At 45.8% G+C, this 57671-nt stretch carries 54 protein-coding genes (2 of these 54 only partly in view); 29 read left to right on the top strand and 25 right to left on the bottom strand.

From position 1 onward, the window contains the following. Window positions 1-176 carry the end of a zinc dependent phospholipase C family protein gene (locus G395_RS29315; protein ID WP_035361170.1) on the top strand. It extends 856 nt beyond the left edge of the window, so 176 of the gene's 1032 nt are visible here — the last part of the coding sequence; the start codon falls outside the window, past its left edge; the stop codon is at window positions 174-176. Here G395_RS29315 and G395_RS0112345 read toward each other — a convergent pair. From G395_RS0112345 to ald, 4 genes are all read right to left on the bottom strand, one after another. Further along, complete coding sequence (locus G395_RS0112345) at window positions 173-691, bottom strand: DinB family protein (protein WP_026630321.1); 519 nt, start codon at window positions 689-691, stop codon at window positions 173-175. The genes G395_RS29315 and G395_RS0112345 overlap by 4 nt on opposite strands. Window positions 692-756: 65 nt before the next feature. Beyond that, window positions 757-2532 carry a DEAD/DEAH box helicase gene (locus G395_RS0112340; protein ID WP_026630320.1) on the bottom strand — a complete coding sequence of 592 codons (1776 nt, stop codon included), beginning with the start codon at window positions 2530-2532 and terminating at the stop codon, window positions 757-759. A gap of 41 nt (window positions 2533-2573) precedes the next feature. Then, window positions 2574-2783 carry a hypothetical protein gene (locus tag G395_RS0112335; RefSeq protein WP_026630319.1) on the bottom strand — a complete coding sequence of 70 codons (210 nt, stop codon included), beginning with the start codon at window positions 2781-2783 and terminating at the stop codon, window positions 2574-2576. Between the two features lie 212 nt (window positions 2784-2995). Then, window positions 2996-4108, bottom strand: a complete 1113-nt coding sequence (ald, locus tag G395_RS0112330; protein WP_026630318.1) for an alanine dehydrogenase — start codon at window positions 4106-4108, stop codon at window positions 2996-2998. A gap of 173 nt (window positions 4109-4281) precedes the next feature. Here ald and G395_RS0112325 point away from each other — a divergent pair, with 173 nt between their 5' ends. The 8 genes from G395_RS0112325 to lepB (G395_RS0112285) all read left to right on the top strand — a co-directional run bounded on the left by G395_RS0112325 (window position 4282) and on the right by lepB (G395_RS0112285) (window position 11669). After that, window positions 4282-4743, top strand: coding sequence for an Lrp/AsnC family transcriptional regulator (locus G395_RS0112325; RefSeq protein WP_026630317.1), 462 nt, complete (start codon window positions 4282-4284; stop codon window positions 4741-4743). A gap of 77 nt (window positions 4744-4820) precedes the next feature. Then, window positions 4821-5843, top strand: coding sequence for a radical SAM protein (locus tag G395_RS0112320; protein WP_026630316.1), 1023 nt, complete (start codon window positions 4821-4823; stop codon window positions 5841-5843). A 165-nt stretch (window positions 5844-6008) separates the two neighbouring features. Next, window positions 6009-6806, top strand: a complete 798-nt coding sequence (locus tag G395_RS0112310; RefSeq protein WP_026630315.1) for a ParA family protein — start codon at window positions 6009-6011, stop codon at window positions 6804-6806. Window positions 6807-6831: 25 nt separating this feature from the next. After that, window positions 6832-7746 carry a ParB/RepB/Spo0J family partition protein gene (locus tag G395_RS0112305; protein ID WP_026630314.1) on the top strand — a complete coding sequence of 305 codons (915 nt, stop codon included), beginning with the start codon at window positions 6832-6834 and terminating at the stop codon, window positions 7744-7746. Window positions 7747-7748: 2 nt separating this feature from the next. After that, the gene (locus tag G395_RS0112300) at window positions 7749-8444 is read left to right on the top strand and encodes a DUF5683 domain-containing protein (RefSeq protein ID WP_026630313.1); all 696 of its coding nucleotides are present in this window, start codon (window positions 7749-7751) and stop codon (window positions 8442-8444) included. Window positions 8445-8469: 25 nt separating this feature from the next. Further along, a complete protein-coding gene (gene dapB / locus G395_RS0112295; protein ID WP_026630312.1) occupies window positions 8470-9183 on the top strand; it encodes a 4-hydroxy-tetrahydrodipicolinate reductase in 714 nt (237 codons plus the stop codon). A 32-nt stretch (window positions 9184-9215) separates the two neighbouring features. Continuing rightward, a complete protein-coding gene (gene lepB, locus G395_RS0112290; protein ID WP_026630311.1) occupies window positions 9216-10352 on the top strand; it encodes a signal peptidase I in 1137 nt (378 codons plus the stop codon). 138 nt (window positions 10353-10490) lie between these two features. Beyond that, on the top strand, window positions 10491-11669 hold the full coding sequence (lepB, locus tag G395_RS0112285; protein WP_026630310.1) for a signal peptidase I: 1179 nt from the start codon (window positions 10491-10493) through the stop codon (window positions 11667-11669). A 51-nt stretch (window positions 11670-11720) separates the two neighbouring features. On the opposite strand, the gene G395_RS0112280 is transcribed toward lepB (G395_RS0112285), so the two are convergent. Continuing rightward, window positions 11721-13544, bottom strand: coding sequence for an alpha-amylase family glycosyl hydrolase (locus G395_RS0112280; protein WP_026630309.1), 1824 nt, complete (start codon window positions 13542-13544; stop codon window positions 11721-11723). 83 nt (window positions 13545-13627) lie between these two features. On the opposite strand from G395_RS0112280, the gene dprA reads away from it, so the two are divergent. Together dprA and G395_RS0112270 are read left to right on the top strand one after the other, a co-directional pair. Further along, window positions 13628-14752: a DNA-processing protein DprA gene (gene dprA, locus G395_RS0112275; protein ID WP_026630308.1), complete on the top strand. Its 1125-nt coding sequence runs from the start codon at window positions 13628-13630 to the stop codon at window positions 14750-14752. Further along, window positions 14753-15385: an AlbA family DNA-binding domain-containing protein gene (locus G395_RS0112270; protein ID WP_026630307.1), complete on the top strand. Its 633-nt coding sequence runs from the start codon at window positions 14753-14755 to the stop codon at window positions 15383-15385. It abuts the gene before it with no gap. A gap of 62 nt (window positions 15386-15447) precedes the next feature. Here the strand turns inward: G395_RS0112270 and G395_RS0112265 are convergent, their stop codons facing one another. After that, a complete protein-coding gene (locus G395_RS0112265; RefSeq protein ID WP_026630306.1) occupies window positions 15448-15876 on the bottom strand; it encodes an FKBP-type peptidyl-prolyl cis-trans isomerase in 429 nt (142 codons plus the stop codon). Between the two features lie 70 nt (window positions 15877-15946). Further along, window positions 15947-17422, bottom strand: coding sequence for a proline--tRNA ligase (gene proS, locus G395_RS0112260; protein ID WP_026630305.1), 1476 nt, complete (start codon window positions 17420-17422; stop codon window positions 15947-15949). A gap of 187 nt (window positions 17423-17609) precedes the next feature. Here proS and G395_RS0112255 point away from each other — a divergent pair, with 187 nt between their 5' ends. After that, window positions 17610-18890: a hypothetical protein gene (locus G395_RS0112255; protein ID WP_026630304.1), complete on the top strand. Its 1281-nt coding sequence runs from the start codon at window positions 17610-17612 to the stop codon at window positions 18888-18890. Between the two features lie 114 nt (window positions 18891-19004). Then, complete coding sequence (locus G395_RS0112250; protein WP_026630303.1) at window positions 19005-20558, top strand: hypothetical protein; 1554 nt, start codon at window positions 19005-19007, stop codon at window positions 20556-20558. An 80-nt stretch (window positions 20559-20638) separates the two neighbouring features. Here the strand turns inward: G395_RS0112250 and G395_RS0112245 are convergent, their stop codons facing one another. Genes G395_RS0112245 through G395_RS0112235 form a run of 3 tightly spaced genes read right to left on the bottom strand, consistent with a single transcriptional unit; the run spans window position 20639 to window position 22824 of the window. After that, window positions 20639-21142 (bottom strand): shikimate kinase, encoded by a 504-nt coding sequence (locus G395_RS0112245; RefSeq protein WP_026630302.1) that lies wholly within the window; start codon window positions 21140-21142, stop codon window positions 20639-20641. A 5-nt stretch (window positions 21143-21147) separates the two neighbouring features. Next, entirely contained in the window at window positions 21148-22239 is a 1092-nt protein-coding gene (locus tag G395_RS0112240; RefSeq protein WP_026630301.1) for a BT_3928 family protein, read from the bottom strand. A gap of 39 nt (window positions 22240-22278) precedes the next feature. Further along, a complete protein-coding gene (locus G395_RS0112235) occupies window positions 22279-22824 on the bottom strand; it encodes a DUF1599 domain-containing protein (RefSeq protein ID WP_026630300.1) in 546 nt (181 codons plus the stop codon). Between the two features lie 84 nt (window positions 22825-22908). On the opposite strand from G395_RS0112235, the gene folP reads away from it, so the two are divergent. The 5 genes from folP (at window position 22909) to G395_RS0112210 (ending at window position 28164) form a co-directional block, all read left to right on the top strand. Beyond that, window positions 22909-23757, top strand: a complete 849-nt coding sequence (folP, locus tag G395_RS0112230; protein ID WP_026630299.1) for a dihydropteroate synthase — start codon at window positions 22909-22911, stop codon at window positions 23755-23757. A 38-nt stretch (window positions 23758-23795) separates the two neighbouring features. Continuing rightward, complete coding sequence (gene cdaA / locus G395_RS0112225; protein ID WP_026630298.1) at window positions 23796-24599, top strand: diadenylate cyclase CdaA; 804 nt, start codon at window positions 23796-23798, stop codon at window positions 24597-24599. 105 nt (window positions 24600-24704) lie between these two features. Continuing rightward, entirely contained in the window at window positions 24705-24968 is a 264-nt protein-coding gene (rpsT, locus tag G395_RS0112220) for a 30S ribosomal protein S20 (protein ID WP_026630297.1), read from the top strand. Between the two features lie 171 nt (window positions 24969-25139). Further along, window positions 25140-26420 carry a beta-propeller fold lactonase family protein gene (locus tag G395_RS0112215; RefSeq protein WP_026630296.1) on the top strand — a complete coding sequence of 427 codons (1281 nt, stop codon included), beginning with the start codon at window positions 25140-25142 and terminating at the stop codon, window positions 26418-26420. 130 nt (window positions 26421-26550) lie between these two features. Next, window positions 26551-28164 (top strand): ABC-F family ATP-binding cassette domain-containing protein, encoded by a 1614-nt coding sequence (locus G395_RS0112210; RefSeq protein ID WP_026630295.1) that lies wholly within the window; start codon window positions 26551-26553, stop codon window positions 28162-28164. A 72-nt stretch (window positions 28165-28236) separates the two neighbouring features. Here G395_RS0112210 and G395_RS0112205 read toward each other — a convergent pair whose 3' ends face one another. Then, window positions 28237-28872, bottom strand: coding sequence for a gluconate 2-dehydrogenase subunit 3 family protein (locus tag G395_RS0112205; RefSeq protein WP_026630294.1), 636 nt, complete (start codon window positions 28870-28872; stop codon window positions 28237-28239). A 28-nt stretch (window positions 28873-28900) separates the two neighbouring features. Beyond that, the gene (locus G395_RS0112200) at window positions 28901-30640 is read right to left on the bottom strand and encodes a GMC family oxidoreductase (RefSeq protein ID WP_026630293.1); all 1740 of its coding nucleotides are present in this window, start codon (window positions 30638-30640) and stop codon (window positions 28901-28903) included. 177 nt (window positions 30641-30817) lie between these two features. Between G395_RS0112200 and G395_RS0112195 the strand changes: the two genes are divergently transcribed. Next, window positions 30818-31771, top strand: a complete 954-nt coding sequence (locus G395_RS0112195) for an L-threonylcarbamoyladenylate synthase (RefSeq protein ID WP_026630292.1) — start codon at window positions 30818-30820, stop codon at window positions 31769-31771. A gap of 259 nt (window positions 31772-32030) precedes the next feature. Here the strand turns inward: G395_RS0112195 and G395_RS0112190 are convergent, their stop codons facing one another. Continuing rightward, complete coding sequence (locus G395_RS0112190) at window positions 32031-33458, bottom strand: ATP-dependent DNA helicase (RefSeq protein ID WP_026630291.1); 1428 nt, start codon at window positions 33456-33458, stop codon at window positions 32031-32033. A 146-nt stretch (window positions 33459-33604) separates the two neighbouring features. Here G395_RS0112190 and G395_RS0112185 point away from each other — a divergent pair, with 146 nt between their 5' ends. The 4 genes from G395_RS0112185 (at window position 33605) to coaD (ending at window position 36038) form a co-directional block, all read left to right on the top strand. Then, a complete protein-coding gene (locus G395_RS0112185; RefSeq protein WP_026630290.1) occupies window positions 33605-34045 on the top strand; it encodes a CBS domain-containing protein in 441 nt (146 codons plus the stop codon). 68 nt (window positions 34046-34113) lie between these two features. Then, window positions 34114-34611, top strand: a complete 498-nt coding sequence (locus G395_RS0112180; RefSeq protein ID WP_026630289.1) for an NUDIX domain-containing protein — start codon at window positions 34114-34116, stop codon at window positions 34609-34611. A gap of 27 nt (window positions 34612-34638) precedes the next feature. Further along, window positions 34639-35544 carry a DUF3822 family protein gene (locus tag G395_RS0112175; RefSeq protein WP_035361155.1) on the top strand — a complete coding sequence of 302 codons (906 nt, stop codon included), beginning with the start codon at window positions 34639-34641 and terminating at the stop codon, window positions 35542-35544. A gap of 17 nt (window positions 35545-35561) precedes the next feature. After that, window positions 35562-36038, top strand: a complete 477-nt coding sequence (gene coaD / locus G395_RS0112170; RefSeq protein WP_026630287.1) for a pantetheine-phosphate adenylyltransferase — start codon at window positions 35562-35564, stop codon at window positions 36036-36038. Between the two features lie 33 nt (window positions 36039-36071). Here the strand turns inward: coaD and G395_RS0112165 are convergent, their stop codons facing one another. Further along, on the bottom strand, window positions 36072-36761 hold the full coding sequence (locus G395_RS0112165; protein WP_026630286.1) for an NUDIX hydrolase: 690 nt from the start codon (window positions 36759-36761) through the stop codon (window positions 36072-36074). A 101-nt stretch (window positions 36762-36862) separates the two neighbouring features. On the opposite strand from G395_RS0112165, the gene G395_RS0112160 reads away from it, so the two are divergent. Both G395_RS0112160 and pyrE read left to right on the top strand, forming a co-directional pair. Beyond that, window positions 36863-38167, top strand: coding sequence for a hemolysin family protein (locus G395_RS0112160; protein ID WP_084439610.1), 1305 nt, complete (start codon window positions 36863-36865; stop codon window positions 38165-38167). Window positions 38168-38169: 2 nt separating this feature from the next. After that, a complete protein-coding gene (gene pyrE / locus G395_RS0112155) occupies window positions 38170-38811 on the top strand; it encodes an orotate phosphoribosyltransferase (protein WP_026630284.1) in 642 nt (213 codons plus the stop codon). 70 nt (window positions 38812-38881) lie between these two features. Here pyrE and G395_RS0112150 read toward each other — a convergent pair whose 3' ends face one another. Next, a complete protein-coding gene (locus G395_RS0112150) occupies window positions 38882-39904 on the bottom strand; it encodes an aldo/keto reductase (RefSeq protein WP_026630283.1) in 1023 nt (340 codons plus the stop codon). A gap of 143 nt (window positions 39905-40047) precedes the next feature. Between G395_RS0112150 and ppk1 the strand changes: the two genes are divergently transcribed. Together ppk1 and G395_RS0112140 are read left to right on the top strand one after the other, a co-directional pair. After that, a complete protein-coding gene (gene ppk1, locus G395_RS0112145; protein WP_026630282.1) occupies window positions 40048-42144 on the top strand; it encodes a polyphosphate kinase 1 in 2097 nt (698 codons plus the stop codon). A gap of 207 nt (window positions 42145-42351) precedes the next feature. After that, complete coding sequence (locus tag G395_RS0112140) at window positions 42352-42945, top strand: TetR/AcrR family transcriptional regulator (RefSeq protein ID WP_026630281.1); 594 nt, start codon at window positions 42352-42354, stop codon at window positions 42943-42945. Here G395_RS0112140 and epsC read toward each other — a convergent pair. Beyond that, entirely contained in the window at window positions 42938-43768 is an 831-nt protein-coding gene (epsC, locus tag G395_RS0112135) for a serine O-acetyltransferase EpsC (protein WP_051350139.1), read from the bottom strand. The two genes, G395_RS0112140 and epsC, sit on opposite strands and share 8 nt — an antisense overlap. Before the next feature lie 292 nt (window positions 43769-44060). Between epsC and G395_RS0112130 the strand changes: the two genes are divergently transcribed. Beyond that, window positions 44061-44885 carry an alpha/beta fold hydrolase gene (locus G395_RS0112130; protein ID WP_229204148.1) on the top strand — a complete coding sequence of 275 codons (825 nt, stop codon included), beginning with the start codon at window positions 44061-44063 and terminating at the stop codon, window positions 44883-44885. 157 nt (window positions 44886-45042) lie between these two features. Here G395_RS0112130 and G395_RS0112125 read toward each other — a convergent pair whose 3' ends face one another. Continuing rightward, window positions 45043-46146 (bottom strand): T9SS type A sorting domain-containing protein, encoded by a 1104-nt coding sequence (locus G395_RS0112125; RefSeq protein ID WP_026630278.1) that lies wholly within the window; start codon window positions 46144-46146, stop codon window positions 45043-45045. 138 nt (window positions 46147-46284) lie between these two features. Beyond that, entirely contained in the window at window positions 46285-47349 is a 1065-nt protein-coding gene (locus G395_RS0112120) for an isoaspartyl peptidase/L-asparaginase family protein (protein WP_026630277.1), read from the bottom strand. 114 nt (window positions 47350-47463) lie between these two features. Here G395_RS0112120 and G395_RS0112115 point away from each other — a divergent pair, with 114 nt between their 5' ends. Beyond that, window positions 47464-49326, top strand: a complete 1863-nt coding sequence (locus G395_RS0112115) for a glycoside hydrolase family 2 protein (protein WP_026630276.1) — start codon at window positions 47464-47466, stop codon at window positions 49324-49326. 201 nt (window positions 49327-49527) lie between these two features. Here the strand turns inward: G395_RS0112115 and G395_RS0112110 are convergent, their stop codons facing one another. The 7 genes from G395_RS0112110 to G395_RS0112080 all read right to left on the bottom strand — a co-directional run. Beyond that, on the bottom strand, window positions 49528-51798 hold the full coding sequence (locus G395_RS0112110; RefSeq protein ID WP_026630275.1) for an NADP-dependent malic enzyme: 2271 nt from the start codon (window positions 51796-51798) through the stop codon (window positions 49528-49530). A gap of 94 nt (window positions 51799-51892) precedes the next feature. Continuing rightward, on the bottom strand, window positions 51893-53101 hold the full coding sequence (locus tag G395_RS0112105; protein WP_026630274.1) for an MraY family glycosyltransferase: 1209 nt from the start codon (window positions 53099-53101) through the stop codon (window positions 51893-51895). A 151-nt stretch (window positions 53102-53252) separates the two neighbouring features. Continuing rightward, window positions 53253-53996 (bottom strand): glycosyltransferase family 2 protein, encoded by a 744-nt coding sequence (locus G395_RS0112100; protein ID WP_026630273.1) that lies wholly within the window; start codon window positions 53994-53996, stop codon window positions 53253-53255. Continuing rightward, window positions 53993-54559 (bottom strand): WcaF family extracellular polysaccharide biosynthesis acetyltransferase, encoded by a 567-nt coding sequence (locus tag G395_RS0112095; RefSeq protein WP_026630272.1) that lies wholly within the window; start codon window positions 54557-54559, stop codon window positions 53993-53995. Before G395_RS0112095 ends, G395_RS0112100 begins: the two co-directional genes overlap by 4 nt. Beyond that, the gene (locus tag G395_RS0112090) at window positions 54516-55442 is read right to left on the bottom strand and encodes a glycosyltransferase family 2 protein (RefSeq protein WP_026630271.1); all 927 of its coding nucleotides are present in this window, start codon (window positions 55440-55442) and stop codon (window positions 54516-54518) included. The genes G395_RS0112095 and G395_RS0112090 overlap by 44 nt, the downstream gene beginning before the upstream one ends. A 59-nt stretch (window positions 55443-55501) precedes the next feature. Continuing rightward, a complete protein-coding gene (locus G395_RS0112085; protein ID WP_026630270.1) occupies window positions 55502-56650 on the bottom strand; it encodes a glycosyltransferase in 1149 nt (382 codons plus the stop codon). A 36-nt stretch (window positions 56651-56686) separates the two neighbouring features. Continuing rightward, on the bottom strand, window positions 56687-57671 hold the 3' portion of the coding sequence (locus G395_RS0112080) for a glycosyltransferase family 4 protein (protein ID WP_026630269.1). Its footprint extends 161 nt past the window's final position; only the last 985 of its 1146 coding nucleotides appear in the window; its start codon lies off the right edge, out of view — the gene reads right to left on this strand; it ends in the stop codon at window positions 56687-56689.

Genomic DNA, 57671 nt, shown 5'->3' with positions numbered 1-57671 from the left:
AAGCTTCCGTAAAAACGGTGGCCGACATCTGGTTCACTTGCTGGATAAACGCCGGGCAGCCGGATCTGCGCCAGTTGAAGGATTCTTTAACGGAAACAGACAAGCCGGATCAACAAACCGAAAGCCAGTCATGGATCAGACGTCTCCTGCATATAAGACCCGAAAGTGAGGATTAAGCGCCTTGTTTCAAGATTCGGGCGGTTACCAGCAGCTGGCCCGTGTGCCTTTGCGTATGCTCCGCCGCGTGAACCAGCAAGCCCAGATGTGTGGATGGTAACATAGCCCGGCCCACGTAACGGATCTGCGTAAGCGTCTCTTCGTCAGTGTGTTTGAGCTGTGTTAGCGCGATGAGAATCTGTCTGTTGAATGCGTCGAGTAATTCATTCAAAGCCGACGTGGACGATGATGGCTGACCCTCTGCTTTCAGATAGGCAAGCTGATTTTCGCTTAAAGATTCAGCCCTGGCATAGGTTAAAAGACGGTCGAGCACGCCGGTAAGGTGTTGTAAATGAAAGCCAACGGACGCCACATCTGCCGGGCGTTCCCATAACAAGGCAACGGGGAAATTGCTGAGCTCTGCATTGATTTCTTCCTGCGCCTGCAAAAGTGCGTGCGCTGCGGGTTGCAGATAATCGGATATATCAGGGAGTGGCCCTCTGAGCCACACCTCGGGTTTCGGTTGATTTTGCATACCGAAAAATAACAAAAAAAGGGACTTTGTTACAAGTCCCTTTTCTCAAATGTGCTAAGCTTAAATTATTTAGCGATATCGATTTGTACAGGCTTACCTTTGATGGTGTTTCCGTCCATTGCACGCAAAACCGCACGGGCATCACGCTCAGGAACATCTACAAATGTGAATTTGTCATAAATATCAATCGCACCGATCGTCTTGCCTGGAATGTTCGCTTCGCCGGCAATGGCTCCTACGATATCTTTTGGCAAAATGTGGTCTTTACGGCCAAGGCTCAGAAACAAACGTGTCATACCGGCTTCCGGTGTTGCCGAACGTTTAGACTCGTCGCGGCTGCCTTCGAATCTTGGACGTGATTCACCACGTGCAGCAGGAGCATAACGATCATTTCCGCGTGGTGCGCTTTCTCTGCGGTCACCGAAACGGCTTCCGCCTGATGAGCGACGTTCGAAACGATCGCTTCCGCCTTCCCTGCGTCCGTCGCGTTCGCCGCGTCTTTCTTCCCAGGCAAGGTTTGCATCTGCATATTCGTTTTTCTGAACGCCCATGATCTGCTTAGCCATAGCGCCTACAACCTGCTCCGTAGAGTAACCTGCGTGGTGCAACATTTCAAGCACATCGCCGAAAAGCTCCTGGTCGTCGCCTTCCTGGATAGATGCAGAAATGCTTTCAACGAAACGCGCCTTGCGAACGCCAACGATATCCTCATAAGAAGGAATAACGCCTTTTTCAATTTTAACCTTTGTAAAACTTTCAATGGTTTTCAAACGATATTTTTCATCGCGGGCAACCAGTGAGAATGCTTTTCCGGACAATCCGGCACGGCCTGTACGGCCGATACGGTGTACGTAATATTCTTCGTCCAAAGGAATGTCAAAGTTGATCACGCCATCCAGTCCGCTTACGTCAATTCCGCGTGCTGCAACGTCCGTAGCCACAAGAATGGTAGTTACACCCGCCTTGAATTTGCTCATTACATTGCTGCGCTGCTGCTGGCGCAAGTCGCCGTGGATTCCTTCCGAAGCATAACCTCTCAATTGAAGGTCTTCAACGATCTCGTCCACTTTTCTTTTTGTATTACAAAAAACCAAAAGCGATTTCAAATGGTGCATGTCGATCAGGCGCGTCATTACTTCAACCTTAGCCTGTGGCTTCACTTCGAAGTAAACCTGCTCAATGTTCACGTTAGTCAACTCATTGCGAACCACTTTGATCAAAATAGGATCAGTCTGGAAACGTTTTGTGATCGACATAATTGGCTTAGACATTGTTGCTGAGAACAGGATCGTCTGACGGTCAGCCGGCATATCAGCCAGAATGCTTTCGATATCCTCGCGGAAACCCATATCCAGCATTTCATCTGCTTCATCAAGCACCATCATGCGCACTTCGTCAAATTTCAACGTTTTGCGTTCCATATGGTCCATCACACGCCCAGGAGTTCCTACAACAATGTGAACGCCTTTTTTAAGGGAGCGGATCTGACGGTCGATGGAATCACCACCGTAGATTGCTTCAATTCTAAGTCCTTTTACATATTTAGCCAAACGGCCAATTTCTTCGGAAACCTGCACCGCCAATTCGCGGGTAGGGCAAAGCACAAGTGCCTGAACGGCATTATTGGATACATCAATTCTTTCCAGCACGGGAATACCAAACGCTGCCGTTTTTCCGGTTCCTGTTTGTGCTTGTCCGATCACGTCAGATCCCTGCATTACTGCGGGAATTCCTTGTGCCTGTATAGGTGAGGGTTTAGTAAAACCCATTTCAGTAAGGGCTTTAAGGATGTTTTCTGAGAGGCCAAGCTCTTCGAAAGTTTCGAAATTTTCAGTAGTCATTATATTTATTTTTGTATTAATTCTTGGGTAATAAAAGATAGTCAAATTGTTACGGTCATTTGAATGCTGCTGCGGATCGCCGTAACAGAAAACGTATCGTAGGTCAGCAGGCTCGATGGGTCGAAGTCGGAAACGGTAAAATTGTCCCACAACCAAAAACTCAAAGCCAAATCGTAAACTAATTCAAAAGGGGATTGCGCAAAGCCCACCACAAACCATCCGTGGGGTCCTGCATGAGAACGGTGTGCCAACCAGGCGAATTTTAAAGGTTGGTAGCGGATCTATAAAGTGCTAAACCGTGTAAGAAGCAGAGAGACGAACGGATGTTCGTTCAAATTTTATGCAAAAGTAAGGATAACTTTCGAAATTGCAATACTGACATGAAATTAATTGTAATATTTCGGGAAATGAAAAAACCTGACCGGCTTCACAGCCAGCCAGGTTGCCTTAGCTAGGTTTGGTATTAAAAAACTTCCTGCACGTCTGTATACGGAAGGTTCCAGGCATCCGAAACCCCTTTAAAAACCACCTTTCCGTTTACGACATTCAGCCCCTTACGCAGCTCTTCGCTCGTGGCGCAGGCACTTTGCCAGCCTTTGTTGGCGAGTTGCAATGCATAAGGCAATGTTGCATTTGTCAGAGCGAGGGTAGAAGTGTAGGGCACGGCGCCTGGCATGTTGGCCACGCAATAATGCACCACACCGTCCACTTCATATATAGGATCTTCGTGGGTTGTTGCTTTGGAAGTTTCAAAACATCCGCCCTGGTCGATCGCCACGTCCACCATGACAGTGCCCGGTTTCATCAGTTTAAGCATATCGCGTGTGATCAATGAAGGCGCTTTCGCTCCGGGGATGAGCACGCCGCCGATGATCAGGTTTGTGCTTTTAATGAGCTCGCGAATGTTGTATTCGTTGGACATCACGGTGTCCACATTGGCAGGCATAATGTCTTCCAGGTAACGTAATCTTGGCAAGCTAATGTCCACGATCGTTACGTTGGCGCCCAGTCCCGCAGCCATTTTCGCAGCCTGTGTTCCTACGATCCCTCCGCCCAGAACGAGCACATTAGCAGGTTTCACACCCGCAACGCCACCTAACAGGATTCCGAAACCGCCCATTGGTTTCTCTAAATATTTGGCCCCTTCCTGGATCGCCATTCTGCCCGCAACTTCGCTCATAGGAACGAGCAATGGCAGGCTTCTGTCCGTTTTTTCAACCGTTTCGTAAGCCAGGCAAACGGCCTTACGCTCGATCATAGCGTGGGTTAATGGTTCGGAAGAGGCAAAGTGGAAGTAAGTGAAGAGTAGTTGGTTTTCTTTGATGAAACTGTATTCGCTGGCGATCGGTTCTTTCACTTTAATGATCATTTCAGCGATGGCGTAGACTTCTTCGATGCTGTTGAGGATCGTCGCGCCGGCTTCTGCATATTGTTCGTCGCTGAAACCGCTGCCTTTGCCTGCCTCCGCCTGTACATATACGGTGTGTCCGTGTTTGCGGAATTCGGTTACTCCGGCAGGGGTGACGGCTACGCGGTTTTCATTGTTTTTGATTTCTTTGGGGACACCAATGATCATTGGGAAGTATGTTTTTAGTGTAGAATTTCGAAGTTTGCAAAAGTAGTTTTTGTAGAAAAAAGATGCTATCAAGAAGCATAAGGACAGTAAAAAAAACTATTTTTGATCACATTTGTAAGAAAATATTCGGCACGGAACTTCACAAATGTAGACCGGGTAATAAAAAAAACTGTATGCAACCTGACCTCACGGATCGTAAAATAATGGATTTGCTGCAAACCGATTCTCAATTGACAATCAAGGAGATAGCGAGCAGGATTAATTTGTCGGTGACGCCCGTTCACGAGCGGATCCGCAAGCTGGAAAAAGAAGGCATCATTGATAAGTATGTTTGCCTACTTAACCGGCGCAAGCTGGGTAAAGCGCTGGTGGTTTACTGCAATGTAACATTAGATAAACAGCGGAAGGAAAGCTTCGAGGATTTCAACCAGGCGATTGTAAAAATGAGCGAAGTGCTCGAATGTTCGGTCGTTTCGGGAAACTTTGATTATATGCTGAAAGTGATCGTGGAAGATGCCGAGGCATACAATCAATTTTACCAGCACAAACTTTCTGCCTTGAAAAGTGTGTTACACATCAGCAGTTATTTCGTAATTTCCGAAATCAAGTACACGACGGGAATCTCGGTGGTGTAGCAAGGCTGCAACATTTCTTTTTGATTTCCCTGATTAATAGGCTGCTAGCATTTGCCAGTCGCCCAAAGCCACAAATAATGAATAAAAATTTTAAAGATGGCCTGAACCTGATGTCCAAGGTCACTCCCAAAAGGGCCTGGAACGCCATCCAGATACTAAGCAGTTATTTTTATTCAAAAGCAACGGGTAACCCGGTCCACTGGGGCATGCCGATCGCAATTTCTTTCGAACCCACCACTTCCTGTAATTTACGCTGTCCGGAGTGCCCAAGCGGCCTGCGGTCCTTCACACGCCCGACGGGAATGATGGAAGAGAAATTATACAAAAAGACCATTGACGAGCTTGCCGATACATTATTATACCTGATTTTTTACTTCCAGGGCGAGCCCTATTTGCACCCAAAATTTTTCGAACTGGTCCAATACGCGCATGACAAAGGCATTTATACGGCTACTTCCACGAATGCACATTATCTGACGGACGAAAAAGCGAAGAAAACCGTGGAGTCCGGTTTGGATCGTTTGATCATTTCCATTGACGGCACCACGCAGGACGTTTACCAGCAATATCGCATTGGCGGGAATCTGGAAAAGGTTCTGGAAGGGACTCGCAACATTATCAAATGGAAAAAAGAGCTGAAATCGGCCACGCCGCATGTGATTTTCCAGTTTTTGGTGGTGAAACCGAATGAGCACCAGATTGAAGATGTAAAGAAACTGGCTGAGGAAATGGGTGTGGATGAAGTGGGTTTGAAAACGGCTCAGATCTATGATTACGAAGAAGGTTCGGACCTTATCCCGACCATTGACAAATATTCCCGCTACGAAAAAGCCGAAAGCGGCCGCTATTCAATCAAAAACAAATTTGTAGACCATTGCTGGAAGATGTGGCATTCGTGCGTGATCACCTGGGATGGTGCCGTGGTGCCTTGCTGCTTCGACAAAGACGCCGAATATCAGCTCGGTGATATGAAGCGCGAAACCTTCCGGCAGCTTTGGAAAGGCAAAAAATACAGCGACTTCCGGGCATCACTGATCCGCTCACGTTCGGAGATCGAAATGTGTAAAAACTGCACCGAAGGAACGCAGGTCTGGGCGTGAAACACTTCCCAAAACTGCCTTGTTTTTATTTTTAATTAAATAATAATCTTTATTAATAGCTTGGTCATCAGGTACTTGACTGATTTATTTAAAAGTCCGTGGAACATTTTTTGGTGAATTGCCCCGAATAATAGAAATTTGACCTTGGGTAACTCAAATGAATACATGGGCAAAGTAATTGCAATTGCAAACCAAAAGGGAGGAGTAGGAAAAACGACAACTGCCATTAATCTGGCGGCTAGTCTGGCGGCGCTTGAATTCCGTACGCTTATCATAGACGCTGACCCACAGGCCAATTCAACTTCCGGACTTGGTTTCAATCCGCAGGAGATGGAAAACAGCATTTACGAATGCATGGTGGAGCAGGCGAAAACGGCGGACATTATCCTGGAAACCGATTTTCCGAATTTAAATTTATTACCCTCACACATTGATCTCGTAGGCGCGGAAATAGAGATGATCAATCTCAAAAACCGCGAGCAGCGCATGAAAGATGCCATTGCCGAGATTCGCGAAGATTACGATTTTATCATTATAGACTGTTCGCCCTCGCTAGGGCTTATCACGATCAACAGCCTTACCGCGGCCGATTCGGTCATTATCCCTGTTCAATGTGAATATTTTGCATTGGAAGGATTGGGTAAGTTGTTGAATACCATCACCATTATCCAGTCCCGGCTTAATACGGGATTGATCATTGAAGGCATCCTGCTCACCATGTATGACCTGCGGCTCCGGCTTTCCAACCAGGTTGTGAACGAGGTGACCAGCCATTTTGAATCCCTGGTTTTCAACACCATTATCCCTCGAAATGTACGCATCAGCGAGGCGCCAAGCTACGGAATCCCCGTGATGGCGCAGGATGCAGACAGCAAGGGAGCGGTGAGCTATTTGAATCTGGCCCGTGAAATTCTCAGTAAAAATGGTTTGCTGTCCTCTGACAGGTCGATGGGTGTAAACTGATAAATGATTGAATAGCGAGAAAGCAATGGAGAACAGTAAAGCCAAGAAAATGACAGGATTGGGAAGAGGCCTCGGAGCGCTTCTTCAGGATTCTGAAAAAGTAAATACGCATCGTACCAAGGAGCGACCGTCTGCCACGGACGTCGTGGGTTCGATGAGCGAAATTGATGTTAGCCTTATCGAGGCCAATCCTTACCAGCCCCGCACGAAATTCGATCAGGAATCCTTGCAGGAATTAGCGGATTCTATTCGCGTTCAGGGCATTATCCAACCCATTACCGTAAGACAATTGTCCGAAGACAGCTATCAGCTAATCTCCGGTGAAAGGCGTTTGCAGGCTTCCCGATCTATTGGAATGACTGCCATTCCTGCCTATATAAGGACTGCCAATGACCAGCAAATGCTGGAAATGGCACTGATCGAGAACATTCAGCGGGAAAACCTGAACTCGATCGAAATTGCGCTCAGCTATCAGAGGCTTATTTTGGAATGTAATCTCAAACAGGAAGAACTGGGCGTTCGCGTGGGCAAGAACCGCACGACGGTGAACAACTATATCCGTTTGCTGAAACTGCCGCCGGTGATCCAGGCTGCGCTTCGTGACAACCAGATCAGCATGGGGCATGCACGTGCGATTATCACCATTAACAGCGATCAGAGTCAATTAAAGATTTTTAACAAAATAATTGAAGAGGGCTGGTCGGTGCGAAAAGTGGAAGAGGAGGTCAGAAAGCTGGGAATGATGAGTAATATCTCGTTTGCGAGCAAAAAACAGGCAACAATTAATCAAGAAATTAAGTCGTTACAGTTTCAATTATCGTCCTTTTTCGGGGCTAAGGTTTCCGTAAAAAGCAATAATGATAACAAAGGTGAAATTAAGATCCCCTTTGCTTCTCAGGACGAGCTCAAAAAGATTCTGGAAACACTGAAATTTAAATAAGATTGAAAAACTGGTTTTGGCTTCTCGCATTGGTGTTGTTTTCAGTGGAAGCAATCGCACAAAAATCAAAAAAGGACACATTGCAACGCGGTGAGGCGCAAATTATCACAACAGATAGCACGCTGATTGGCGAAATAGATTCACTGACAGGGAAGAAAAAAGAAAAGAAGTTTTTCCCGGTCCCAAAAACGGCGACAAGGCTTGCATTGATTCCGGGAGGAGGGCAGATCTATAACCGCGATTACTGGAAACTTCCTATCGTTTACATTGCGTTCGGGGGCGGATTGTATGCTTATTATCTCAACTCCCTGAAATATCACGATTACCTGGACACTTACAGATCCTTTTATGATCTTGATCCAAATAGTCCGACTTACGGAAGCATAAAAAAAGGCTTAACACCGGATTCAACCAAGGCGATACGGGTTCGCAATTTGTTGAATACAAACAGTGAAATGACCGTAGCAACGCGTGACCAGGCTGCGAGAGGCAAAAATTACTGGCGACGCAACCGGGGTTTCGCTTTAATTGTGTCGGGTTTGATCTATACATTATCCATCGTCGAGGCGAACGTGGCGGCACATTTGAAGACATTCGATTTGTCGGAAGACCTTACCTTAAGAGTTGAGCCGAAACTGAACCAACCTGCCATGCTGACGCCGACACCCGGGGTTAGGCTGGTTTTTAACCTAAAATAGTTTAGTACAGAATAAATTTACGTTAATGAGGATTTTATTATTGGGATATGGAAAGATGGGAAAGACGATTGAAAAGATTGCACTCGAAAGAGGACATTCAATCGTAGGGAAAATTGACATTGATAACCGCTCGGAAATGGATGCATTGCAACCTGCCGATGTGGATGTTGCCATTGAATTTAGTGCTCCCGAAGCTGCCTATCACAATATTACATACTGTTTGAAAAAAGGCTGGCCCGTAGTAAGCGGCACAACCGGCTGGCTCGAACACCGGGCAGAGATTGAAAAGCTTTGTGTGCAGCAAAACGGTGCTTTCTTTTATGCTTCCAATTACAGCATTGGTGTAAACCTCTTCTTTCGCCTCAACCGTCAGCTGGCCAGGCTGATGAACGGACATGGTTACGAGCAATACATGACCGAAATCCACCACATTCACAAGCTGGACGCGCCCAGCGGCACAGCAATCACACTAGCGGAAGCGATTACAGACGAAATCGACAACCTGGAAGGCTGGAAACTGGCTCCTGAAACGGAAAGCGGTTACCTGCAAATTACTTCCAAAAGGGAGGGCGAAGTGCCCGGAACGCACATTGTACGCTACGAGTCGGAAGTGGATACCATTGAAATTTCACATACTGCACACAGTCGCGCCGGTTTTGCATTAGGGGCGGTGGTTTCGGCCGAATGGCTTCCCGGCAGAAATGGTGTTTTTGGAATGAATGATCTTCTGAAAATCTAAATATAAACTCTTAACTATCAATTGATTATAGCATGGCTATTAATAAAGAAATGACTTCCCGAACTGCTCATACCGGCAAAAGAAAATCGCCGGTCAGGGAATGGTTCGATTCCATACTTTTTGCTGTTGTTGCCGCGACCCTGATCCGTTGGTTGTTTTTCGAAGCCTTCACAATCCCGACGCCATCCATGGAGAACAGCCTTTTGGTAGGTGATTTCTTGTTTGTCAGCAAGCTGCATTATGGCACCAGGACGCCTAAAACGCCCTTGCAAGTGCCATTAACACATCAAACGATATGGGGAACCAGCATTCCTTCCTATTCAGATGCTATTCAATTGCCACAATATCGCCTGCCTGGTTTCAGCGAAGTGAAAAGGGGAGACGTTGTTGTTTTCAACTATCCGCCCGAATTACAACATCCGGTTGATTTGAAAACAAATTACATCAAGCGTTGCATGGGATTGCCCGGTGATAAGCTGGAAGTGAGAGATTTGCAGGTTTATGCCAATGGCACTGCGGTGGAAAATCCGGTTCGCATGGAGAATGAATATTTTGTTGCAACGACGACTTCTGTGAATGAGGAAAAAGTATTCAAGGAAAACGGCATCTCGGAGTACAATGCTTATACCGAGAGCTTTAATGATACAATTCCTTCCAATGACCAAATGGGTTACCTGGTTTTCACAACTGTGGAAATCGCGGCTAAACTGAAAGCCTATGATTTTGTAAAAGGCATTACATTGGTTAAATCATCCAAGGACATCAGCGAGCCAATGCTGTATCCGAATTCCTCTTTGTTCAAATGGAACCGCGATAATTACGGCCCCATCACCGTCCCCAAAGAAGGGGCGACCGTCCAGCTGACTCCTGAAAATCTTGCAACATATGGTCCTGTTATCAAGAATTACGAAGGACTGGAAGGCGTGGAGTTTGATGAAAAATCTTTGAAAGTGGCTGGTAAGGCTATTACAAGCTACACATTTAAGCAGGATTACTATTTCATGATGGGGGATAACCGTCATAATTCGGCTGATTCGCGCTATTGGGGATTTGTGCCGATGGATCACATTGTAGGCAAGGCGGTTTTCGTCTGGATGTCCATCGATCCAAGTCCAACGAGCTTCTTTAACAAAATCAGATGGAACCGTTTGTTCCGTGTGATCAACTAAGCAGGAGACATTATACATTGAAATGGTAGGGAGCGCATTTGTGCTCCCTATTTTTTTAATATATAAATAAACATTATATAACTCTTAACTTGTTATTAAGATAAGCATTATATTGCCAAAAATTTATAGTTCGGCATTATGTCTGTCACTTCTATTCCTGAAAAACCACAACAAGATAAACTAAAAAAATCTGCATTCCGGGAATGGCTGGATTCTGTGCTATTCGCGGTTATTGCGGCTACATTGATCCGTTGGCTATTTTTCAGCGCTTTTGTTATTCCCACATCTTCCATGGAGAATTCGCTTTTGGTAGGCGATTATCTGTTTGTGAGCAGGCTGCATTATGGCACAACCACACCCGTTACACCATTGCAAATGCCGCTCACGCATCAAACGATCTGGGGTACGAAAATTTCGTCTTACCTGGATTGGATACAGCTGCCACAATACCGGCTTCCGGGATTTGCGGATGTGAAACGGGGCGATGTGGTGGTTTTTAATTTACCGGTGGAGCATCCCAATGCATATGATAAATACAGTTCCGTGCTGCCGGACCTGCATCCGCATCCGCTGGATCTGAGGTCCAATTATATCAAAAGATGTGTTGCTATCGCAGGGGATAAGCTCGAAGTAAAGGGTGGCCAGGTGTATGTGAATGGGGCAGCGCAAAAGAATCCGGTCCGGATGCAGAGTGAATATTTTGTGTCCACATCAACGCCGGTGAACGAACAAAATGTGTTTCGCAAAAATGGCATTACGGACTTCTCCCAATTCACGGAAACGTTTAACGATACCATTGCTTCCAATGATCAGTCGGGCTACATTATCAAGACAACGAGCACGATAGCTGAGAAATTAAATAGTTTTGATTTTGTCAAAAAGATTGAGCCTATTTACAGCAGCAAGGGACTTAAAGAACCTTTTCTTTTTCCTAAGACGGATTTAATGTATTGGAATAAAGATAATTATGGCCCTATCATTGTGCCGAAAGAAGGAATGACCGTTCCATTGTCTCCCCTGAACATCGCGGTTTATGGTGAGGTAATCAGAAATCACGATGGCAATGATAACGTAGAGATTAAGGATGGCAAAATCCTTCAAAATGGAAAAGTGCTAACCAATTACACATTTAAGCAGGATTACTATTTCATGATGGGCGATAACCGGCACAATTCAGCCGATTCAAGATATTGGGGATTTGTGCCCAAAGACCACATTGTTGGAAAAGCAGTTTTTGTATGGATGTCACTGGATCCTGATCCCGTTAGTTTTGTAAATAAAATACGCTGGGACAGAATTTTCAGGATTATTGAATAGCAAAAAAGACCGGTGATGAGCCGGTCTTTTGCATTTATCATAGGTTTATAATCAATCCTCCTGAGAGAATACAAGCACTGAATATGGCGGGATTTGCAATGTGGCGTGCGCCGACATACTGTCAAATTCACCATCCATTGTTTCAATGTCAAACACACCCAGATGCGAAAATTCCGGATCATATTGTTCATTGTCGCTGTTGAATCGCAGGTGCCATTTCCCGGCTCTCGGGAATCCAACTTTATAGTCATGGAATGTTTCAATTGAAAAATTCAGTACGACAACAACGCTGTCTTTTGGCCCGCCTTCACTCCAACGGTGCATCACGATCACTTTCTTGTCCTTATCGGCCCGAATGATCTCGATGTTCTGGCCTTGCAACCCTTTTGTTACACCGAACCAGTTCCGGCGCATATGGATCATATCACGGTGTAAAGTCGCAAATCCACTGAATTTTTCCAGTCTTGACCAATCAATCGGGTCGCTGTCGGAAAACCATTTATCTTCTAACAAGGGTTGTCCCTGGAAAACCATCGGAATGCCTGGTGAAGTAAGCACCAGCGCAACGCCCAAAGCAGCGCGTTTTTTAGAATACCAATTATTTACATCGCCATCTGCAATCTCTTCCGCCACGCGCGCCTGACCGTTAGCCACTTCGTCGTGTGATTCCGTATAAATAATGCGTTGAAAGGAATCTTCATTGTAACGGTGTGTAATCGCTTCAACAACATCCTCCATATTCCGGTCCTGATCGTTAGCGGTGATAATGGCTTCACGAACCGAATGTACGAACCTGGCGTCCCATTGAGAACCGTAGCCCAGGCCTCCATCTTCGACAGAGTCCGTAATGAAGTCCAGCGAATGCATATCTTCTGCAATGGTTATGCAGTTTGGATAACATTCACGAATGTCTTTATTGATCCACTGCATTAACGAAATGCCCTCGGGTATATCATTACCAGGATTTCCGTCTGCTTTCACATTCCGTATGTAAGGGACCATATCCATTCTCAGTCCATCTACACGGAACTCGCGCAGCCACATCATGGCATTGTCATGAATGTATTGTCTTACTTCACCACGGCCGTAATCCGGGCGGGTGCTGCCCCAAGGTGTTTCTGCACGCCAGTCGTTATAAAAGTAAATGCCGCCGCCGTCGTTCTCATGCCATCCGTCAAATTGCCAGATGTCCAGGTCCGAAGGCCCGAAGTGGTTATATACCACGTCCAGGATGACGGCTATGCCGGCCTCATGTGCTGCCTTCACGAATGCTTTCAAGCCATCGGGGCCGCCGTAGTCCGATTCTATCGCGAAAGGACTTGCTGGATTATATCCCCACGAACGCGATCCTGGAAACTCAGAACAGGGCATTAATTCAACAGCGTTGAAACCCATTTCTTTTAGATATGGCAGCTTTTCAATAGCGGTGTATAATGTTCCGATTTGTCCTTCTTCCTTCACATGGAAGGTTCCTACGTGAAGCTCATATATAACCAGCTCGTGCCAGCTTGGGATTTGAAAACCAACATCCTGCCAATCGAAACTTGCGTGGTTGTACACCACGCAGTTTCCGGCCGAGTTGGTCATTTTCAATGCGTAAGGATCGTTTCTGTGTAATTCTCCGGATGGTGTCTGCAAAACAAACTTGTATTCATCACCTTCTTTTGAATTCTCTATAAGTGCACCCCAATGTCCGTTTTCTTCTTGTGAAAGGGGATTAGCATCTGCTTTCCAATCATTAAAAGTCCCCACTACCGAAACACTTTCAGCGTGTGGCGCCCACACCCTGTAATAAACTCCTTCCGGGTAGCACGTCGCACCCATTCCTTCAAAACTCTGAACCGGTTCTGTTTCAGCGGCCTGTAAATTATCCATATTCCCTTTGAGGATTTTTGTTATTTTTGATTTATCTTCATTACGTATATAGGCAAATTGTATGCCACTCAAAACACACTATCATGTTGGAATTAACAGAGTACGAAAAGATCTGTACACTCGCGCTTATACACACGCCCGGGGTCGGCGCAGTTACCATCCGGCAGCTTATCAGCCATTGCGGCGGCGCGGAGAAAGTTTTTAAATCCGACTACCGAAAACTCGTCCATATTCCCGGTGTCGGCGACAAAGTAGCCAGGGCGATATTAAACAAGGAATCGCTTGGAATGGCTGAAAAGGAATTTCTCAGCTGCAACAACACCGCAACCAACCTTCACTTCTTTACTGACCCGGCTTATCCGGCCAGACTGAAATCGCTTTACGATTCACCCATTGTCCTTTACTCACGCGGCAATTTTGACTTCAATATGAGCCGGACGGTGGGCATCGTCGGGACGCGGCAGGTGAGTGAATATGGGAAATCGGTGACGGAAACCATCATTAAGGAGCTGGAACCTTATCACGTAATGGTCGTAAGCGGCCTGGCATTCGGTGTGGATATCACCGCCCACCGCGCTTGTTTGAAACACAATATGCCGACGATTGGCGTTATGGCCAGCGGCTTGGACGTCATCTATCCTTTTGCCCACAAAAAAACAGCATTTGAAATGCAGGAAAACGGTGGCCTTGTTACCGAGAATGCACTCGCTACCAAACCTGATTTTATGAGATTTCCGGCAAGAAACCGAATCATTGCGGGGCTGAGTGATGTTACCATTGTGGTAGAGTCGGCGCGGAAAGGCGGCAGCCTGATTACGGTCGAGTTTGCTCAGAATTACCACAGGGATGTTTACGCAGTGCCAGGCATGCTGGGCAGCGTGCATTCAGAAGGTTGTAACTTTCTGATCCGGGACAACAAAGCGTCCATATTCACGTCTGTTGAGGATATGGCGGCGGCGATGGGCTGGGAGCAGGCAGGAGACGAGCCTGCGGCAGTTCGTCCGGTCCAGATGCAGGCAAGCTTTGAAGGGTTTACACAGGACGAAGGCCAGATATTGGCATTGCTCCGGCAAAAAGGCATTATGCAAGTCGACGAACTTTCCTGGCATGCCGGAATGCACTTGAATAAACTGGCGGCATTGTTGCTTAACCTGGAATTCCAGGGAATGGTGCGGTCGCTGCCAGGGAAAAAATATGGATTGATTTAAATGCAGGAAAAAAGCATCATACAGATTATAAAAGAAGGAGAGGGGCTTACGACCGAATTTAAAAGGACGATTGACAGCCCGTACAAAATTGCTAAAACCATTGTATCGTTTGCCAACACCTCCGGCGGCACCTTATTGATCGGGATTGCCGATTCGGGCGCGATCCTGGGCGTTGGTTCCGAGCTGGCTGAGCTGAAAAAGCTGGAAACGGCCACGGGCAAATTGATTGAGCCGAAGCTGACAATCCGAATAAAATCTGCGTTACTTGACGGAAAGAAGGTGATGCAGGTGGATGTTGACGAAAGCCCCGATAAGCCACATTATGCGGTGAATGAGAAAGATATGCGGATCATTTACATTCGGGTAAAGGACAAAAGCATTCCCATTCCAAAACTGCTCATGCAGGGAGAAACCGATGCCGACCTGGAAAAACTATTGGCATCCAGACACGTAAAGACATTGATCACTTATCTCAGGGAGCAGGATTCGGTAACAGCCAAAGTTTTTTCAAGAATTATCAATATTTCCGAAAAACGGGCGGAACGAATGCTGCATGATCTGGCAGAGAAACAGGTGCTGCTCAAAATTTCGCGAAACAAACCCGAAGCATTCAGTTTGAAATGGGCCAAATAAAAAAGCAGAAAGCCAGACATTCACCTGACTTTCTGCTTTTAACTTCTAATTTTCTACACTTCTTAGTTGATCCCAACCAATTCAAGCTCAAAAATCAGGTCCTGACCTGCTAATGGGTGATTGGCATCCAGAATAACATATTCTTCTGTCACCTCTTTGACCACAACCGGGATAACCTGTCCGCCATCCTGATGCATATTAAGCGTTCCACCTACTTCCAGGGGAATATCGGCAGGAATTTGTGAGCGTTCGAAATTGATAACCATATCCTCATTTACAGGGCCGTAAGCTTCTGCATTCGGGATGTGAATGGTCTTTTTATCACCGATTTCCATGCCTGTAACGCCATCATCAAAACCTTTGATAACCTGGCCGCTACCCAGCTTGAAATTTAACGGATCGCGTCCTTCCGAAGAATCAAAAAGTTGTCCGTCTGTCAAAGTCCCTTTGTAATGGACTTGTACATTGTCACCTGCCTGCGCCTGCTTCATCTTGTAAATCTTAAATGGTTAAAAATGCCTTACTAACAGCGGATTAAAAACTGCTTTCGGATTGATAAAATTAATATGCCCGGGCAAAGACGACTCTTCCTGCCGAAGGCTTTCCTGAGTAAATACAAACACCGGATTCTTTCACCTGATCCAATGGGATGCAGCGGATCGTAGCCTTTGTTTCTTCTTTGATCTTTTCCTCAGTTTCTGATGTGCCGTCCCAATGCGCCAGAATAAACCCGCCTTTGGAATCGAGCACTTTATTAAATTCTTCAAACGAATCGACCTTTGTCGTGTTCTCTTCGCGGAATGCAAGTGCTTTGTTGTAAATGGATTCCTGAATGTTGTCCAGCAACGATTGGATGAATTCGGCAATGCCTTCCAGTGAAACCGTTTCTTTTGTTTTGGTATCTCTGCGTGCAACCTCCACCGTTCCGTTTTCAAGATCGCGTGCACCCATAGCAAGACGCACGGGAACGCCTTTCAGTTCATACTCGGCAAATTTATAACCAGGTTTGTAGGCATCACTGTTGTCAAATTTCACACTGATCCCCAGTTTTTTAAGCTCCTTGGAAATTTCCTTTACTTTTTCGGAAATTAAATTCAACTGCTCCTCATTTTTATAAATTGGAACAATCACCACCTGGATAGGGGCCAGTTTCGGAGGCAAAACCAATCCGGCGTCATCAGAATGCGCCATGATCAGTGCGCCCATTAACCGCGTGCTCACGCCCCATGAAGTTCCCCATACATATTCCAGCTTACCATCCTTATCCTGAAATTTTACATCAAAAGCAGTGGCGAAATTCTGACCCAGGAAGTGGGACGTTCCGGCCTGCAAGGCCTTGCCATCCTGCATTAACGCTTCGATGCAATAGGTGTTCACTGCGCCAGCAAAGCGCTCATTTGCCGTTTTTACGCCTTTTACAACAGGAAGCGCCATCCATTCCTCGGCAAACTGCCCATAAATGTCAAGCATTTGCTCTGTTTCTGCAATGGCTTCCGAAGAAGTTGCATGCGCGGTGTGGCCTTCCTGCCAAAGGAACTCAGCCGTGCGCAGAAAGAGGCGCGTACGCATTTCCCAACGCACCACATTCGCCCATTGGTTGATCAGCAAAGGCAGGTCGCGGTAGGACTGGATCCAGTTCTTATAAGTGCTCCAAATCACCGTTTCCGAAGTTGGGCGAACGATCAGTTCCTCTTCCAGTTTCGCATCCGGATCTACAATGACTCCTTTTCCATTGGGATCATTTTTTAGCCGGTAATGCGTCACAACGGCACATTCCTTAGCAAAACCTTCCACATGCGAAGCCTCTTTGCTCAGGTAGGATTTGGGTATAAAAAGCGGGAAATAAGCGTTGGTATGGCCTGTTTCCTTGAACATATCGTCCAGTGCGCGCTGCATCTTCTCCCAGATAGAATAGCCATATGGCTTAATTACCATACAACCTCTTACAGCGGAATTTTCGGCCAGGTCGGCCCTTTTTACTAACTCATTGTACCATTCGGAGTAATTTTCACTTCGGGTTGGTAAGGCTTTACTCATTATTAGGATTATTTGATAAATGAAAAGGAGTATATCGTTATGTTCATCCTGTTTTTTCAAGAGTTGCAAAGATAGTTTTTTATGTTAACTTTGGAATTAATGTATTGTAACGGACGTTTACTTAGTACTTAGGAACGAATTTATATATATATTAGCAACAAACTTTTAATCCTTAAAAGCCATGACGATGATCAATAAAGCAAAATATCTTTCTTTGCTAGTGTTGCTGGGAGCTTGGGGATGTACCACAAATCAATATGTTTCACGATCAGGCGGTTATGATGACCTCTACGGAAATAACACCGGCCCTGGCGTAGTGAGAGGAGAACAGGGTGCAGATCAAGATATTTCCCGCTCAGACAATCCCGACTACGCCTATACGGGCAATGCGGATGAAGGAACAAGTGATTACTACGATGAGTCCTATTTGTCTTCAAGAAGTGTGAAGCGTGCGCTTTCACCGGATCCAGGCTATAACGCCGGATTTGCAGATGGTTACGACCGCGGCGCATCCCGATTTGCTAATCCTTACGGCTTTGGCGGTTTGGGTTCTTACTGGCCCGGAAGCATGATGAATCTTGGCTTCCAGTTCGGATACGGCAGGATTCGTCCTTACGTAGGTTTTGGAATGGGTTCAATGCTGGGATATGGTTACTCGCCCTGGGGGATGAACAGCATGTATGGATTCGGTTATGATCCATTTGGTTACAACGGTTTCGGATACAATGGCTTCGGTTATTCTCCATGGGGCTACAACAGCATGTATGGATACGGTTATGATAGCTTCTACGGAGGTGGTTATGGCTACAATCCATGGGCTTACAGCCGTCCGGTTGTCGTAGTGAATAATTACGAAAGCAGAGGCTTGACCAGAACAGCCGGACCACGCGTGGTTGCCGGAACAAGTTCAAGAAGCAACAGCCGCTCTAACAGCAACGGAAATTACGTGGGTTCTCCACGGAGTTCATCAGGCAACAGATCAGGCAGAAGTGCAGCAAACAGCACAATTTCAGCCAATGATACTTATTCTTCACCACGGTCGTCAAGATCGGGTAACAGAACGGGCGTTGCAGATGCGGGAGGAAGAAGAGCCGCTGGAAGTTCTTACAACAGCAGCAGAGGTTCAAGCGAAGGAAACAATGTATATTACTCACGTCCACGTGCCAGCAGCGGAAGCAATTATTCTTCTGATGGCGTAACAACAAGAAGCTACCAGGCATCGCCAAGGTCTTCAAGAGGTTCAAGTGGCAGTACTTATACGGCTCCGACGAGAAGCCAGTCTGACTACACTGCTCCGACAAGAAGTTATTCAACACCGAGCAGCAGAAGCGAGTCTTACTCAGCTCCTCAACGCACATACAGCCAGCCTACTTACAGCGCACCATCCAGAAGTTACAGTGCTCCTGCGAGCAGTGGCGGTGGTAATGGCGGCGGGGCAACCCGTTCTTCTTCAAGAGGACCAAGATAATCGGGCTGATAATTGCGCTTAAAAATGAATTTCAAACCCTGCAAGATGTCATAATTTTGCAGGGTTTTCGTTTAATTAGTATTTGAACTAACTGTCGAATTCTTTATCTGAAACATGACTAAACCACTTCTTTGGGGCGCTGTGTTCTGTGCCCTTTTAACTTCCTCAACAACCTACGCGCAATACGCAACAGACGCTTTGCGATATTCCGAAAGTGACCAGACCGGATCAGCCAGATTCCAGTCCTTAGGCGGCAATCACGCTTCGCTGGGTGGTGACCCGAGCTCAATTCATGGCAACCCGGCCGGGTTGGGATTTTATACCAGATCCGAACTTACATTCAGTCCGGGAATCACGCCTAGCAATACCAAAACCAGCTACTTAGGCGATAAAAACTCAGCAAACAAAGGGAACCTGAACATTGCACAGGCATCGTTGGTGATAGCCAGCCAGCCGGGCTTTCAGCGCAAATGGAAACGCTCTTCACTGGGTATATCGTTTTCACGGCAGCAGTCATTCCGGGACCATTATACATTCTCAGGTCCCAATGACAAGAGTGCCTTTGTAGATAAAGTGGTTGAAGATGCCAATGCCGGCGCCGTCTCTATCCAGCAGCTTGAAGCAGACTTTGAGCGCAATCCTTCTAATGGCGGCCCGATGGCTTACTCTCTGCCGGCAGCTTATTATCAAATGTATCTGATAAGCCCATCGTCAGAAACCGGGCCTCCGTACAACGCACTCGATAAAAACAGCGTCGTGGACCAGTTCGGAACTTATACGGCAACCGGCGCAAATACGCAGTGGACGATCGCCTATGCAGGTAATTATAATGATAAACTGTACATCGGTGCCAACTTCGGTTTCAGCAGGCTGCGATACAATTACGACCGCACCTTTCAGGATAGTTATGTGAACAGTCCGGAGTTGATATACACCCAACAAAATGAAGCCTTAACCGTAACCGGCAACGGGGTGAATTTTGCTCTTGGTGTAATTTATAAGGTTAACCCTGTTTTCCAGCTGGGCGGTGTGCTTACCAGTCCTACATTCAGCTCGATCAAAGAGACTTTTACACAAAATGTCAGCGCGGAATTTGTTGATGACCGTGTAACCGGTCCGGATGGAACATTGATCCAGCCTCCCTATTTGAACCTGCCGATCGCACCCAATGATTTCGTCTATTCACTGAGAAGTCCGCTAAAAGCAAATTTTGGAGCAACATTCTTCGTGCAAGACAGAGGATTCATAACCGGTTCGATAGAATATCAAGATTACAGTGCCATGGGCGTTCGGACAAATTACCTCAGCAGCAGTGACAATTCTGCATTTAAGTCCAATACAAAAGCTGAACTTCAAGACACATTCCGCAGCTCCTATAATTTCAGATTAGGCGGTGAGTTCAGGGCGAATTTATTCCGGGCAAGGCTTGGCGCTGCTTATATCGGCGATCCTTACCAAAACAATGACGGAATTAAAAGAGATAAGCTGCTTTTTTCAGCCGGAGTTGGCATTCGTAAAGACAGGTTTTTTGCCGACCTCAGCGGAACAATGAGCACATTCAAATCCCTTTATACACCCTATGTCTTAAATAATCCCGAAAACTATGCGTCTGTTGAAGTGACGCACAGGCCGGTAAATGTTGTAATGACTTTTGGGATGAATTTCTAAAAACGATCTCAGCTTTAAATGAAAAATGCCCTCAACCAGTGATCCACTTGTTGAGGGCATTTTTCTGTTATGCAGGTATCCTACAATAACGGATGAAGCATTTCTAGTAAATGATTTGCTTCAATTTCACCTTTTATAACAATGTCTGCTTGTGAATAAAACGGCAGGCGCTCATTGATTTTGTTCTGTAATGTTTCTTCAAGCGAAGTTGCTCCCGACAAGATAGGACGATCGTCCTTGCCGTGGCTGCGGATCCTTTTGGCCAGGCTGGAAGCAGGAACATCCAGAAATACGCTGATGCCCATTCCCTTAATAAAAGCCATATTATCATGAAAACAAGGTGTTCCTCCGCCCGATGCCAGCACGATGCCTTGCTGTGAAGCCTGTTCCTTCAAGATACGGCTCTCTACTTCACGGAAGTACGGTTCGCCCTTATGTGCAAACAAGGCAGGAATGTCGCTTTGCTGATCCTTTTCGATCAATTTATCCAGATCAACAAACTTGTAACCCAGCAGCCTCGCCAGCTTTTTTCCTAATGTCGATTTGCCGGACGACATCATACCGACTAATATGACATTCTTCATGCTCATTATTTTACCAGATCAATGACTTCCTCTGCGTCCGGCGTATCGTTATAATGCCATTTTCCTTTTACTACGCCATCCTTCAAAAGCCACAAGCCCGGATTGGACCTGGAAATGGTTTTTAAAACCGTGGCATCTACATAATAGTAAGGAGCATTGAGCTGATGCGCCGCCAGGAATTTTACAATTTCTTCACTATTGCCGGATGTAAGGATAATGGGTTCTACGCCCTTAGTTTTTACCCTGTTAATCAGCTTGTTAATGTCTGGTAAGGCAGCAGTATTAATGTCTGTCAGGTTTTTAATGATCAGGAAAAGCTTCTTGCCTTTGAATGTTTCCTCAGTATAATCGCCTGCATCATTCCAGACTTTGTAATCTGTAATTTTAGGCTTTGCATCCTCATTCAGCACAACCATTTCCTTGAAAACCAATGTGGTATCACTTGGATATTTTTCAAACTCAACTTCTTTGCCGCCTTTATCAAAAATATACAGATAGCGCAATGGCTCGGAAGGTTTCAGCTGGGCCGGAATGCTGGCGCCAACACGGTAGGGGAGCAGATCAAGAATGGGCAGATGTCTTAACGCGTAAACAGCAATGCCGAGCGAAGCAATGGTTGAAATGACGACAATAATGCCGGTGGGCAGTGCCTTGAATTTCTTTCTGTAAAAAATGATGATCAGGATCAGCGCAAGCAGGAAAATGTCTTTTCCAAACGAAGTCCAGGGCGTGAGCTTGATCGCCGCGCCAAAGCAGCCGCAATCCGTTACTTTATTGAAATAAGCAGAATAGAATGTCAGGAAGGTAAAAAATACAATGATCAGCAGGAGCGACCAGGCGGTTGTTCTGGGTTTATATCCTACAAGCAATGCAATGCCCAGCACCACTTCGGCCGTACACAGAAAGACTGAAAAGTAAAGCGCCAGCGGAACAAGCGCCATGAAAAAATCATGAAACTGGGGCAGGTCCGTTGCAAAGACTTCGAAATATTCTTCCAGCTTGTACTGTGTCCCAACGGGATCATTCAGCTTGATCAGACCTGAGAAGATGAAGAGTAAGCCAACAATGACGCGTGAGATCTGAGCAAGGATTTTCATTTCAAAAATTTTAGGAATGCCAGTAACGACGATATCGGATCAATTGGTTTGCAAAGCATTGGATTTGATCAAACAAAAGACAGAATAGTTGATAATGTCCTGATAACCAGCTTTAACTCCCTCGGAAACAAGGGTTAACCCCTGATTGTCTTCAATCTGCTTGATCCTTAATAGCTTCATGAGAATGATATCGGTCATAGAACTAACGCGCATATCGCGCCAGGCTTCGCCGTAATCATGATTTTTATTAAACAGCAATTCCTTCACTTCGTTCACTTGCTGATTGTATAATGTCGTCATTTCGGTGTCATTGATATCCTGCTTCTGCTCAATAGAGGCGATCTGGATCAATGCCATTACGCAGTAATTGATGATGCCTATGAACTCGGAGGAAACATCTTCGTCCACTTTCTGCATGCCTTTTTCCTGAATGGTGCGGATGCGTTGCGCTTTGATGAATATCTGGTCGGTAAGGGAAGGGATGCGTAGTATGCGCCAGGATGTCCCGTAATCTTTATTTTTTTTTGCGAAAAGATCTTGGCAATACTGAATGATTTCCTGATATTCCGATTCTGTGGATTTCACTGCGTAAAATTGGTTTACTGCTTAATAGACAAGAAAATCAAACACTTTGATAATCACTTCCTTGTCTGGATTTAACAAGATTTTATGTTGCAAGTTAGCAAAAAAACGCTCAACATCAGGGGCAAACTGCTCGATCTGTCCACGCCAGCCGTGATGGGGATTCTCAATATTACACCCGATTCATTTTACGAAGGAAGCCGGATGCGATCGGAAGATGAATTACTATCAAAAGCAGGTCAGATGCTGGCTGAGGGTGCCACGATGGTCGATATTGGCGGATATTCCACACGTCCCGGTGCAAAGGAAGTGAAAGCGGCCGAAGAGTCGGATCGGGTGGAGTCGGCTGTGGTGCCACTGAATAAAAATTTCCCTGAACTGATTATTTCTGTCGATACATTTCGGTCCGAAGTAGCGAGGCGGGCAATAGAAACAGGTGCCCACATCGTTAATGATGTTTCCGGAGGAACTCTGGACGATCAGATGTTTGATGTTGTCAGCACATTACGCGTTCCTTACATATTAATGCATATGCGCGGAACGCCACAAACGATGAGCACGATGACCACTTATAATCAAGTCGTTCCGGATGTTTTGAAAGATTTGAAAGGGAAAATAGATAAGCTGAGATCCTTGGGCGTTGCGGACATCATTGTGGATCCAGGTTTCGGATTTGCCAAGAATACGGAACAGAATTTCGAGTTGATGCATCATTTGTCAGCATTCAGCCTTCTGGACTGCCCGCTTCTGGTTGGCATTTCGCGGAAAGCAACCATTTATAAAACGTTAGGCATATCCGCTGCGGAAGCATTAAATGGTACGTCTGTGATGAATACAATGGCTTTGGAGCGAGGGGCTTCCATTATTCGGGTGCACGATGTAAGGCCTGCTGCGGAAGCTGTTAAACTGTGGATGGCTACTTCAAGTGTAAATTAAAAAGAGTAATTTAGTCGCGAAATAATATTGATTTTCTTATGCGTGTGGGTTTTTTAAACGTCAATTGGGCTGACGTCCTGGATGTTTTTTTGGTGGCCATCCTTCTTTATCAGGTTTTTACACTGGTCCGTGGAAGCATCGCGAGCCGGGTTTTTCTGGGTTACCTGTTTGTTTACGTGTTTTATCTGGTGGTAAAAGGACTGGGACTGGGCTTACTCACCGCTATCCTTCAATATTTCATGGGCGTGGGAGCCGTGGCATTGATCGTGATTTTTCAGCAGGAAATCCGGCGGTTTTTGCTCATTATAGGTAAGTCGACCATTTATACCAATAATGGGTTGCTTAAAAAAATGATGGGCAATTCGGTGCTGGACCTGAAAGGTAAAAATCTAAAAGAGATCGTGGATGCTTCCAAGACTATCGCCGCCAATTTCACCGGGGCACTCATAGTTATCAATAAGCGCGACGATCTGGGTAAGTTTGTGGAGACGGGTGAACTATTGGATGCCCGCGTTTCCAAGCCGCTGCTGGTTTCTTTATTTAATCAATATAGTGAGCTGCACGACGGCGCTATTATCATTGTGGACGGCATTTTGAAAGCGGCCAGGTGTGTTTTACCGGTTGCCGACGGCATCGATGTTCCATCGTCGCTGGGATTCAGGCATCGTGCCGCCATGGGCATGAGCGAGGCTACGGACGCCATCGTGATCGTTATTTCGGAGCAGACAGGTAAAATTTCGCTTGCTGTGGAAGGCGAGCTGCACAGCAACATTCCTTATTCTGAATTAGAAAACCGCATTGAAGAATATCTGAATTCGGATGTGCAACGTATGCCCAAGTGAGTATTGTAAGGTTTAGCAAATATATTTACAGCTAAATTTGGCATTTCAACAAGCAATTTCTATTTTTGCAAACCGAATAGAAGAAGAGAAAATTATCATTACAAAATGGCAAATCATAAATCAGCATTAAAAAGAATCCGCGCTAACGAAACAAAGCGTTTGCGTAATCGCTACCAACACAAAACTACACGTTCATACATAAAGAAATTGCGTGATACGACCGATAAGGCAGTAGCTGTTGAAGTTTACAAAACTGTATCTTCAATGTTGGATCGTTTGGCAAAGAAAAACATCATCCACAAGAAAAAAGCTTCTAACCAGAAGTCGAAATTGGCCAGATTGGTTAATTCACTTTCAGTTGCAGCATAATTTTTTGTAGCAAAGATTTTAGCCCCGGTAACGCTGTTATCGGGGCTTTTCTTTTTTTATCGTATATTGCGGATTGAAAAAGAAACCTTGTACGGCTTAAACCCTTTACAAGGTTTCTTTGGTTTAACCACCTTTTTCATAATGTAACCACCTTTAACTTAAATTCACTCTATGAAAAAAGTCGCATTATTTGCTGGTTTGGCAGCGTTCGGAGCAGTTCCGGCGATTGCCCAATCACCCATTAACTTTAATGCCCGGGGCTTGGTCGTTGTTTCCGATGCCGACATGGCAGCATCAGCGCTGGTCGATGGCAAGCTGTTGAGGGACAACACGGCAAAAGACCTGCTGACAACCATTAAATTTCCAGTTGAAAGAGGAAGCAAGGGATTGGGAAGCGCTATCGTATCCAACTCTGTGCTCGCATCTTCAAAGACATTAGCCGTCCCGGCCAACGGATCACTGGCATTCGTGCTGGACAGCAGGCTGCGCCCTGAGGACGGCGTAAATGAATATAAAGACGCGACCGCTGAATTTCCGGCTGGCGAAAAGTTATTCGTAGTGGATATTGCCAACCTGGCAGCGCCGAAGGCTAAGTTTGGATTTACAGTTGGGAAAAAACCGATTGCCATGGACGTTAACAAAAATGAGCTGATTTTAACCACCAATGAGGTGGGCAAAGAGCTTGTTTTTATTGAGGCAGCAGCAGACGGCAAGCCTGCGCGTGTTCTGAACTTACCGGCAACCATTGACTCAACCAATAAAATCATAGACATTACCTGGCATCCGTCTGGTGATTTCATCGCATTTACGCTTGACAACTCCAATGAAGTCGGACTTTATAAAGTGATCCGGGAAGCAGGAAAGTTGAAGAATGTGGAAATGGTTGGCAAGCCTGTGAAAGTAGGAGCGGAGCCATCTTTTGGAAGATTCTCGGCAGATGGAAGGCATTATTTTGTGCTGGATACGAAGTCCGCAGCGCCTGGAAAAGGGGCAGGAGACGGCGAAATCCATGTTGTCAATTTCTCTATGGATGGCGCGATCGAACATAAAGTAGCAGTGCAGGTTCCTGCCGGAACAAATACAGGGTCATTTGCGGTAAGCCCGGACGGCTCTATGCTGGTAACTGTAAATGCGGGCAAAAGCGGTGCGCCCTGGACGGAACCAGGTTCAGGAGCCGGTGCTTCGCTGACATTATATAAAGTTGCAGCGCCTACGGGCGCACTGACAAAAGTGGCTGATTATCCTTTTGAAGGGATTTATCCGCAAAGCGTCGCATTTGATAAGGATGGTTCAAATGTTGCCGTTTCTGTGTTTGAATATCTTGCTTATGGCACAGGAAATGGCGGAGTTGAATTCTGGACAGTTGCAAAAGGCGATTCGCCTTCGCTCAAAAAGCAGGGTGCGATGATCAGCATTGGCAAAGGCGCCCATACATTGCGGGTTATTCCTTAATCTTATTTCAATATTTCTGTGAAGCGGACCGGTAATCACCGGTTCGCTTCGTTTGTTTTAGTTTGTTCAACATGCGAATTCGTTCTGAATTTCGTAGTTTTGCGCTTTCATTCATAAAAATTATTTTAAAATGATTACGGTTCAGAACGTATCATTGCGATACGGCAAAAGGGTATTATTCGACGAGGTAAATATAAAGTTTGTTCCCGGCAATTGTTATGGTGTGATCGGAGCGAATGGCGCTGGGAAATCTACATTCTTGAAGATCCTTTCGGGCGAAATAGAACCGCAGACAGGCAATGTAAGCATGAACCCCGGGGAAAGGATGACTTTCCTGAAACAGGATCAGTTCGAATTCGATGCATATACTGTGATGGATACGGTGATCCTGGGCCATGAGCGCCTTTACAAGATTATGAAGGAGCGCGAGGCGATTTATGAAAAAGAAGAATTTACAGATGCCGATGGTGAAAAAGCAGCCGATCTGGAAGCCGAATTCGCTGACTTGAATGGTTGGGAAGCTGAAACCGAAGCTGCGCAATTATTGAGCGGACTAGGCCTTACGGAAGAGCAGCATTCTGCCACAATGGGCGATCTGAATGCTAATGATAAAGTGCGGGTCTTACTTGCGCAGGCGCTTTTTGGAAATCCGGACGTGCTGCTTCTGGATGAGCCTACCAACAACCTTGATGTTGAAACGGTGCTCTGGCTGGAAAACTTCCTTGCCGATTTCAAAAACACCGTGATCGTTGTTTCCCACGACAGGCACTTCCTGGATGAGGTTTGTACGCATGTGGTCGACATTGATTTCAGCAAAGTGCAGATGTTCTCGGGTAACTATTCTTTCTGGTACGAGTCCAGCCAGCTTGCTTTGAAGCAGCGTCAGGACCAGAACAAGAAATCCGAGGATAAGCGCAAGGAATTAGAGGATTTCATCAGGAGATTTAGTGCTAATGCTTCGAAATCCAAGCAAGCAACTTCCCGAGCCAAACTGTTGGATAAGCTTACCATTGATGACATTAAGCCGTCTTCGCGTAAATATCCATATATCGCTTTCAAATCTGAAAGGGAAGTTGGCGATCAGCTTCTGCGTGTTGAAGGTTTGTCAAAAACGGCTGATGACGGAACAAAGCTTTTTGAAAATGTTAGTTTCAATGTAAATAAAGGGGACAAAATAGCGTTCGTGAGCCGCAATGTGATGGCAATCAGCTCTTTCTTTGATATTATCAATGAAGAACAAAAGGCGGACAAAGGAACTTACACCTGGGGCGTTACCATCACCAAGTCATATTTCACAAAAGATCCGACTTCGTTTTTTGACGTCGATCTGAATCTGGTTGACTGGCTTCGTCAATATTCTGAGGAGAAGGACGAAAGCTTTATCCGCGGATTTTTGGGAAGAATGCTTTTCTCGGGTGAAGAATCTTTAAAGAAAGCGAAAGTGCTGTCGGGAGGTGAAAAAGTGCGTTGTATGCTTTCCAGAACCATGTTATCGGGAGCTAATGCATTGATTTTGGATGACCCTACCAACCACCTTGACCTTGAATCCATTACGGCATTGAACAATGGCCTGATTGATTTCTCCGGTTGTCTTTTGTTCTATTCCCATGACCACCAATTCGTTCATACTATCGCGAACAGGATCATTGAAATCGGGCCGAAAGGAATTTTGGATAAACTAATGTCTTACGACGAATTCCTGAAAGACGAAACTGTGAAGCAACAGCGTCAGAAGCTTTACTAAAAGCAAAGTTACTATAAATGAAAAGGCCCGGTTACTGTGAAGTAATCGGGCCTTTTACTATAAAATCAAATGCTACTCGTAACTCAAACCATACTGCTTTAAAACATCCGCAGGAACACCTTCCCACACATTTGGCGTGTTACCCATATAACCCAGGTCAGCAATGCCAATTTTGGATGTATAGTAACCAGATGCCGTTAAATTCCGCATGAGATTGAAGAAGGCAACACCCTGGCTGTGTAATGGTTTCGCTTTTTCAGGATATGCAATATCGTCTACAATCTGCAATTGCTGCGCTTTGGTCAATAGTGTGAAGCCTTTTTTGAATCTTTTGTTGGATTCCAGTTCCAGCCATTTCAATCCACCACGCAAAGGAACCTGGTTTTGAGGCATATCCTTCACAATGAATTCGATAAAATCCGGCACACCGGCTTGTGACGCGCTGCCCGATTTATCGTCGGCTGGAATGATGATGTCTACCAGCACTTTAATGGTTGCCAGTTCTGCCGCTGTTAGGAATTTTTCCTTCATTAATTTGGCGTCCCTGATCGCTTCTTCCTTTGTGCGTCCACCTGGAATTTTAAGCGGGGTTTCCGGGGGTGTTTGGATATCAAGTTCTCTTTGTTCAGCGAGGGCAACCTGCGGGCTCAATGCCGTTATCCCCAATGAACTGAGCGTTAATGCTTTTAATGTATCTCGACGTTTCATAGTTATGATTTGAAACTGTGTTCCAATGTTAGATATTTTTCTGTTTAACCTGCTCTGTGATATATTCCGATGCTCTCATAGAAAGCGCCAGAATGGTCCAGGTTGGGTTTTTATCCGCTTGGGATACAAAAGAACCACCATCTACCACAAACACGTTTTTCGCGTCGTGCGCTTGTGAGAACTTGTTCAACGCAGAGGTTTTGGGATCATTACCCATGCGCACCGTTCCTACTTCGTGAATGATACGACCCGGAGCTGCAATGCCGTAATTGGTGTCCGCGCCAGGCTTGGTTCCACTCGCAACGCCACCCAATGCATGAATGATCTCTTCGAAAGTATCATGCATGTGTTTTGCTTGTTTGATCTCGTAATCCGTCCATTTGTAGTGGAAACGGAGCACCGGAATACCAAACTTATCAACCACATTCGGGTCAATTTCGCAGTAGTTATCAAAATTAGGAACCGCTTCTCCACGACCGGCCATACCTACATATGCTCCGTAGAAACGACGGTAATCCTCTTTCAATGACGAACCATATCCACCTGCTGGCTTGGTAACACCTGCCGCTGTCGGATATTTTCCGTTCATATTTTCAATTCCTGCACCGAATCCGTAGCTAGGCATGCCCATTCCGCCGCCGTATTCAATGTGGTAACCTCTTGGGAAATCCAGTTTTTTGTTGTCCAGCCACCAAGGCGTGTACACGTGCATTCCGCCTACACCATCCTCGTTATAACGCTTTCTGTCCATCAAATGGGGAAGGAATGCGCCGCGTGAAGCACCCGTTGAATCGTGCAGATATCTTCCTACTACGCCGCTTGAATTCGCAAGTCCGTTAGGGTGTCTGTCTGATTTTGAGTTCAATAGCAGCCTTGCAGATTCCCCAGCGCTTGCAGCAAGAACAACAACTTTTGCCTTAATAGTATGCTCAGTAAGCTTTTGACTGTCAACATAAGAAACGCCTGTTGCAAGCCCTGTAACCGGATCGGTAAGCACTTCGCGTGCCATGGCATTGTTGATCAATGTAACATTGCCGGTTTTTACAGCAGGGATACAAAGCACAGATGATGAAGAAAAATCCGCATATGCCTGGCAAGCGCGGGAGCACTGGCTGCAATAGAAGCAAACCCCACGCTGATCGTTAATCGGTTTAGTTAAGATCGAAAGCCTGGACGGGATAACCGGAATATTGGCCTTCTTACCCGCTTGCTTAATGAAAAGCTCGTGCAAACGTGGCTTTGGAGGAGGAAGGAAAATACCATCCGGCTCATTGTCCATGTTCTCAACCGTTCCGAAAACACCGATCAGCTTATCAACTTTATCATAGTAAGGCTTCACGTCGTCGTAACCGATCGGCCAGTCGTCGCCAAGTCCGTCTATGCTTTTTCTTTTAAAATCTTTTGGTCCGAAGCGCAACGAGATACGGCCCCAGTGATTGGTACGGCCGCCCAGCATCCGTGATCTGAACCAGTCGAATTGTGTTCCGTTCTTTCTTGTGTAAGGTTCCCCTTCCAGTTCCCAGCCTCCCCAGGCAGCATCGAAATCCCCAAACGGACGGTGGTTGGAAGCACCGCGGCGTGGCGATTCATATGGCCATTTGAGCTGCGTAATATATTTAGGATCAGCAGGATCGAAATATCCACCTGCCTCCAAAAGCGCCACTTTGGCTCCCTGTTGGGCAAGTTGAAGTGCTGCCATTCCACCTCCCGCTCCTGAGCCAATGATACAGACGTCAAAAACAGCAGGTTGTTCTTTGATTTGAAACATAGTAAAAAGGGTAGTTTAGAAATGCTATTTAATCAATAAATATAAACACGGATTATATACCAGTAGTCTGCAATCTCAATTTTAAAGGTTATTTAAAAACAATCTAAATGACTCGCCCCAACATTTGCTCTTAACAATCATCGCCGTACTTTTGCATTTTGAAAAACAGCACCCATTTTGGCGATTACCGGAAACGATATTGAAGTTGCAAAAGAATTCCTCATTAAAGGGGAATTGGTGGCTATTCCTACCGAAACGGTTTATGGATTAGCCGGTAATGCATTGAATGACAGTGCGGTACTGTCAATTTTCGAGGTGAAAAACCGGCCGGCCTTTGATCCACTGATCATTCACACGGATTCGTTGGAGAAAGTTGAACATTACATTTTGGATTTTCCGGTAAAAGCAGGGCTGCTGGCAGCAAAATTCTGGCCCGGTCCGCTAACCTTGCTGCTTCCCAAAAATCCGGCTATTCCTGATCTGGTAACGTCGGGCCTGGATAATGTTGCGGTCCGCATTCCCAATCATCCTTTGCTGCTGGATTTGTTACAAACACTGCCATTTCCGCTGGCTGCGCCAAGTGCCAATCCTTTTGGCTACATTAGCCCTACGAATGCTGGCCATGTGAATGCGCAATTGGGAGAAAAGATACCCTATATATTGGATGGAGGTGAAAGTGAGGTAGGCATTGAGTCAACAATTGTGGGTTTTGAGAATGATGAGCCTGTGGTTTATCGTTTAGGCGGTTTAGCGGTGGAGGAGATTGAAGCGGTTGTCGGAAAAGTAAAGCTCATGCCACATTCTTCATCAAATCCTAAAGCACCGGGAATGTTGAAAAGCCACTATGCGCCCAGGAAACCGCTATATCTCCAGGAGCGAGAAACATTTCCGGCCAGTGAAGACAAGCTGACGGGCTATTTGCTTTTTGATCAGTATTTGGAAAACATTGATCCGGAATATCAGCGAATTTTAAGCAAAAGCGGCGATATGAAGGAAGCGGCTCATAATTTGTTTGCGTTTCTGCGAGAGCTGGATACATTGCCTATTGAACAGATCAGGGCAGAGCGAGTCCCAATGAATGGTTTAGGCCTGGCAATCAACGACCGGCTGCAACGCGCCGCGGCTAAGTAGCAAAAGCGCCGTAGCCAGGTAGCAAGTCGCAGAGCGACGCAGTATTGGTAGAATGAACGATGTTGATGCAAATTGCAAATCCCGGAGGGATGCAACAGCGAGCATTATGCATGTCGTTACATGCCTGCCGACATTACATTGTATTCAAAATCGTTCTTGCTACTGATATGTCATGCCTCCTGCATTTCTTTACATTTTGTGATCTTCTATTTCTGCTACCGATATGTCGTGCCTCCGGCATTTGATGCTTTCGGCATTTTTATTTGAAAAAATGCTGATGAAAATTCATCAGGAAAACTTCGTCGGTTGCCCTGGTGATAGCCGTGTATAGCCAGCGGATGAATTCAACATTGATCTGTTCCTCGGGCAAATAGCCTTGGTCAATAAACACAGAGCTCCACTGACCGCCCTGCGCTTTGTGACAGGTTAATGCGTAAGCAAATTTCACCTGCAATGCGTTCAAGAAGGGGTCTTTACGTAATGCTTCCATTCTTTCTTTCTTAGAAGCAATATCAAAGTAGTCCCTCTGGACGCTTTCATAGAGCTTCTTGTTATCCTCGGAGGATAGGGAAGGGGAGGCGGAATGTAATGTGTCGAGGATGATTTTCGCGTCGAATTCTGGTTGCTTCTCGTAGTCGGTCAGGCGTAATGTTACGTCTGCGAAGCGAAAACCATGCATTTCCTGCGTTTTCCGGATTTTTAGTAATTCAACAAAATCTCCGTTGGCGATGAAACCTGCGGGTGAATCCTCGTCGAGAATGTTGTAATTATTGCGGACCACCATCAGCCGGTCACCAGCATCGAGTTCTTCTTCGGAAAAGTTAATAGTACGCCGGATATATTCATTGTACTGGACTGCGGATTTGTTGGAACGCGTCAGAATGATGGAATTTTCCTGGCCGTATTTATCATATGCATAGCGAAGTCCTTCTTCCAATTTTTCGCCAGTCATTTTAAAAACATCGCGGTAGGAGCGGGTTGTGATCTGGATTTCGGGTTTTTCTGCGACCAACTGGTTCCTTAACAATGTAGCGTTGAACAAAATGCCGGATTGCTCATCTTGCCGCATTACCTCCTTTAATTCTTCCTGAAACACAGACATATAAAATGTTTTTTCCAGATAATCGCCATCCAGGGCGGGGCTCAGTTCCTTGCCAACCGGCGGGAGCTGCGCCACGTCGCCAACCAGCATGAGCTTATTGCCCGGATTTTCAAAAACGAACTCAATCAAATCCGCCAGCAGACTTTTGTTTCCAAAATCTGCATCATCCGTGATCATGGAAGCTTCATCGACGATAAAAAGCGTGTTATCATGGTAATTTTTCTGTCGCTGGAATGTCAGGTTGCCCGAAAACGAGTCCGCGGTTTGTTTGTATATCTTCTTATGGATCGTTAGCGCGACCTTTTCGGAATAGCCTGACATTACTTTTGCAGCACGGCCGGTCGGGGCGAGCAAAATGGGTTTGTAGCCGAAGTTCTTCAACACTTTAATTAATGTGCTGATAATGGTGGTCTTTCCTGTTCCGGCGTAACCTTTCAGCAAAAAGCAGTCACGGTAACGTTCCAGGCCTTTTTCTTCGACGAGGAAATCATTGGTCTGCTCGAAAAAACGGAGCTGGCCTTCGGTGGGTTTGAAAGGAAAACGCTTGCGTAAAAGTTGAGAAGGTAAAATCTTATCTGTTTCCATAATGCCGAAGCTAAGGCAAGGATTACTAAAATCAAAGTGTGCCTCAGTTACAAAAATATACTTAGAATTTATTGTATTTTAAAGGCGTAATTGCATATATTAGATTTCCAAAGTTTATCAATTCCACTCCAAAACCACAATCATCTATGCTAGTACAACATGTAATGGGCAACAAGCCTGTCAATGCGCTTTGGTCGGTAACGCAGGACAATACAGTGTTTGAGGCTCTGGAACTCATGGCTGCTAAGAACATCGGTGCAGTTTTGGTTCTTGAAGATAATGAATTGATCGGGATCTTTTCCGAGAGGGATTATGCCAGAAAAGTTATTTTACAGGGAAAGAGCTCACGGGACACGCGCATCCGGGAGGTAATGACCAGTAAAGTGATTACGGTTGAAACAGACCAGAAAATTGAAGAATGTATGCAGATCATGTCTGATAAACATATCCGACATCTGCCTGTTAATCAGGATGGAAAGCTAGTCGGAATCATTTCCATCAATGACATTGTTTCCGCTATTATCTACGAACAAAAGGAGCACATCAACACGCTCGAAAGCTACATTTCAGGAAGTCCTTATTCCTGATCCTTATATTATATCTTGTCAATTATCCCAGGTTGGTTATCTTTGCCGCTCTAAAAAAGTGAGCGCTGGTGCAGACTTTGAATGATGAAGTAAAGAATTTATACGGGGGTAATGTGCGTGTCCGCGTGAGTGGCATATACATTGTCCGGGATCAGATTCTTTTGGTAAATCATTCATTGTATGGCAAAGGGCAGTCTTTTTGGAGCCCGCCGGGCGGAGGGATCCTTTTCGGGGAAACTGCCTGGGCGGCCTTGAAACGGGAGATCAAAGAAGAAACCGGTCTGGATGCCGAAATCGGGGATTTACTGTTTGTCAATGAGCATGTACGGCCTCCACTTCACGCTATTGAGCTTTTTTTTGAAATAAAAGCAGTGCAAGGCAAGATAGATAAAGGCGCTGATCCGGAAATTTCAGTGGCAAACCAGATCATTGAAGAAGTTAAGTTTTTACGGCTCGATGAAATCAAATCTTTTCCGTCAGACGCATATCACAGCATTTTCAGCAGGGTGCGATCTTTGGAAGAGCTATTCAGGTTCGACAAGTTCTTACCCAGCCTGAAACATTAATATAGATTTTAACTTTACCCCTTTATTGTGGCAAATTCTGAAAACCAGGTCATTGAAATTATTCCTACGCTGCTTGTAGGCGATAACTCATTCGACGCGTCCAGTATCCCTTTGTGCACATTGTGCATTGAGGTAGATGAAAGACGCATCCGGTTTTGCATTGTCCGCGATGAAAACATGGAATGTATCTGGCTGGAAGATTACAGCTTTGAAACCGTTCTAAACCCTACTGAGATCTTTGAAAGGCTCAAAAAGGTTTTTACAGGACATTTGCTCTGGTCATCGCATAGCTGGAAAAATGTTAGGATTTCGATTAATTCTCATGCATTCAGCTTAATCCCTAACCTAATTTTTCAGGAAGATGCTACGGCTGATTATCTGGCTTTTGCATTGGGTAACCCGGTTCCTAAGGATGAGAAAGTGCTGTATCACGATCTGCCGCTCGTCCGTGCGCATAATGTTTTCAGCGTTCCGCAGATCTGGTACGACTGGATGATCAACCATTTTGGGTCGTCGCAGATCACATTCTACCATTTGACCAGCCCGCTGATCATTGGCGCACTCGTAAGCCATCTGGAACATCAGCAGCTGAGGATGGTATCCGTTTATTTTGAAAAAGATTATTTCACGCTGGTTATTACCGAAAGCCAGCAACTGATACTTTGCAACCGGTTCCGCTTTTCCAAAACGCAGGAACTGGCTTACATCATTCTGTTCACACTAAGCCAGCTTAATTTCCTTCCCGAGGAGATGAAAGTGCTTTGCTATGGTGAAATCGCATCTTCTTCCGACGCTTACACCGAGCTTTCAAGATTTTTTCCCAATTTGCAGATCGGCAACGGGCCAACAACGCTGAAATACAACAGGCAATGTGCGGACGTTCCGGGACATCGTTATTTTGGCCTTTTCAATACCTACCTCGTATCATCTTAATTGTAAATACTGCTCTTATGAAGCGTATAGCACTATTTCCGGGATCGTTTGATCCATTCACAAAAGGGCACGAAGACATTGTTGTACGCGGATTACGGCTGTTTGATGAAGTGGTCATTGGCATAGGGAACAATGCAACCAAAAAGCGCTATTTCCCGCTCGATGTAATGAAGGAAATGATCGAAAAGACTTTTTCAGATCAAACTAATGTGAAGGTTGTTACTTATGATGACCTTACTGCGCATACAGCACGTGAACTAGGAGCAACATTTCTGCTGAGAGGATTGCGCAACACGACCGATTTCGAGTACGAAAACGGCATTTCCCAGGTTAACCGATATCTTTACGAAGAAATTGAAACGGTATTTTTGATCACTTCACCAATGCTGGCGCCGATCAGTTCGAGCATTATCCGCGATTTGCACCGCTACGGGCAGCGTGTGGATGATTTTCTCCCTTATTCCCTTTCTGAACTAAATAAACTCAACCAGTAAGGCTGAGTTTATGAAATGTAAAGTCCTGCGATATTATTGCTCTTTAATGTCGTGGGTCTTATTGAGGCTCTCAATCACATAACGGATTGAACTATAAGAATTTATTAGAATAGATTTGGCTTCGTTCTGCGTGTACCAGCCTAGTTTTTCAATCTGCTCTTCTACCTGGGGCTGCATATTGGCATCATCAATGCAGTCGAAAAGATACCATTTGGTCCGCTTTAAAATCCGGTTGTTATTGAGGCTGTAAGTGTGCCATGTAGTGCAGATTTTGTCCTTAACTGATGCTTTTACGCCCGTTTCTTCTTCAATCTCTCTGATAGCAGCCGTTCTGGAATTTTCACCTTTGTCCAGCTTGCCTTTGGGCAGGTCCCACTTTTTGCGGCGAAACATGAAAAGCCACTTTCCTTCCTTCACCACAACACCTCCCGCGGCCTTGATAACTTTGTAACTGCCTTTAATTTTCTCTTCTACTTCCGACCTTTCCCGCGTCGCCATTGTGACTGATAACATGTCTGCCGGGACAGCTTTGTCCAGGAGCTCAATGAGCTGCATGGCAGAGGCGGCAGTGGTGTTCAGAAAGAGCACGTGGCCGGTCAACATCTTTTTTTGCAGCTTATCAAGTCTCAGGTCTACAATGTGATCGAAGGCGGAAGTTTCCGTTGCAGAAAGCTGATTGTTCCGTACAATTCGCAAAGGACGGTCGTCAAAAAAAATGATCATTTTTCAAATGGTACGTGAATCGATGCCAAAATTAAGTAAAGAGTTTAGTTTAGACAGTGATTATTATTGATAAATTTGTGCTTGTATCAAATATACAGTTCTTGGAACTCCTGATAATTCTACTTCTTGTGCTGCTCAATGGTGTCTTTTCCATGTCTGAGATTGCACTTGTTTCATCCCGCAAATCACGTCTCGAAGCCGCTGCAAAAAATGGAGATTCCAGTGCGAAAGCTGCCCTTCATCTTGCTAATTCACCCACTCGTTTTCTGTCCACTGTGCAAATCGGCATCACACTCATCGGTCTTTTAACGGGTATGTACAGCGGTGACAACATTACGAGTGATTTTGAAAAATACATTGCTACCATTCCGTTTCTGATGCCATATGCCCATTCCCTGGCCGTCGGATCAGTGCTTGTGTTCATTACCTATTTATCACTGGTGCTAGGCGAGCTGGTTCCGAAAAGGATCGGAATGGCTAACCCCGAATCCATTTCTAAGTTCATGGCCATGCCTATGAACCTGCTTTCGAAAGCCACGGCGCCATTTATCGCCTTACTCGGCTTTTCCAGTGATTTCATTATCAAGATTTTAAATATCAAACAAAGCGAAAATTCCGTCACAGAAGAGGAAATCAAAAGTTTGATACAGGAAGGAACCTCCGGCGGTGTTTTTGAAGAAATTGAGCAGGAGATCGTTCACAATGTGTTCCAGTTGGGAGACAGAAAAGTGACGTCACTCATGACCAATCGCCAGGAGATCGTTTGGCTGGACCTGGAAGATTCTGTTGAGGAAAATAAAGCCAAGATTTTCGATGCAAGACATTCGATTTATCCTGTTTGCCGCGGCGCTGTGGATGATGTGGTGGGTTTGGTTTATGTGAAAGACCTCATTGCAACGGATATAGAAGCGCAGCTTGCCAATATGAATGCGGTTGTAAAAGACCCGGTTTATCTGCCCGAAAGCAACCGTGCATATCAGGCTCTGGCCAAATTCAAAGAGCAGCGTGTCTATTTTGGTATCATTGTGGACGAGTATGGCGGTCTTTTAGGAGTCTTAACCATGCACGACATCATGGATGCGCTCGTTGGCGATATTTCGGAGGACATTGAAGAAGCATCCGAGGTGGTCCGAAGGGATGACGGCAGCTTTCTGATCGATGCGCAGCTGCCATTCGATGATTTTATCCAGTATTTTAATCTCAACATTCAGGAAGCAGAGCGCCGGGAGTTTGTTGGGTTTAATACATTGGGCGGTTTTGTGCTGCACATTCTTGAAAATATTCCTACGACCGGCGAGAAGTTCAAATGGAAGCACTTCGAGTTTGAAGTGATTGATATGGACCGGAGCCGGATCGATAAATTATTAGTAATCAATCATAGTACAAACGAAGAATCCGAAGACTAGCAATGCTAAACCAACAGGATATTACCAAAAGAATCGCCGAATTACTGCTCGAAGCCAAAGCAATAAAATTAAGCCCCGACAAGCCGTTCCAATGGAGCTCGGGCTGGCTGTCTCCCATTTACTGCGATAACCGTGTGGCGTTATCTTATCCTGACACGCGGACTTTTATCAAAAAGACCTTGGCGACATTGATCAAAAAGCAATATCCTGATGTGCAGGCAGTTGTAGGTGTAGCAACGGGCGGCATTGCCCAGGGAGCATTGGTAGCGGACCTGCTGGAATTGCCTTTCGCATATGTTCGTCCTGAGCCTAAGAAGCACGGCATGGGCAATCAGATCGAGGGCAGACTGGAAAAAGGTCAGTCGGTGATTATCATTGAAGACCTGATCTCAACCGGCGGAAGCTCTTTAAAAGTGGTTGATGTGTTGCGGGAAGCGAAAATTGAAGTGGCTGGAATGGTCGCGATTTTTACCTATGGCTTCGCGGTTGCAGAAAACAATTTCAGAGAGAAAAATGTAAAGCTCAGCACCGTGAGCAACTACAATGCATTGATAGATACCGCATTGGAACATAATTACATCGACAGCTCTCAGCTGGAAAGTCTCAACGCATGGCGCGTGGCTCCCGAAAGCTGGGGCAAATAAAAGGCATTCGGCCAGCAGGTTTATTTCAATATTAATAAAAAAAATTGCTGGCCGAATGTTAATCACATTTTCAATTCCTGTGGTTCTCTAGCTTTTCATAAAGTCCTCCGAACGCCTCTTCCTTCACGCCTTCGGATTTAAGAAATTCATGCGGGAAACCTAGCTCGATTTTACTTACCTCGTTAAGCCGCGCGATCATTTCATCCGGCAACTTGAACGACAGGCAGCCAAGCGAATCCACAAGTTGTTTTTCCTTTGAAGCACCAATGATCGGGATCATTACCTGATCGCGGTGCCGCGCCCAATTGATCGCCACCTGCACCGGCGTTACGCCCAATTCACTGGCCACATCCACCACAGTTTGTGCTATAATGCTACTATGCTCGTTTCTGCGGATGCTATGGTCGGGAACGCGGCCGGCTTCACCGCGTAAATATTTTCCGGTGAGTGCGCCGCCACCTATTGTGCCCCAGGGTGTTACCGCAAGTCCAAGCGCTTTTGCCATAGGAAGCAAGTCGCGTTCCGGTGTGCGCTGAATGAGTGAATATTCAAACTGAATGGCCGCAAATGCATTCCAGCCGCGGAAATCTGCAATGGTATTTGCCTGTGAAACCACCCAGGCTGGTGTATCCGAAATGCCGACGTAATGAACCAAACCTCGTGTGACCAGGTCGTCCAGGCCGCGCATTACTTCCTCAACGGGGGTTGTATTGTCCCAAAGGTGAACCCATAGCAGGTCAATGTATTCCGTATTCAGCCGCTTCAAGCTTGCTCTCACCGAGCGCATCATGTTTTTGCGGTGGTTACCGGCAAAATTAAGGTCGTCGTTCCGGTCTTTCAGTGTGAATTTGGTCGCTAAGACCCAGTGATCACGGTCATTTTCAATGAATTCACCTACATATTTTTCAGAAGAGCCTTCTGTATAGCGGTTAGCTGTATCGATAAAATTGCCCCCTGCGCCTGCGAAACTTTCGAATATCTTATAGCTTTCATGCTTATCCGCTCCCCATCCCCATTCAGTTCCGAAGGTCATGGTGCCCAGGCAAACTTCCGAAACACGTAAACCTGACCGGCCCAATAATTGATATTGCATAGTACTGTAATTAAGTTTTAAATGAAAGAAATAACATCGGATGCTTGCCGAACTTTGTTAAATCTTTGTGTCGCAAAGTTAGATCCTTACCGGCCAAATGTATTTATATTGTAGCAAATTTTGAATCTTTTTTACCTTAATCAATGATAGATGTTGCTTATCCCTACTTCGATACAAATCTAAGCTGGCTGTCTAATAATTACCGATTATTACTGGAAGCCAACGATGAAACTGTACCGGTGAGGGAACGTTTACGTTTTCTTGGCATTTACGCATATCAAACCAAAGAATTCTTCCGTGCACGTGTTCCCAGCTTGCTGGCCATGGGGGAGGTGAGCAACGATATCCGTACCAAACTCAATCTTTTCCCTGAGTCATTGCTGGAACACGTTTACGAAACGGTTGAAAACCAGCTGCGGGAGTTCAACGACATCCTGACAGCCAGAATACTTCCGGCACTCCATGATCAGGGCGTACATTTATATTATAGGGAAACATTTGCGAACGAGCATTTATCTTTTTTGCGGAAATTTTTTGTGGGCAAGCTGTTCAGGCAGTTACAGCCCGTTTTTCTGGATAGCAGGAGAAGCTCGAAAATGGCTTTTTTTGAATCCAAACAGTTGTATCTGGTTGTAAGGTTGCAGCATAGGGATGATACGGAGGAGGATTGGTACGCCATTGTAAATATTCCGTCCGAGCTTTTTGGCCGCTTCGTGGAGTTGCCGGAACTGGATGGGAAAAAGCAGGTTGCTTTCCTGGAAGATGTTATCAGGGAACATCTGCCCTTGCTTTTTCCGGGTTACGATGTTTTGGAAAGCTATGCATTACGGGTCGAGAAAGACACCGAACTGTCGATAGAAGATGAGTATCCGATGCAGCTTGCGCAACGCATTTTGAAACAACTGGAAAAACGCAATTTCGTTCAGCCCGCACAATATTTCTATGAATCGGGTATGCCGCTGTATATGCGTGAATATCTGGTCAGCAAGGCTGCCATCCCGATGAACGAGTTTCACGAGCGGGGACATTACATTTATATGCAGGACCTGATGACCTTCCCGCAACTTTCGCGGCGATTGGATTATCCTGTTCAGCGCCCAATCCAGAACCCGGATTTCGACGACGTTACCTCTGTCTTTGAATCCATACAAAAGGCAGATCAGCTGCTGCATTTACCTTACCATTCTTACGAGCCGATTGTTCGGTTTTTTAATGAAGCTGCCGTCGATCCGCATGTGCGCGAGATCCACGTTTCGCTTTATAAGATCAGCCCTAATTCCTTTATACTGAATTCGTTGATCAGCGCAGCACGCAACGGCAAGCGGGTAACAACTTATGTAGAGCTTAATACGAAGCTCGACATTCAGGAAAATTTGCATTGGTCCAAAAAAATGCGGGATGCGGGCGTAAAGATCATTCTGAGCGTCCCCGGATTGAAAGTACATGCTAAAATTGCTTTGGTCAAACGCAAAGTCCACAAAGGCTGGGAACGATACGCATTTTTTGGAACGGGCGGTTTTTACAGGCTTACCAGCCGGGAAATCGTAGATCACGCATTGTTAACAAGCCACCGGGAACTGACCAATGAGCTGGAATTGCTTTTTGGATATTTGTCTACGCAGGACGAGCCGAAAAAGTATAAGTATTTACCATTTAACAATCTGTTTGTAACACAATTTACACTTCAAAAAAGGCTTTTGGACCTGATAGACCGCGAAATTGCCAATTGTAACGCGGGGCTGAAATCCTTTGTGACCATTAAAATAAATCAGCTGCAAGACCATATGCTGATCGATAAGATTTATCAGGCCGGGCAGGCCGGAGTTCCGGTGCATGTGATCGTCAGTGAAAGCTGTGGGCTCATTTCCGGGCTGCCGTCGATCAGTGATAACATTGTAGTAAGCCGTCATGTGGATCGCTATGTGGAGAACACGCGGATCTTTCATTTTGCCAACCGCGGCAACGATGAAATGTATTTGTCGTCCTGCGACTGGACGCACCGCAACCTGCACCGCCGCATTGATGTATGCTTCCCGATCCTGGATGAAGCGCTGAAAAATCAGATGCGTCTTGTGCTCAGAAACTATGTAAGCGACAACCAGAAGTCGGTCAGGCTGGACCTTTATCAGAACAATTTAAGAATTACCGACGACTCGCGCGGGAAGGTTCGCGCACAGGAATCGAATTACCGTCTGGTCGAAAAAATTGAGAAAACAGGACCCACAAAAAGGGCTGAATAAAACATTTTCAGGCGTTTAAAAAAATTTTTTTACGCTTAAATTTAATAATCCGCTGTTAGATTTAATCTGGGGTGTTTGCAGGAAAAAATAATTTAAAGGACAAAATGTTTTGAATAAACGGGTCAAAATCCTCTTGAGCGGTAAGGACTATATGTTTATATTTGAATGCATATCAATCTGACTCCATCTTAAAATCAGCATTATAGTATGGGAATAGTAGAGCGAAGAGAACGCCTCAGAATACAGGTACGTTCGGATATCGTCAAAACAGCAAAGGAAATAGCCCGTGAGGACGGGTGGACAGCGGTCTCTATCCGCAAAATTGCTGAAGTGATCGAATACAGCCCTCCGATTCTCTATGAATATTTTGAGAGCAAGGACAAATTGCTCGAAGCGATCCGCATGGAAGGGTTCGATATCTTGCAGGCTGAGTTTTCAAAAATCAAGACCCATTTCAGCAATCCCCAGAAGCAGTTGGCAGAAGTAGCGCAGCGGATCTGGGTGTTTGCGATCGAGAATCCGGAGGTTTTTCAGGTAATGTTCAATCTGGAAGGCGCTTATTGCGATTCCAAGAATGTGTACGGAAAGGCCATGAGCATTAAGGGCAATCCGGTTTGGGAAATGATCGCCAGCCTGCGTCCGAGATCGGGCGAGATGGTCACCAAAACCTATTATGAGTGGTGGTGCCTTACCTATGGTTTTATCAGCATTACCATGACCACACAGCCCAGATATGCGTTTCCGCAGGCTGAGCCCGTGTATATGGAAGGTGTTCGCAGATTTATAAGGAGTATTATGTAATCGAAGGTGTTTGCTGGCGTATCTCTATTTTGCTCTGGTGATAAACCTGTGAAAATGGAGGTACGCTTCGCACCAGCCAGGCGTTTCCGCCAATAATCGAATCGTGGCCTATCACGGTTTCTCCTCCTAGAATCGTCGCATTGGCATACACCACCACATTGTCTTCAATAGTTGGATGACGTTTGCTGGAAGCAAGTGACTTTGATACAAATGTCGCTCCTAATGTTACGCCCTGATACAATTTAACATTGTTGCCAATGTGCGTCGTTTCGCCGATAACAACGCCCGTTCCGTGATCTATAAAAAACGAATGTCCGATTGTTGCGTTCGGGTGAATGTCGATTCCTGTTTGGCTGTGCGCGAATTCAGTTAACATCCTGGGTAGAAGTGGAATGCCGGCAAGCGCAAACAAGTTGGCAAAGCGATAAGTAGCAATGGCCATAAAGCCGGGATAAACCGAAATAACCTCTTCAATGCTTACCGAAGCAGGATCGTTATCCGTGATTGATTTGGCATCCAGCAATAATTTCTCGTAAATCCCGGGTATCTGCCCAAAAACATCGTCCAAAATTTCCTCCTTGCTTTTTTCCAGTTCCGGAAGCAGCGGTTCCAGCATGCAGTTCAGACTGTTGCGTAAATCAGCATATTTCATCGCAATGTCCTTGGTCGGGCAGCTCGTGCAGTCCTTACTGATCGGAAAAAGAAAATTAATCAGGTCCTGAATAAACTTACCAGCATCGTGTCTCGAAGGTAATTGATAGCGATACTGCTCATTTTGCTCTGCCAGGCGCTGGAAGAACTCGTTTTGTTGGTTGGTTGTCATCAACAGTAGGAATTTGGCTTAGATAACCCGGATTTCTGGCATCAATTTTATATTGAACACATAATCAACAGGAAAAATTTTGTCCAGGCTATTTCTTTAAGAAACACGCCCTGTATTTCACTCTTTTTCTATTTTATAATCGTATATTGAAATATCCTGTGAAGTTATAAATTACAGTAAGATTCCTGAATGTATGCCAAGTTTTAAATTTTTGCGATCTGTAATTATTGTTTTTCTAATATCCATTTCGCTCAGTTCCTGCTTTTCCCGGTACACTATATCAGCCAAACAGGTGCGGAAACATTATGCAGCGAAGAAAGTAAAACCTGAGGAACGCATTATTAAAAATGATACGCTTGCCCTTTGTATTGCGAGTGTGGGTGCGGATACGTTGCCGATGTTGCTGCTGATCCATGGTGCCCCCGGCTCGTTATGGGGTTATATGAACTTGATGGACGATGAAGATCTGCAAAAGCGCTTCCACATTGTGTCCGTTGACCGTGTGGGTTATGGGAAATCCCGCCTTAAAATGAAGAAGAAGCACCGCTATGTGACTTCCATTGCCACACAAGCCAATGCGCTTTTACCCGTTTTTGAATTAAATAAAAGCAAAGAAAAAGTAACCGTCCTGGGCAGATCTTACGGCGCACCGATCGCTGCTAAGCTGGTTTCACTGCAACCGGATCAAGTGAAAGAGCTGATCATGGTTTCGCCCGTTATAGATCCTGAAAAAGAGAAGTTTTATTGGTTTTCAAAATGGGGCAGGAATTCTTTTATCCAGTTATTCTTGCCGGGAGAGTTCAATACGGCCACGGCTGAGAAATACAGCCACTCCGATGAGCTCCGAAAGCTATTGCCCGTTTGGCATAACCTCGACCTTCCTACAACCGTAATCCAGGGTGGAAATGATTGGATAGCCGATCCGGCCAACATTGATTTTGCCAAGAAACACATTAAGAGCAAGCGCGCTCAATACATTTTCCTGCACAAAGCCGGACATATGATCACCTACACCCATTTGTCGATGATCAAAGAAATGCTTTTGAAAAGCCAGTTTGTTGAAGACAGGATCACTTCGCTCGATATGTCTGCGGCGTCAGGGCAGGCGGCTAATTAAGATCTTTTTACATTGAATTGAAAAGAAAATGGCTGATCATGTGATCAGCCATTTTTCTGAATTATAATTAACCTATGATAAATACGGAGACCAATTGCATATACAAGTGTCGTATTTACATAAGACGAAATTTCTCTTTTACACCATTACAATGCCCTTACCGCAATACTTTCTGCGACACCGCATCATTTTCATTTGCTGCTTTTATGATGTAAATCCCTTTGGCAAGATTACGCATATCAAACTCCTCCTGAACTGAAATCACCGGGCCGCCGCTTTTGATTTCCTTGATAACCCTTCCCCGAATATCTATAAGCTGTAATGTTACCACAGAACGGTTTTTGCTATAAGCTTTTACGGTTATAAAGGTCTCAGTAGGAACCGGATACGCTTCAATGGCCATGGAAACTTCTGCCGATTTTACATTTGGCGTAGACGTGATCAAGCCACCATTTGCAGCCGATTCGTAGGGTGGGATTTCGACGGTCGGGCCGGGCTTGTCGATTACGGTAATGAGACCTTCGCGGTAAGTCTCAGAAATTGCAACTCCGTCACGCCATTCGCTTACCACCATTGCAAATATGTAATTGCCCAACACTTCCGGAGCCTGCCAAACCAACTGATTAACCGATGGAACGACTTTGAATGTGCCTGTGCTGCTTACTTCATTGGGATACATATAAGTATGCTCCAACATACGGACGCCGCATTCGCCAGGTGAAGGCTTGCTTAGCTTAGGAAGCTTCACGGTAATGCTATCGGCATCAGCAACAGTTGGTTTGAGATCAATTTTGAATAATTGCTTTACACCCGCTTCAAAGACTAGATAAGGAAGGACTGGGGTGGAATTAGAAACCTGTGTGTTAATAACCGTCCAGAAAAAAGCTCTCGTATCACCGGAATTTGGTAAGTTCAGAATTCCCGGCGACCGGTTTTCCAGTGAAACTGATATCTGGAATGTTCCGGATGAAGGATACGTGTGCGTTCCATCATAGTCCGACACCAGCACGTCGCCGGGCAACGCTTCCGTTTTCGATCGTTTAAATTCTTTGGTAGAACCGTCTCCAAAACAAACCAGCACGTTCGTTTGTGCAGCCGCAGCTGGTTCACCAACATTACTGTCAAAGTATAACCGAACTTTTATCTTATAATTTTGACCAGAAACATGTGAGGCCATAATTTCACCGCCCCGGATATGCGTCGCAAAACAAAGCGGAGAAGCCAGTAAGATCAGAAGAAAAACCTTGTAAACTGATTTCATAGAGTAAGGAAGCTGAATGTTACGTTACTTAATCCAAACGACAAAAGCAGCCCGTTTTGTATTACCGGAATGAGAAACAAGTGTATAAAAACGCGTTTTTGTAACCATAGCAAAACCGACTGCTAAAAAGGTTCAAAATCAGTCCTTATAAATCAGGATCTCACTTTTTCCGTCGCTTTTGATATAACCGCGATACATGCCCTCGCTATTAAATGGCATCGCAACATTACCATTCCTGTCAACCGCAATAATGCCGCCCTCGCCGCCGCGTTCCACTAGTTTTTTCATCACCACTTCATTCGCAGCATCCTGCAATGTCATGCCTTTGTATTCCATTAATGCCGAGATGTCGTAGGCAACCACGGAGCGGATGAAATATTCGCCGTGTCCCGTTGCCGAAACCGCGCATGTGGCATTATTAGCATAAGTTCCTGCGCCAATGATCGGTGCGTCGCCAATGCGGCCGTATCGTTTGTTGGTCATGCCGCCGGTGGACGTTCCAGCCGCTAAATTCCCGAATTTGTCCAGTGCAACACAGCCTACCGTCCCGAATTTTTTGCCTTCTGTAAATATCAGCTCGTCTTGTTCAACGAAACCCGTCTTCGGCGCTTTTTTTACTTCCTGCTTTTCTTTGGCGTCATGATCCAGCTCTGTTTTTTCCTGCTCTTTGGCCCGTTGCAATGCCTTAAACCGGGACTCGGTATAGAAATAGGAAGGATCAACAATTGCCTTTCCCTGCGCTTTCGCAAATGTTTCCGCGCCTTTGCCTGCCATCATGACGTGCGGGGAGTTCTCCATCACGGCAATGGCCGTGCTGATCGGGTTCCGGATCGTGGTAACGCCTGCTATGGCGCCGGCTTTCAGTGTTTTGCCTTCCATAATAGAGGCATCCAACTCATTTTTGCCTTCATTGGTAAAAACAGCACCTTTACCAGCGTTAAAAAGTGGTGAATCTTCCATAACCCTGATTGTTGCTTCCACCGCCTGCACACTCGTTCCGCCACTTTTCAATACGCCATAACCCTTTTGCAACGCCGTATTAAGGACTTCTGTATAGGCTTTTTCCTGCTCCGGTGACATGCTGGCGCGGGTAATAGTGCCTGCGCCGCCATGCAGGGCAAGTGTGATTTTATCGGAGTAGTCCTGTGCGAAGGCAGAAAAGCTGATCAGCAGGAGAATGGCCAGGTAACAGCGTTTTTTCATGGGTTGGAATTTGAGTGAGTTATTTCAAAGCTAAGCAAAATGATAGTAGAGCGGTTTCCTGCAAACCTTTTAAATTTGAATTTAATTAACATCTTGTTCAGTAACTCAAATTTAATGAAAACAGCACTGCTAGGATTGGGATTGCTATCATGCATCCTGAGCGTCGACTCGGCTGCGCAGAAGTCTGCCGCATGGAAATATGTTGAAGGGAAAATCGTCTCGCCCTGGGCGGAAAAGGTAAACGCAGCCAATGTCCATCCTGAATATCCGCGGCCGCAAATGGTTCGCCAGAATTGGGTTAATATCAATGGCTTATGGAATTTCTCAATTGTTCCAAAACAATCGTCCGAAACTAAGCCGGCTGCCTTTGACGGTCAGATATTGGTCCCGTTCGCCGTGGAATCCGCATTGTCGGGCGTGGGTAAGACTGTGGGAAAAGACAGTGTGCTCTGGTATCAGCGGAACATTGACTTTGCGCCGAAGCTAAAAGATCAGAGAGTGCTCCTGCACTTTGGGGCGGTGGATTGGAAATGTGATGTGTTTGTCAATGGAAAGCCGGCGGGCTCGCATCAGGGCGGCTACGATCCTTTCTCTTTTGACATTACGGACCTTTTGGTGAAGAAAAAGCAGCAGGACATCAGCGTTCGCGTCTGGGACCCCAGCAGCGATGGTCCGCAGCCAAGAGGAAAGCAAATCAAAAATCCGCATGCAATCTGGTACACGCCTGTGACCGGAATCTGGCAGACTGTTTGGCTGGAAACCGTTCCAACAACGCACATTACTGATTTCAAGCAAGTTCCGGACAATGATAAGCAAACATTGACTGTTACAACAACGCTTAAAAATGCAGGAGCATCGGACAAGATCAAAATCGTGGCGCTGGACGGCACAAATAAAGTTGCTGAGCAGGAAATTGCATCCGGTGAAAATGCCGTGCTGAACATTGCGAATGCTAAGTTGTGGTCGCCCGAAAGCCCATTTTTGTATGACTTGCTGATCACAGTAACCCGGAACGGGAAAGTGGTGGACGAAGTGAAGAGCTATTTCGCTATGCGTAAAATTTCGATGCAAGTGGATGCAAACGGCATTCAGCGTATGGCATTGAATAACAAGTTCTTATTCCAATACGGCCCGCTCGATCAGGGCTGGTGGCCGGACGGACTTTACACCGCTCCAACGGACGAAGCATTGAAATTCGACATTTTGAAAACCAAGGAAATGGGCTTCAATATGATCAGAAAACACGTGAAAGTAGAGCCTGCGCGTTGGTATCGCTATTGCGATGAGCTGGGAATGCTGGTGTGGCAGGACATGCCGAGCGGGGATATGGGCAACAACTGGGAGCAGCGTCCCGGCATTACCGGTGATGAAACGGAAAAGCAGCGCACGCCCGAGTCAGAAAACATTTATAAGACGGAGTGGAAGGCCATTATGGATGCCAATGACCATTTCCCATCCATTGTCGTATGGGTTCCTTTCAACGAAGCGTGGGGACAATTCAAAACAGAAGAAATCACGAACTGGACCATGCAATACGACCCAAGCCGCCTGGTTAACAGCGCCAGTGGAGGCAACTTTTTCCCGGTAGGCCACATTATCGACATGCATAATTACCCCGCACCGGTGATGCCGAGACCAGAAATTTTTGGTGCAAAGCAGATTATTGTGCTGGGTGAATTCGGTGGGCTAGGGCTGCCGGTAGACGGTCACGTTTGGCAGCAAAAGGATAACTGGGGATACCAGAGTTTCAAAAACCAGCAAGAGCTCTACGCCCGTTACGAGTCCTTCGTAAAAAGATTTGAATCCCTGATCAAAAAAGGATTATCAGCCGCAGTCTACACGCAAACAACTGACGTCGAAATAGAAACAAACGGCCTGATGACCTACGACCGCAAAGTGATCAAATTCCCCGAAGCAAAGCTAAAAGCGATACATACGCCGCTTTATAACGCGGACTGGGTGAAGTTGAAGCCTTAAAGCTAAGCTAATGATAATAAAACATCCTCCTGTCACACTGAGCGGAGCCGAAGTGCGGTGCTGCTAGCAGTAACGCACTTCGACTCCGCTCAGTGTGACAGGGGTTATTGCTCAGTGTGACTGGGGTTAATGCTCAGTGTGACAGGGGTTAATGCTTAGTGTGACAGGGGTTGTTTTATGTGACAGCCTGCTAACTACACACTACTTCTTCATCTGCGCTTCTACAACCGCTATTGCAACCATATTAACAATCTCCCTAACAGAACTTCCTAATTGCAGCACGTGGACCGGCTTTTTCATCCCTAACAGGATCGGTCCGATGGTTTCCAGTTCGGCAGCTTCTTTCAGCAAGTTGTAAGCAATGTTACTTGCCGACAGGTTCGGGAAGATCAACGTGTTGGCGCCGCCATCGACGAGGTCGCTGAACGGGTGGTTTTCTTTCAAAAGTGCTGTATTGAATGCGAGGTGGGCCTGCATTTCGCCTTCTACGATCATCGTTGGATTTCTCTTTTTAAGGATCGCGGTGGCTTCGCGCATTTTCACCGCATCGGTTCCGTCGGCGCTTCCGTAGTTGGCATAGGTTACCAATGCAATGCGGGGCTGAATGTTGAAACGCTCGACCGCTTTTGCTGTTAGTTCGGTTATTTCAACGATTTCATCAACCGTCGGGTCCAGGTTAACGGTTGTATCCGAGAAGAATAAGGGGCCTTTTGGGGTTAGCAAAATGTACATACCCGCCACTTTATTTACGCCGGGATCTTTTCCAATGACATGCAATGCGGGACGGATCGTATCCGGATAAGTCCTTGTAAGACCGGAGATCAGCGCATCGGCCTCTCCGTTTTCCACCATCATTGATCCGAAATAGCTTCTGAAATAAATGCTTCTGTGCGCTTCAATTGGCGTCAAGCCCTTTCTTTTACGCTTTTCAAAAAGCAGATTAGCATATGTGTTAATGATTTCCTCATTCTCTTCTGCACGCGGATCCACAATAGCCACGTCGCCCAGATCCAGCTTACTTTCTTTGATCAGGTTTAATACAATGTCTTTGCTGCCCAGTAAGATAGGAATCGCAATTCCTTCATCGCGAACCTGTTGCGCGGCACGAAGCACCTGAATGTTCTCTGCATCTGCAAAAACAACTCTTTTTGGAGCCAGCTTCGCTTTGTTCAGGATCACACGGGAAATCTGTTCGTTACGGCCAAGGCGGCTGGAAAGTTCCTGCTCGTACGCGTCCCAATCCGTAATGACTTTGCGGGCAACGCCTGTTTCAATCGCAGCTTTTGCAACAGCAGGTGCCACAGTGGTTAACAATCGCGGATCAACGGGTTTTGGAATAATATAATTTTTACCAAAAATAATGTTTGTCTCATTGTAGGCAAGGTTTACAATGTCGGGAACCGATTTCTTGGCAAGATCGGCAAGCGCGTGAACGGCCGCCAGTTTCATTGCTTCATTGATTTCCGTTGCACGCACGTCCAGCGCGCCGCGGAAAATGTAGGGAAAGCCAAGAACATTGTTCACCTGGTTCGGATAATCCGAGCGGCCTGTTGCCATAATCACATCTTCCCGCGCTTCAACGGCATCGGGATACGGGATTTCCGGATTGGGATTAGCCATAGCGAGCACGATGGGATCTTTCGCCATTGACTTCACCATATCCTTTGAGACGATGTCCGCCGTTGAAAGTCCGAGGAACAAGTCGGCGCCGACCATTGCCTCTTCCAGCGACTCGTAAGCCACATCCGTTGCAAACTGCCGCTTCATTTCCGAAAGGTCCGTCCGGCCATTGTGAATGTGGCCTTTGGTATCGAACATCGCAATGTTCTTCGGATTGGCACCCAGTGCCAGGTAAAGTTTAGTACAGGAAACGGCCGAAGCGCCTGCACCGGAAACTACCACCCGAATATCGTTAATGTCTTTTTTGACCAATTCAAGGGCATTCAACATGGCTGCGGCGCTGATAATGGCCGTTCCGTGCTGGTCGTCGTGCATGACGGGAATGTTCAGCTCTTGTTTGAGGCGGGCCTCAATTTCAAAACATTCCGGTGCCTTGATATCTTCCAGGTTGACGCCGCCGAATGTAGGTTCCAGGATCTTAACGGTCCTTACAAATTCGTCAACATCTTTTGTATTCAGTTCAATGTCAAATACATCAATGTCTGCATATATCTTGAAGAGAAGGCCTTTTCCTTCCATAACCGGCTTGGAGGCCTCGGGACCAATGTCTCCCAGTCCGAGCACGGCAGTTCCGTTGCTGATAACAGCTACAAGGTTGCCTTTTGCTGTATACAAATAGGCATCTTCAACATTAGCAGCGATTTCGAGACATGGCTCTGCAACACCAGGAGAATAGGCGAGTGAAAGGTCGCGCTGGGTGCTGGTTTCTTTGGTAGGGATTACCTGGATCTTGCCAGGGCGGCCTTTTGAGTGGTAGTATAGGGCGTCTTCTTTTCTGATCTTTTTATTCATACCTGTTGACGATTATTTCGTGCTAAGGTACAAACATTAGGTGCAACGCAATGAATTTGCGGCGGTATTAACAGCGGTTTTTGAAGCCGGATTTTTACAAATCCCTCAGAATGTTGTTCGAAGAACTCAGATCGTCACCATTGAAAGAATGACTATTCGCCAGGTTCTTTCTTTTTTTTACAGACACGACACGCCTTTTAAGGAAGTGGGCAAATATCATATACACGCCAAACATTCCTATATATATGTACAACGAAGCAGTGTTTGTAATGTCGCCGTGAAATGCAAAAAACAACGTGGTATTCATGATCGTTACCATCCAAAGTGTGCAGGATGCCCAGAAATGATTCAGGCCATTGTCGATCAGGATGTGGTGCATGTGGTTACGGTCCGCAATGAATGGCGAGCCTCCTTTGAAAATCCGGACGATAAATACACGTAATGTATCGAAAATCGGGACGATAAGCAGGACCATAACGATGATAGGAGCATTGAAATATGCATTCGGATCGTGCAGGTAACCTACATTTAAAGACAGGAATTCAACAGAGAAAATAGAAAGCAGATAACCCACAATCAGAGAACCGGTGTCGCCCATAAAGATTTTGCTTGTTTTGGAAAAATTAAAACGCAAAAATCCTAGCAGCGAACCCGACATGGCAAAAGCCAGGCAACCAAACGAAAAATGATCATTTGCGATAAACCAGATGCCGAAGCCCAAGCCCGCAATAAGGCTGATGCCACCCGCCAGTCCATCGATTCCGTCGATAAGGTTTATCGCATTGATGATCGCAATAAAGATGAAGACGGTAAGCGGGATGCTGATAAAGTCTGAAACACCATGAATGCCGAAGATTCCGTAAAAATTATCGACCTTGAAATTGCCCATTGCCACGAGTATCAGCGAGGCAAATATCTGTACAATCAGCTTTTTAGTAGGGTCAACAGCAAGGATATCATCTTTAATTCCAAGAAAAAACAAGATAATTACGCCCGTCATAGCGAGGCTGATCAGGTTGGAATCCAGGATGTTTTCGGAATGCGGCCATAAAAAATAAGCGATCAGCGTTGCCGCAAATATCGCTATGCCTCCCAAAGTAGGGGTTTCCGTTTCATGTGAGCTCCTGAAACCAGGTTTCGCTGTCAAATGCAACAGATTCGATAAATTGATGATGATCGGAATGCTGATAATGGACAGGAAACAGGCGATCAAAAAGGAAAGGAGGCATTGGTAAACATCATGATGAATAATGTTACTGAAGTTTCCTTCACTCAGTATCTGTAGTGGTAACTCTAATTCCATAGTGCCTGCCAATGTAATAGCCTAGTAACGTTGTAGTAATTTTGTAACCTTTAAATCAAAAGTCGCAATTTTAATTTATATTATAAAAGCTAAACCACTGTATATCAAAATAATTATTGTGCGGTTTTGATGCTGCTTTTGGTTTTCTATTTTATCGAAACTGTAAGATTTTCCTTAACGGCTTCAACCACAATGTATAAAAATGCGGTTTCAAATCATTTTCCTTCCAGGCCCTCAAATCGTTCCGGTTGGCTGCAATCCTGTTTTTGAGATTGCTGTTGCTAACGCCTCCGGTCCGCATTTTCACCAGGACTTTCGGAACGTAAGCAATTTTCGCTTTGGCTTTATGAATGAAACGCAGCATCAGTTCGTAATCTGCCGCGCTGCCCAGGTCTAGCCGAAACAAGCCAAACCTTTCATAAAGTTCTTTTTTTACAAAAAATGCGGGGTGGGGAGGCATCCAGCCATTGAGAAAAGCACCTTCCTTATAATTTCCGGAAATCCATTTTCTCTTGATCACCACCTCGTTCACTGCATCAACATATACAAGATCACCATAACAGCCCTGAATATCAGGCGATTCCATTTTGCCGACCACGTCGCTGATCGCTGCATTGTATGCATAAAAATCGTCCGCGTTCAAGATGCCTATGGTATCACCTGTTGCTAATTTTATGCCTTTGTTCATCGCATCGTAAATTCCGCCGTCGGGTTCACTTACAAATGCGGCAATCTTGCTTCCGTATTCGCCTATAATTTCCTGCGTTCCGTCCTTGGAATTTCCATCAATGACAATGTACTCGATGTCGGAAAAATCCTGGGCAAGAACAGATTCAATGCACTGCCGGATGGTTTTCGCACCATTATAAACTACGGTTATGATACTTACTTTCAACTGAATAAGTTTCTTGTTTTGACAAATTTAGCCGGATTTCCCTGGTAAATCCCATAGGCCTCCAAATCGGACGTAGCCACGGAATCCACCGTAAGCACTGCATGAGAATAGACACGCACGCCCGGGCAAACCGTTGCTCTCGCACCAATCCAGGCACCGCTTTCGATCGTTATCGGCTTGACGATCAGGTCGAATGTGCTCTTCGTAAAGTTGTGATTTCCAGTCAGCAACAGGCAACCTTGCGATAAACATACGTTTGACTCTATTGTCACCATAGTGAGGTTGTCGATCCACACATTTTCACCGATCCAGGCGTTTTCTCCGATCACCAGAAACCAGGGATATTTGACATTCACTTTTGGCTTGATCACAACACCTTTGGCCAGCCTGGCACCGAACATTTCCAGCACAAACCGCTTGATCGCCATCGGATAAGGCAAGTAAGTGTTGATAAAAAGCCGGTTAGCAAAATACCAGAGGAGCTGTTTCAAAAAACCGCCTGGCTTATACCAGCTGTTATCATACTTTGACAGATCGGTTCGGGCTTTTAAGGTCTTTTCCATATTCTGTCTTAAAATGTGTTATGATAGCCTGCTTGTCTTTCCCAGCCCGGTAGTACACTTCGTAAATCTTGGCATCCACCAGGAAGCGATACCAGAACCCTTGCAGAAAGTGCCAGATCAATCCTTTCATACCATCCAGAAAACCAAGTTTAAAAATATACCGGTAAACGAAATAGATAAAAGGCCGCGTAAACAAAGGCAGGCTAGCGTATTTGACTTTTAAAAACCTTGTACGCTGTTCCTGACTTCCCCAGAAGCTTGGAGTTACTGTTTCTTTACTATCAAAATTATATTTAATGTTCAATAGATCAATGACTTCTCTTATTGCATAATTGTTATGCTTTTGGGTCCACCAGGTCAGGTTGTTGAGGTTATGGTCCACGATATCGTGCTGTAACTGGGCGGTGGTGCCGCTGCTGAGCTTGATATGCTCGTCCATCCACAACTCTTCACAATGACCAATGCCACTGCGCCAGACCCTGAGCAGCCATATCGGATAGTAACCGCCGCGGTGGATCCATTTATCCATAAAAAATACACGGCGTTTGACATACAGCCCGGAAACTTCCGCAGGCGTGAGATGCAATGTGTTTTTCAGCTCATTCGCCAGTTCGGGCGTAATGTATTCGTCGGCGTCCATGCGCATAAGCCACTTGGTGCCGAACGGAATATTCTGAATCCCGAAATTGAATTGAAAAGAGTAGGAAACCCAGGGGTTCTGAACGACCGTGGCGCCAAGGCTTTCGGCAATGGCCACTGTGTCGTCGGTAGAAAATGAATCAACAATGAAAATCTTATCAGTCACCAGAAGCAAGCTTTCTATGCAACGTGCAATGTGCTTTGATTCATTGTGTGTTAAAATGATGACGGACAAATCAATCATACCCGGGAGCAACAGTCAAAAATTACCAATTTGCGGTTATTGCAAACGGCCAAAGATACTTACTTTTTCTTAACATTCTTGTATTCTTCCAATAACTGATTAGCCACCTTCCGTATGTCAAAATTTTCCGTTACCATCTTGTAAGCCCGATTTGCAAGATCCTGCGCATAGGTTTTATCTTGTAATATTTTAAGAAGTCCCTTGGCCACGCCATCGCTCGTAAGCGGCGTCAGAAAGGCTGCGTCATAGCGTTTAATATAATCCCCGAACCCAACGCGATCGGATACAATGGTGGGCACTTTGGAAGTCATCGCTTCCAGGACCGCAATAGAAAATCCTTCGGAATAGGAGGGCAAAACAAAGACATCGGCGTCTGCAAGTGCTTCTTTTTTAGCCGTATCGGTCAGTAATCCTACGAGTTTGATCCGGTTTTGCAGATTGTTTTTTCTGATAAAATCTTCCGTTTCCTGCTGGTAACCATCATCGCCGCCGGCAAGGAAAAGTGTTGCATCAGGAAGTTGTTTTTCTATCTTTTTAAATGCAGGAAGCAGGAGGTCAAGCCCCTTCTTAATGTTGAGCCGGCCCATAAAAAGCACGACCTGCTCATTCTCGCGAACCTGGTGTTTGGCACGAAAGCTCCCCTTTGCAGGCAAGTTGGAATATTCCGACAGCTTCATCCCATTCGGAACGATCACCATGTTTTTGGGACGGTAACCCAGATAACGGATCACGTCACCTTCTTCGTCGGTGTTGTTGATCTGGATCAGGTCCGCTTTTCCTAAAATTCTCTTCTGATAAAGCAGCGTTACAATGTCTTTTTTCCATTTGTGATGCGCAACAGCCCATTTGTCGAGCAGTCCGTGTATAGTAATCACCTTAACGGCATTATTTGGGATCAAAAATGGTACTAAGCTCCCGAAATGCCATATTCCATGCATGTGTATCACATCATACTCGTGAATATGATGCCTCAGGAAGCGATACATTTCAAGCGAAAATTCCCTGTAAACATTGCTGACCGGAGTCGTGCGCGCTACGGGAAACAGCCTGGCACCCTCGGGAGCCGGATACATTTCATCGCCCGGCGTCATGGGGCTCAGGATGTCCACCTGGTGACCTTGCCGTAAAACCTCCGTGGTATGGTCGTATATAATCCGGGCCGGGCCGCCAATTTCCCAGGTGTAAGCGCAAATATTTAAAATCCGCATGCGTGCATTTTGTGAAAAAAACTAAACATTAAGCTGTTATGCCAATTTATGGTAACAGTCTGCCATTTGCCGGGCAACCTGCCGGGAGGAAAAAGGCGCGATCAGGCGCCGCGATTCCTGGCCCATATCGGCCATTTTTTCGGGATTCTGAATAAAAAAGGCCAGCGCAGTTTCCAATTCCTGCTGGTTATCGGGGTCAAAAGTAAAACCATTCACGCCGTTTTCTACCAAATCGCCCACACAACCGCAATTCTTTGACACGATCACCGGCATGCCGCAAACCATGGCTTCATTCACAACCAAACCCCAGGGCTCTGAATTACTGGGCAAAACCAGTACATCACAATGCACAAGCAGGTCCGGGACCTTATACCAGGGAAGTCCGCCTGCAAATGATATTTTATTTTGCAAACCAAGTTCTGCCGTCAGCTTTTCGAGTGTTGCCCGCTCGGGGCCGTCGCCGATGAACATCATTTCCCAGGGCCGAATGTCCGAATCCAGCGGACGAACTTTCGCAAATGCGCGCAATAAGGTTCCCAGGTTTTTCTCCGGCGCAAGCCGGCCTACGAAAACAAACCTGAAAGCCCGCGCCACATTCACATTAGCCTCTTTTCCGGCATTGTATCTCGCGCTGATGACTTCCTCATCGATTACCGCCGCATTCCGGACCGGGATCTGCGAAGGTTTTACACCCAGGCTTTCCAGGTAGTCAGCGGACGTTTTGCCAAAGCAAAAAAATGCCTGAGCCCGGTTTACAATGAATCTTTTGAGCGATTCCTTAATAAATGACCGGCTGTTGTCCGCAGCAGATGACTCAGAAGAAAGCACCACTTTTACGCCTTTCGACCTGGCGTAAAACATGAGAAGGACCTGCGCCGGATCAAAATAACCCGTAATGTTGAGGACAGTTGGTTGGTAAGCATCGAAAGCAGCAAACAATGCTGCACGTCTTTCTTTAAAACCCACTTCATCCAGGCTGCGCTGAAACAGCACTTTATAAGGATAATCGTATGTAATGGTG

Source organism: Dyadobacter alkalitolerans DSM 23607, assembly GCF_000428845.1.
Taxonomy (GTDB): Bacteria; Bacteroidota; Bacteroidia; order Cytophagales; family Spirosomataceae; genus Dyadobacter; species Dyadobacter alkalitolerans.
This window is presented reverse-complemented; position numbering and strand designations above follow the sequence as displayed.

Bases quoted from the DNA above. Each gene is read 5' to 3' on its own strand.
- G395_RS0112105 (WP_026630274.1), bottom strand. From the start codon at position 53,101: ATGGAATTAGAGTTACCACTACAGATACTGAGTGAAGGAAACTTCAGT.
- G395_RS0112265 (WP_026630306.1), bottom strand. From the start codon at position 15,876: ATGAAGCAGGCGCAGGCAGGTGACAATGTACAAGTCCATTACAAAGGG.
- G395_RS0112120 (WP_026630277.1), bottom strand. From the start codon at position 47,349: ATGAAAAAACGCTGTTACCTGGCCATTCTCCTGCTGATCAGCTTTTCT.
- G395_RS0112190 (WP_026630291.1), bottom strand. From the start codon at position 33,458: ATGGAAACAGATAAGATTTTACCTTCTCAACTTTTACGCAAGCGTTTT.
- G395_RS0112150 (WP_026630283.1), bottom strand. From the start codon at position 39,904: ATGCAATATCAATTATTGGGCCGGTCAGGTTTACGTGTTTCGGAAGTT.
- G395_RS0112125 (WP_026630278.1), bottom strand. From the start codon at position 46,146: ATGAAATCAGTTTACAAGGTTTTTCTTCTGATCTTACTGGCTTCTCCG.
- ald (WP_026630318.1), bottom strand. From the start codon at position 4,108: ATGATCATTGGTGTCCCCAAAGAAATCAAAAACAATGAAAACCGCGTA.
- G395_RS0112095 (WP_026630272.1), bottom strand. From the start codon at position 54,559: ATGGAAAAGACCTTAAAAGCCCGAACCGATCTGTCAAAGTATGATAAC.
- G395_RS0112325 (WP_026630317.1), top strand. From the start codon at position 4,282: ATGCAACCTGACCTCACGGATCGTAAAATAATGGATTTGCTGCAAACC.
- G395_RS0112165 (WP_026630286.1), bottom strand. From the start codon at position 36,761: ATGATCATTTTTTTTGACGACCGTCCTTTGCGAATTGTACGGAACAAT.
- G395_RS0112200 (WP_026630293.1), bottom strand. From the start codon at position 30,640: ATGTTTCAAATCAAAGAACAACCTGCTGTTTTTGACGTCTGTATCATT.
- G395_RS0112140 (WP_026630281.1), top strand. From the start codon at position 42,352: ATGGGAATAGTAGAGCGAAGAGAACGCCTCAGAATACAGGTACGTTCG.
- rpsT (WP_026630297.1), top strand. From the start codon at position 24,705: ATGGCAAATCATAAATCAGCATTAAAAAGAATCCGCGCTAACGAAACA.
- cdaA (WP_026630298.1), top strand. From the start codon at position 23,796: ATGCGTGTGGGTTTTTTAAACGTCAATTGGGCTGACGTCCTGGATGTT.
- proS (WP_026630305.1), bottom strand. From the start codon at position 17,422: ATGAGTAAAGCCTTACCAACCCGAAGTGAAAATTACTCCGAATGGTAC.
- G395_RS0112255 (WP_026630304.1), top strand. From the start codon at position 17,610: ATGATCAATAAAGCAAAATATCTTTCTTTGCTAGTGTTGCTGGGAGCT.
- G395_RS0112115 (WP_026630276.1), top strand. From the start codon at position 47,464: ATGAAAACAGCACTGCTAGGATTGGGATTGCTATCATGCATCCTGAGC.
- G395_RS0112085 (WP_026630270.1), bottom strand. From the start codon at position 56,650: ATGCGGATTTTAAATATTTGCGCTTACACCTGGGAAATTGGCGGCCCG.
- G395_RS0112250 (WP_026630303.1), top strand. From the start codon at position 19,005: ATGACTAAACCACTTCTTTGGGGCGCTGTGTTCTGTGCCCTTTTAACT.
- G395_RS0112340 (WP_026630320.1), bottom strand. From the start codon at position 2,532: ATGACTACTGAAAATTTCGAAACTTTCGAAGAGCTTGGCCTCTCAGAA.
- ppk1 (WP_026630282.1), top strand. From the start codon at position 40,048: ATGATAGATGTTGCTTATCCCTACTTCGATACAAATCTAAGCTGGCTG.
- G395_RS0112215 (WP_026630296.1), top strand. From the start codon at position 25,140: ATGAAAAAAGTCGCATTATTTGCTGGTTTGGCAGCGTTCGGAGCAGTT.
- G395_RS0112345 (WP_026630321.1), bottom strand. From the start codon at position 691: ATGCAAAATCAACCGAAACCCGAGGTGTGGCTCAGAGGGCCACTCCCT.
- G395_RS0112245 (WP_026630302.1), bottom strand. From the start codon at position 21,142: ATGAAGAATGTCATATTAGTCGGTATGATGTCGTCCGGCAAATCGACA.
- G395_RS0112320 (WP_026630316.1), top strand. From the start codon at position 4,821: ATGAATAAAAATTTTAAAGATGGCCTGAACCTGATGTCCAAGGTCACT.
- G395_RS0112090 (WP_026630271.1), bottom strand. From the start codon at position 55,442: ATGATTGATTTGTCCGTCATCATTTTAACACACAATGAATCAAAGCAC.
- G395_RS0112110 (WP_026630275.1), bottom strand. From the start codon at position 51,798: ATGAATAAAAAGATCAGAAAAGAAGACGCCCTATACTACCACTCAAAA.
- G395_RS0112210 (WP_026630295.1), top strand. From the start codon at position 26,551: ATGATTACGGTTCAGAACGTATCATTGCGATACGGCAAAAGGGTATTA.
- pyrE (WP_026630284.1), top strand. From the start codon at position 38,170: ATGCTAAACCAACAGGATATTACCAAAAGAATCGCCGAATTACTGCTC.
- G395_RS0112270 (WP_026630307.1), top strand. From the start codon at position 14,753: ATGCAGGAAAAAAGCATCATACAGATTATAAAAGAAGGAGAGGGGCTT.
- folP (WP_026630299.1), top strand. From the start codon at position 22,909: ATGTTGCAAGTTAGCAAAAAAACGCTCAACATCAGGGGCAAACTGCTC.
- dprA (WP_026630308.1), top strand. From the start codon at position 13,628: ATGTTGGAATTAACAGAGTACGAAAAGATCTGTACACTCGCGCTTATA.
- coaD (WP_026630287.1), top strand. From the start codon at position 35,562: ATGAAGCGTATAGCACTATTTCCGGGATCGTTTGATCCATTCACAAAA.
- G395_RS0112185 (WP_026630290.1), top strand. From the start codon at position 33,605: ATGCTAGTACAACATGTAATGGGCAACAAGCCTGTCAATGCGCTTTGG.
- dapB (WP_026630312.1), top strand. From the start codon at position 8,470: ATGAGGATTTTATTATTGGGATATGGAAAGATGGGAAAGACGATTGAA.
- lepB (WP_026630311.1), top strand. From the start codon at position 9,216: ATGGCTATTAATAAAGAAATGACTTCCCGAACTGCTCATACCGGCAAA.
- G395_RS0112310 (WP_026630315.1), top strand. From the start codon at position 6,009: ATGGGCAAAGTAATTGCAATTGCAAACCAAAAGGGAGGAGTAGGAAAA.
- G395_RS0112280 (WP_026630309.1), bottom strand. From the start codon at position 13,544: ATGGATAATTTACAGGCCGCTGAAACAGAACCGGTTCAGAGTTTTGAA.
- lepB (WP_026630310.1), top strand. From the start codon at position 10,491: ATGTCTGTCACTTCTATTCCTGAAAAACCACAACAAGATAAACTAAAA.
- G395_RS0112305 (WP_026630314.1), top strand. From the start codon at position 6,832: ATGGAGAACAGTAAAGCCAAGAAAATGACAGGATTGGGAAGAGGCCTC.
- G395_RS0112205 (WP_026630294.1), bottom strand. From the start codon at position 28,872: ATGAAACGTCGAGATACATTAAAAGCATTAACGCTCAGTTCATTGGGG.
- epsC (WP_051350139.1), bottom strand. From the start codon at position 43,768: ATGACAACCAACCAACAAAACGAGTTCTTCCAGCGCCTGGCAGAGCAA.
- G395_RS0112240 (WP_026630301.1), bottom strand. From the start codon at position 22,239: ATGAAAATCCTTGCTCAGATCTCACGCGTCATTGTTGGCTTACTCTTC.